The sequence below is a fragment of the Micromonospora sp. CNZ296 genome (genome assembly GCF_007827635.1).
On sequence record NZ_VISW01000004.1, the window covers coordinates 281,441 to 337,211 of the forward strand.

Here is a 55,771-nt window from a genome sequence, read left to right on the forward strand (position 1 = left end):
ACTGGTCGATCGCCGGATTCCGCGGGACCGTGCCGACCATCTGGTGGTCCTTGGGCGATGATCCCATTCCGGCACGGTCATTGGATCGGGGCATGACGGATTTCCTTCCGGGTGTGGACCGCCGATTCGGCGGCCCGGGACGGGACGAACAACGCCCGCAGGTGTTCCGGGCTCTGAAAGGCCACCGCGAGCGGAATCGCGACACAGAGGAACAGCGACGCCGCGATGCTCCAGACCGGAGCATCCGTGGCGACTCCGGCGACGGCCAGCGCCGCGATCGAATAGAACGTGACGCGGATTCTGGCGACGGGGAGCACGAACATGCGCTCGGCCTCCTTCGGCTTCGAGTCTCGCCGTCGAGACGCAATTGCGATGCTGCCGAACCGGATGCCATTGGTGAATAACGCGATCGCGCCATTCACCGGAAACGACAGGAAACACTTTTCCCGGCACTTCTGCGCATCGCGCGCCGCAACGGTTTCACCGGCGGAACGAGGGGTAGGGAGGGCGATGTCCAACAACGCGGAGGATCGCTGGCGGGTGGGGGAATACGACTTCCACATACCGTTTCTGGCACTTGCGCTCTCCACCGGCCTCGCCGGTGTGGTAGACGCCTTCTCGTTCCTCAAGTACAAGGTGTTCGTGGGTATTCAGACCGGCAACGTGGCGTTCGTCGGAATGGGTGCCGCCGATCACCTGCCGGCGTGGCCGTCCGCGCTGGCGTCACTTGTCGCGTTCGGCCTGGGCGGCCTCCTCGGCGCCGGGATCCGCCGCGTGCGCCCGGCCGGACCGCTCACCCCGCCGGGCATGGAACTGCTCGCCATGCTGGCGCTGCTCGTGCTCTGGGGGCTGGTGGACCGGTCCCTCGACTCGGGGCGCGACTCGCTGACCGAGCGCACGATCCTGACCGCGCTGCTGGCGTTCCCGGTCGGCATCCTCGGCGGGCTCGTCGTCCGCACGTTCGGCGTGCAGACCGCCACGTCGTACCAGACCGGCACAGTGCTGCGCACCACGAAGGGCATCGCCGACTGGGTGTTCGAGCCGGAGGGCCGCAGCGCGGCCGGGCGGCTCGCCGCGACCGGCCTGCTCTGCCTGGTCAGCTACGCGATCGGCGGGTTCGTCGGCGCGGCCACCGAGACCCGCCCGATCTGGACGATGATCGTCACCTGGGCGCTGGCAGTGGTGCTCATCGCGTTCACCTGGGGCAAGCGGCCACCGGCGACGACGACCCGGCGCCGCTGACGCGGACCGGCGTCACTCGGCCTCGCGGCGGGCCTTGGCGCGGCGCTTGCCCTCGTGCATCGCCTGCACCCGGGCAACCGGGATGGTCCGCCCCTGCTCGACCAGGTCCGCCGGCAGGCGCTGCGGCGCGGGCAGCGCCTCCGCCCAGGGATCCCGGTCCCCCAGCAGGCCCGGCACGGTCCGCACGGTGAAGTCGGCCGGGGTCGCGCTCTCCAGATCGGTCCAGCCCACCGGGTACGACACCGGGGCGCCGGGCCGGATCCGGGGGCTGTAGGCGGCCACCACAGTCGCGCCGTACGCCCGGGTGGAGTCGACGAAGACGCGGCCGCCGCGGTCGGCGACGATGAACGCGGTGGTCGCGGCCGCCGGGTCGAGCCGTTCGGTACGGACGGCGAGAGCGCGGGTCGCGGCGGCGGCCTCCTCCGCCGTGGTGGCCGGGTCCACCGGCACGACCACGTGCAGCCCCTTGGCGCCGCTCGTCTTCACCGCGCCGGCGAGCCCGGCGTCGGCGAGCGCCTGCCGCACCAGCAGAGCGACCCGCACCACGGCGCCGAACGCGTCCCCCTCCGGCGGGTCCAGGTCGAGCACCAGGTGGGACGGGTGCTCGGGCGCACCGGCGCGGGCCAGCGTCGGGTGGTACTCCACCGCCCGCGCTTTGGAGAGGGACAACACCCTCTTACGGCCGCGCCCCCACCCAGGGAGAGCGCGTGAGCATCGAGGCCGTGAGCTGGGCACTCAGCGAGGCACCGAACGTCCCACCGTCATGCGTCGCCGTGCTGGTCGGCCTGGCCAACCACGCCGACGCGGACGGCCGTGGTGCCTGGCCGTCTCAGGCGACGCTCGCCAAGTACGCCCGCAAGTCTGAGCGTGCCGTCCGGGCCGACCTCGCCCAGTTGGAAACCCTCGGCCTGATCGTGCGTGCCGAGCGTGGCAGCAAGCGAACGATCGTGTGGAACCTCGCCATGGCCCGCCTGGCCGCCAGCACCACCCCGGCCGGAAGCACACCGCCGGCCACCCCGGAGGCTAGCTTCCGCCCTGCCCGGAAGCCCACTTCCGCCGAACCTGCCTTTAACCGTCAGGGAACCAACACCGCGCGCTCCGCGCGGGATTTCTCCAACGGGAAGAACCGATGGACCCCGCCCGAGCGCCGGGGAGCTGCGCTCCCGCCGCCGGCCGGTGGTGACCGCTGCCCGAAGCCGGGGCACGTCGGCCAGGTCGCCGGCCGGTGCATCCCCTGCCGCTCCGAAGCTCTGGAGGCTGCCGCATGAGCATGTCCGCGACCGCCTGGGCGTCCGCCCAGCACCCCGGCGACCCGCTCGCCAAGTTGGTCCTGATCACCCTGGCCGCCGGTGGTGCCAGTGGTGACGACGGCCGCCCGGTCTGGCTCGGCTCGGTCTCCGACCTGGCCGAGCGTTGCGACGCCGAGGACCAGGCCGTGACCGCCGCGCTGGCCGCGCTCACGGCCGCCGGCTACGTCTGCCCGGTCTCGTCCGGCTGGCTCGTGCTGTCGCCCGGAGGTGCCGCATGAGCCCCCGCCGCATCGCCTCGTTGGCCGGCACGGTGGCCGTGACCACGATCGCCGCCCTTGCCAGCTACGACCACATGCGGCTACTGGCCGAGCGTGCCGGCCAGCCACCCACGCTGGCCGCCCTGCTGCCGCTGTCGGTCGACGGCATGATCCTCGTGGCCACGCTGGCGCTCGGTGACGGCCGCCGGTCCCGCTGGTCCGCGTGGCTGGCCTTCATCCTCGGCGTGGCCGCGTCGGTGGTGGCCAACGTGGCCGTTGCGCCGCCGTCCGTGACCGCCCGTGTTGTGTCCGCCTGGCCGGCTGTGGCCCTGCTGCTGACTGTGGAAGTGCTCGCCCGGTCCGGTAAGGCCGCCCCGGTGGCCGCGCCGTCCCCGGCCCCGGTCGCTCCGGTGGCCGCCCCGGTGTCCGTCGCAAGCACGCCGGCCACGCCCGACCCGGCCACCGTGACCGCCTCGGCCACGCCGCCGGCCACCGTGACCGCCTCGGCCACGCCGCCGGCCACCGTGACCGCCTCGGCCACGCCGCCGGCCGTGGCCGGCACCGCCGCCCGAGTGGCCGCCCTGGTGGCCGCCCGCCCGCACCTGTCCGCCGCCGATGTGGCCGCTGCGCTCGGCGTGTCGGCACGGACCGCCCGCCGGCACCTGGCCGCAACCCGCACCGCGCTCGCTGCCGGCTAAGCCGCCCGCGTCAACAAGTGGCCCGCTACGCGCCCCGTAGCGGGCCGCTCTGCGTCCGGCGTCCGATGCCCCCCGGACAGCCCGCACGGCCGGCAGCGTGGCGCACAGCCCGTTCCCGATGCCATCACGCCGCAGCCCCCGCCTGCTGGTCGGCACCGACCCGGACCGCCCGCCAACAAGTGCCTTTGTGAGACCGCCTCTGCGCCCCTGCTCTGCGCCCGTCCTTCCCGTCTACCTGGACGGCACCCACGGCCCGCAGCGTGGCGCACAGCCCGTTCCCGATGCCATCACGCCGCAGCCCCCGGCCGCTGGTCCGCCCCGCCGCCGAGGGGGGTGCAGACGTGGGTGCGTCATCCGGGGGGTAATGGCGTTCGGACTCTTGTTGCTCCGCCGCCCGCTTTCTTTCTCCCTTCAATCTGTCCTATTTCCTCCCCCTTATACCTCTCTACTATAACTAACTGTAGTTACTTATAGTGCTCTCTGTAGTCCCTGGGCATCCCCCGCTGCGCCTGCGCCCGGTGATGGGTGCGTTATCAGGGGGGTAAGTGCCGACGGGGTGCAGACACTTGCCGGCCCTGGGTGCGCCATCCGGGGGGTAATTCTGGGCCGCCCCCGCCGCCCTTACATCGCTGAGGACTTACCACCTGGCAGGTAGTCGGGCCGCCCCCGCTGCGCCCGCGCCCGCCGGTCTCAGCCCGAAAACCGTACGCCCGTACTGTACGGCTGTAGGACGAACCCAGTAGAGGAAGGTTGCGCCCCGGCAGCAGCGAGCACCCCCGGCAACGCCGCAAGCCTGTGACCAGGGCGTTTTACCTCTGTGGGACATACTCAGTGAAGCCCCCCGGCCCCGGTCCCAAGATCGGGTTTCCCCCCTTGTGGGACGAACTATGTGCGAGCAGGGAGCCCAGCACTGGCCCGCCGCGCGCGTTTCCCCCCGTGGGGGACATACATAGTGAGCCCCCCGCACGACCGCCGTCCGAGATGGACGGACCCCGCGCACCGCGACGACCGGCAACCCGTCGCGCGCACCTCGACCCCGCCGGTCATGAGTGTGCCGATCTTGGTTGCCGCCAGGAGATCGGCCCACCCATGTCCGGCGGTTTTGCTGTCTGCCGCTGTCCAGAGTGGAGGAATCATGACCGCCCCGACGATCACCCGCCGCCCCGCCGCCACCCGGCCCCGGCCACTGACTGACGACGCCACCGCCGCATTCCGCGCCAACGTGGCTGACTACCTCGCGCACCGCGCGTCCCGACTGTCCCGGTAGGACAGACCCCCGCACCGCGTGTATGCGACACACACGGCGCGGCCAGCAACACCGAAAAGCCAACGCCCCGGCGTTGTGGGAGGTCGCATCTCCCGCAACGACCGGGGCGTTTTTCGTTGCCCTGCAACCGATTGGAGGTGACCCCGTGGACGCATACCGATACGGCGATGAGATGACCCCCGCCGCCCGCTCCGCAGCCTGGGCCATCGAAACCTGGCTGACCGACCTGCAAACGTTCCGCTGGCTGGTCGGACGGTTCACGGAAGGCACGGCGCTGTTCGACGCCTACCTGTCCACGCTCGACACGCTCGACTACGACGCCGACCCGGTGCTGTTGACCGGTGCCCCCGGTGGCATGTTCGCCGACACGCAGATGATCGGCGCTCGCGTGGCCGTCAAGCGTGGCCCGGCGGTTGGCGAGATCATGCCCGCCGGCCGCAAGACGTTCGCCGCCGTCGCCCGCGAGTACCTGATGAGCGCCGTTGTCCACGGCAAGCGCGGATGGATGGGCGTGCATCTCTGGCGAGGTGCCCCGATCTACACCGCCCGCACCCGCCGCGAGCGCCTGGTCATGCGCGACCGCACGTACACCCGCCCCGGCGACCGTCCGATGTGGGACCGCTGATGGCCGCGCGACTCTTCCACACGCTCGCCCGGCTCGCCGCCGCGTGCCTGGCACCGTCGCCGCTCGGCCGCCCGTCGCCGCAGACGTGGACGGCCCCCCGATGACCGCCGACCGCCGGCCCCGAGGAGGTGCATTACCTGTGAATGGAGACCGCCCCATGACCGCTATCCACGTCTCGCCCGAGCGCCGGCACGAGCTGCTGATGGCGTCCGACTTCCGCTGTGAGGCCAACGGATGCGGCAAGCGCGCGTCCTATGTGGTCATCCTCCCGACCGCCGAGATCGGTACCGCGTGCGGACGGTGCGCCACCCCGCCCCGCGCCGCCCTGGGGGTGGCCGGATGAACAACCGCGACCGCCGCCGCGCCGCCGAGTTCGCCGCCCTGATGGCCGCCCGCGACGCCCGCGCCGCACATCCCTGCAACGTCCGCCACGCCGCCCGCAACCGCGACGAGTGGCAGCGCCACCGCGCGCACGTCTCGCTGTGGCCGGTCCCCGGCTGCCTCGTCTGTGAAGAGGCCGCCCGCGACCACGACCCGTTCGCCAACTGATCCACCCCCGCCGCCGGTCGGATACCGGCTACCCCCGCTCGCGCTGCCAACGGAGTGATCCGCGAGCAATGAAAGGGACACCCCGTGTCCATCGATTTCCCCAACCTCGACACCGCCGTCACGCAGACCAGCCACGGCACCGAGCACCTCGCCAAGCCTGGCCGCCGCGCGCCGCACCTGCCGCCGTTCGTTGACGAGATCGCCGCCGAGGTGCCCGAGGTGGCCGCCGCGCTCGACAAGCTGACCGCCGCCGTTGAGGCCCTGGAGGCGTCCGCCGACAAGATGGACGACCTGGCCGACGAGTACGCCGACGACAAGGCCGAGGTGAAGGCCGCCGCGCTGGCCGGCAAGGTGAGGCAGCCCAAGCCGGATGTGTTCTGGGAGGCCCGCCGCGATGAGATCATCGCCGCGCACCGCGCCCTGATGCCGCCGGCTGTGAACGCGCAGTTTGCGCTGGTCGAGGTGGTTACGCCGTACGTCGAGGAGCGCAAGGAGCGCGACCGGGACGAGATCCGCAAGATGGCAGACCGGCTGGCCGTCCTGATCCCCCGGTCGACCAAGTACAACGCGCACACCAACGTCGTTGACGGCTTCCGGCGTCTGGGCAGCGTGGATGACCTCCTGCGCGCGCTGCGCGTGATTGCGAGTGGTTCCTGATGAACCAGCGATACGACGCCGCCGGCCAGCCGTTGACCGACGCCGAGGCCGCCGCTTGGGATGCCGAGGTGGACGCGAGATTCGCCGCCATCCGGGCCGAGCGGGAGGCCGCCGAGCAGCCAGCCGCCGAGCAGCCCGAGGCCGGTCGGTCCGCCGAGGACATCCGCCGCGTGGCCCGCCAGATCCAGGGCTATGAGAGCGAGACGCCCGACCACATCAACGAGATCGTCAAGAGCATCCGGGGGCCGTTCGCATGAGCAAGCAACGCCACGACATCGGTTGGCAGAAGGCCCACCGGGAAGGCCGAGCGACCGCCGGCCAGGCCGCCGCCGCGCGCCGAGGCCGAGCCAAGGTCGCCAAGGCCGCCCGTAGGGCCGAGCTGATGGAGGCCGCGTACCTCGCAGGCGAGAAGGTGGAGCGCGAGGCCATCCGCGCCCGCGAGCGTGCCGCCGCTGGTCACGTCCAGGCCGAGCCGCAGCCCGAGCCGCAGCCCGTGCCGGCCCCCGAGCCGCAGCCGGCCTCGGAACCGTTGCACGAACGCCACTGTGCGCGCTGCGCGACGCCGTTCCGCACGGAGAGAAGGTACCGCTACTGCTCTGCGCAGTGCCGGATGGCCGATACGGAAGCGAAGTTGGGTGCCAGCGCCCCGCCCCGCGATCGTCCGCACCGGGCGCTGATCGGCGCGTCGAAATGAACACCCCCGCCCCGTCTATCTCGACCCCGGAGGGGGCAAATTTATGAATCTCGATCACGCCATGGCCAATTTCCTCTACGCCGTCAAGACCTCCGGCCGGTCCCGCACTTCCCGCCGGGCCGGCATGACCGATGAGGAGTTCTATCGTGCCGAGGTAGCGGCTGGAACGCCCGAGGAATTGGCGCGGCGGCTCGCCGGCCTGCCTCCTATTGCGCAGGACAGCAACGACGAGAATGCGTGAGTGATGTGGTCGATGTGCGTGCCTTGTTGCCTATCAGCAAGGCACGCACATCGGCACGCCTTTGCCCACGTTGTCGACGCAGAACCGTTCTTGCAGACGACGTAATGTGTGCTGCATGTTGGCATGAATTGTAGTTGTGCATGAATGAATTGATTACTTGAATGGTGAATGTGCGAGCGAACGTATTGTGTCGTTCCTTTATGGAATTGCGCGCGTGCGTTCGCCGCGCCGTTCGCAGACCCTCGCACCCCCTGGGGCATGCCTCCCATGCCCCCCACCAAAGCCCTCCCGGTAGGCATGGCGCGTCGCTGTCAGCCCAGTAAAGCTGCGATTTCCCAAAAAACCAAAATGGCTCGCAAAGAATGGAAATAGGCATGAATGCGAATAACGGTGGAGGCTCAAAACCGGGCCATCTTGACCCCGCGACCGCTACTCGGCTCGCCCAGCTCGCCGGCCGCCGCTCCCGATTGACCATGCGCCACATCACCGGCGCCGGCCAGAAATGGCGCCGAATTGGGCAATGGCCCAGCGATAATGCAGACCTTTCGACGCTGGATATAAAGGCACTAACCAGCACCGCGGTTGCTATGGAATGGGGCGACGAGCGCGCCGAGATTGGTAGCCATAAAGACATCGCCCACATGGCAATTCGTCCGCACCGCCTGATTATGCCCGGCCGGCCGCCCATCTATGGCGACGATCCCGAGAAATTGGCCGCCATTGCCGAGCGCGAGCTACGCGAGGAAATGACCGTCCGGTCGGTCGCCTGGCAAGCGTCGTGCAACGCACCCACTGTTGCCCGCGCCGTGGAGATGCACCGCGCCAATCGAAAGAAGGCCCTCCGTGACCACTACTAAGCACTGTCCGGAGTGCAACACCCCCCGCCCGCTGTCGGCGTTCGGCCCCGACCGGCGCACCCTCGACGGCTTCCGCCGGCTGTGCCGGCCGTGCCGCATCGGAAACCGCCGGGTGCATGCCCGCGTGCGTCAGGCGATGCAGCGCCGCGAGCGTGGCCGATGAGCACCCCCGACGACCCCGCCCACAAGATCGGCCCCGGCCCGCAGTGCTGGCACTACGTACCGCCCGGCACGCCCTGGCCGCCCGTGCTGCGCCGCGCCCCCCATCAGGAGGACTGCGGTTACCACCTCGACAGCGACGGCCCGTGTCCGCCGCCGCACGGCACCCGCCCGCCCATGGTGCCGCCGCCCGCCGAAGACTTCCCGTTCTAACGGACCCGCACTGGCACGCCGGCCCGACCTGCGTCAACCGACTCGATCTACGTGGAGGCCACGCGGCGGGTACAGCAGGACGCCGTGGACCGGCTCGGCTTCCTCTTCGACGCGTAGGCGGGGTCAGCCATGGGGGTCAAAAAAACAAGGGCCGGTCTCCCGTGACGGGAACCGGCCCTTGACCTGCTGTGCGCCCGAAGGGACTCGAACCCCTAACCTTCTGATCCCTAGATTCCCAAGACCATGTCTAGGCCGTTCGCTGTGGTCCGCCTGGTCCTGGTCCTCGCACGCTCGGCAACTCGATCGGTTCCGTTCCGTCCGGTCCAGTCCGCCCCGGTGGCTCCCACGTGTGGCTCCCAGACTGTCAGCTTGGGAATCTCACAAGATCGGCTCGGAGCGTGGTGGTACGCCTGTTCAACGCGCTCTCAAGTGGCCTGGTTTTGCCCCCGGTGACACCACGTCGTGGCCCGTGGATGGCCCGGTCCAACCACTGCCTTTCAAGATCAAGACGGCTGTCTGCCTAGGTCGGTGACTGGCGCTGAGCTGCTCGCCGTGTCGCCTGCCATCGGCCCCGGACGGTATCTGTCGGCGGGCTTGGCTGTACGAGTGGCTGTACTGACCGTTCTACTCGGCCGGCTCCATGACCTTGGACGGCTCTCCGAGTATGGCGGGCAGCTCACCCAAGGTATGGATAACCGGCCCGCCCCAGCTGGGGTCGGTGTCGTTGTGCTCCGTGGTCCGGAAGACGGTCATACCGACCGCTGCCGCCCCGGGCAGCTCACCGTCTGAGCCGTCGCCGACGAAGAAGCACTCCGCCGGCTCGACCCCCAGTCGCTCGGCAGCAAGGTGATAGATCGCCGGGTCGGGCTTGGCCAGCCCGACATCGCAGGAGAAGATCGCGACATCGAACCGTCGGGCAAGCGGACTCTGCGGCCACGGCTCGGAGGTGTCCGAGGTGGCGTTGCTGATGAGGGCCAGCGGACGACCATCGGCGCGTAGCGCGTCGAGCACGTCCAGGGTGGCGGGCGAGACGCTGTCCAGCACCCGGTGTCCGAGGGCTCGCCGATGCTCACCGGCCCGTGCCACCTGCGCGTCGGTCGGTGTACCGCCGAGGCGTCCGGCGAGGATGCGGATGGTCTCCTCCACGTCCCACCGGACCAGCCGGTCCCGCCAGGTGGCGTGGTACGCGGTGACCAGCTCGGCCGGAGCCACGCCGACCATGACCGCCATTTCGCCGACTACCCGGTCACGCTCCTCATCAGCCCCGTGGATCAAGGTATGGAAGAGGTCGAAGATCACTGGTCGAGACATCCCAGCATCCTACTGAGATCGTCACCGCTGTCACCTTGCTTGCCATCCCGTCTGCCGCCGACCCACACACCGTGGAGCGGGCCAGGGCCTTCGTGGTGGAGCGGGTGACGGGAATCGAACCCGCACTGTCAGCTTGGGAATCTGGCATCCCGCGACCTTGCACCGAGCGGGTTAAGCGGGCTCCTCGTCGGTGAGCTCTTCGGTGGTAGCGACACGGATCTGATCTGGGGCAACGAACATCAGCTTCGAGTCAGTGCTGACCATCCAACCATCTTCGGTGGTTCCATCGTCATTGACGTAGGTGGTGGGCGCGAACGCCCTCCCCCCGGGCGCGCCGTCGCCGGCCTGACCCTGGCACCTGTCTTCGAGTAAGCCCCACCCGTAACACAGAGACCCCCCGCGCCCAATGTGGCTCTGGGGGTCTCTGTGTTTCTGCCTATGCCTCCACACTGATGCCGCCCATGACGTCCAGGAACGATTGCGGCGCTACGTCCACCGTGACGGCCGTGCCCGGCCCCATCGTGGCCTTGACGCCGAAAGCCACCATGGCCCAGTTGCGCCCGGCCGCATCGAGCCGGCCCCAGTGCGCCGCGTAGGTCTCGCCGGTCGGTTCTTCCTCCCAGTCGTCCGCGATAACCGGCTCAGCCTCCAACGCGGCCAGTGTCTCGCCGTGCTCGTTGAGCCGGTCGGCTACCGCCTCGGCGGCCCGCCCGGTGAGTCGGCCGAGCTGCGCCGTCAGGTTGTCCATTGCCGCTTTGATCGCCTCGATTTCCTCGCGGTGGTCGACGCCCGGCACGAACGTCCGCCGCAGCAGAGGCAGCGGCCCGAGGTCGCGCAGCACGGCCGCGTCTACCGACGCCTCTACCTCGTCCGCCTTGACGGTGGCCGACTTGCCGCAGTGCTTGCCGTACTTGGACCGCGACGGGCACCGGTAGTACGCGCCGCCCTTGGCCGTGACCTTGTTGGCCCGCTCGCCGCACGCGCAGTACAGCACCCCGCGCAGGTACGCCGAGTTGCGCCGTGGCTGGCTGGCGGCCCGCCTCGGAGCCAATGACGCCTGTAGCTTGGCCCACTCCGCATCGGCCACGAGCGGCACGGCCCGCCGCACCCGCAGCCCGTCATCCCCGCGCACCTCGGGCACCTGATAGCCCCGCGTGAGTTCGCTCGTGAGCGTCCGCGTCAGCGTGGCCACCGTCCACCGCCGGCCCGTTGGTTCCCGCCCTGCCCGCCGCGCCTGCTCATCGAGCGCGGTCGGCACGCCGCGCCCGTTGAGGTCGGCCACGACCGCCGAGACCGTCTCGCCCGCGATGACCCGCCGTGCCGCTTCCTGGATGACCGGCGCGATGACCGGATCATGTACGAGCTTCCATGTCTTGTCGGCCTGCTGCTCGGCCATGTAGCCCACGGGTACCTTCCCGCCCCAGTGCCGGCCGACCTTCGTCAGGTACGCCCGCGCGCCCCGGTTACGGTCTCTGATCGCTTCTAGCTCGGCCTCGGCCAGGACGGCAATGATCGTCGCCATGGCGCGCCCCATGGGCGTACTCAGGTCGAATCCCTCGGTGGCGCTGATGATCGTCTTGCCGTTGTCCTGCGCCCACCGCAGCAGTGACGCGAAGTGCAGCGTTGACCGCGCTAGCCGGTCGATCCGCCATACCAGCAGCCCGTCGAATCCCTCGCGCTCCCCGCGCAGCCACGGCCCGAGGCCCGGCCGCCGGAAGGGGTCGCTGGCACCGCTTACGTCGCTGTCGATCGCCTCGCCGACCAAATGGTGTCCGCCCAGGTCGGAGTACCTTTGCGCGGTCTCCCGCTGCCGCTCGATTGACGTGCTGGCGTCGGTGGCCTGGCTCAGCCGGTAGGCAGCGAGTAGTCTCATGTGCTGATCGTATCCAAGGCGCGCTGGTTGGCGAACCAGAGCAGCGTCCGCCGGTCGTCGCAGAGCGCGTACGAGATCCGCCGGTGCGACGCCTCCGCCCACACCTCGGTGCGGCGCACCCAGCCGGGCGTGTACTTCGGCAGGTTCTTCTGCATGAACGGCTCCTGGCCGGGCCGCACCCGCAGCACCGACAGCGGCCGGTCCCGCAGTTCCGGCAGGATCCGGTCGGCCATCGCGTCGAGGTAGTCGACCAGGTCGCGTTTGGTCGCCCCGGCGCCGTCGAACAGCGGCTGGTCGAGGTTGGTCAGCGACACTCCGGCCCGGGTCTCGTCGGCGGCGCCCATCGGACCACCATCCCGGGCCGGGCCCGGCTCGGCAACCCCGACACGGTGCCCGGCGCGCCGCACCGGCCGGCACCTGCGACGATCGGGGGCGTGGGTGAGGCGGAGTCGGAGCGGTGCGGATCGGACGCGGCGGTGCAGGCGAGCGCCTGCACCGTGCGGGAGGCGCTGGACCGGGTCGGTGGAAAGTGGGCCATCGGCATCCTGATCGCCGCCTCGGCCGGCCCGGTCCGCTTCACCGAGCTGGAGCGCCGGGTGGAGGGGATCAGCCGCCGGATGCTCACGCTGACGCTGCGCAACCTGGAGCGGGACGGGCTGCTTCACCGGCACGTGCATCCCACCGTGCCGCCGAAGGTGGAGTACACCGCCACGCCGATGGCCCGGGAACTGTACGAGTCGCTGGTCGCGCTGACGAGCTGGGCGGAGCGGCACCGGGAGGCGATCAGCGCGGCCCGGACCGAGTACGACCGCACACACGGCCGCCCACCGGCCTGACCTGCGAAAACGGGTCGTTGTGGCGAACGCCACGCGCGCGATCTGACCGATCGGTCAGCACCTGACCGATCGGTCAGGCATGCTGGAGGACATGGCGCGACCCACCACCGCCACCCACGACGAGCTGCTGGCCGCGGCCGCTCGCCGGTTCGCCGTCACCGGGTACAAGGGCACCTCGCTGCAAGACATCGCCCGCGATGTCGGCTGCTCCAAGGCGACGGTGCTCTACCACTTCGCCAGCAAGGACGCCCTGCTCTGCGAGCTGATGGCCCCGGCCATCACGATGCTGGAGGAGCTGGACGTCCGCATCGCCGCGCACACCGGCGCCGAGGCCCAACGCGTCGCCGCGGACGGCTTCGTCGACCTGGCGGTCCGCTTCCGCCGGGAGATCGCGCTGCTCCGGGGCGAGTTCCCCGACCTGCTCCAGCAGCCCGCGTTCGCCCACATCCAGCAGATCTCCGAACAACTCATCGCCGCCTTCTCCGGCTTCTCCGACCGTCCGGAGGCACGCGTCGCGGCGCTCGTCGTGCTCGCCGGCATCGCCGAGACCTGCGGCGAGTTCCTGGACATCCCCGACGACCAGCTGCGACCCGCGCTGCTCGCCGTGGCGTACCGCGCGCTCGAAGTCACCACCTGATCCGAACCCCGAGGACAAGGAAGGTCCATGGCGACCCTGCTGTACCGGCTCGGCCGGGCATCCCTGCGCCGGCGGCGACTCGTCGCCGTCGTCTGGCTCGTCGTACTCGTCGGACTCGGCCTGGCCGCGGCCACGCTGAGGGGCCCGACGGCGAGCAACTTCACCATGCCGGGCACCGAGTCGCAGAAGGCGATCGACCTGCTCGCCGACCGCTTCCCGGCGGCCAGCGGCGCCACCGGCACGATCGCGATCAAGGCGCCGCAGGACGGCGCGCTGACCTCACCCGCCGGACAGGCGGTGGTCAAGCAGGTCACGCAGGAGGCGGCCACGCTCCCGGGCGTGGTCGGCGCGGTCGACCCGTACCAGGCGCAGGCGCTCACCCCGGACGGCCGGTACGCGCTGATCCAGGTGCAGTTCGCCGGCGGCGCGGACGAGGTGACCGACGAGCAGCGCGACGCGTACGAGAAGGTCGGCGCGCAGGCCGAGGCGCAGGGCTGGCAGATCGCCCCCGGCGGCGAGGTGCTCAACGGTGAGCCGGAGGTCGGCTCGACCGAGGCGATCGGCGTGCTGGTCGCGGCGATCGTTCTGGTGATCACGTTCGGCTCGCTCGTGGCGGCCGGGATGACCATGCTGAACGCGCTCATCGGCGTCGGCGTCGGCATGGCCGGTCTGTTCGCGCTCAGCGGCGCGGTCGAGCTGACCAGCACCGCGCCGATCCTGGCGCTGATGCTCGGCCTCGCGGTCGGCATCGACTACTCGCTGTTCATCACCTCCCGGCACCGGCAGAACCTGCTCGACGGACTCTCTCCGGAGGAGGCGGTCGGCCGTGCGGTCGGCACCGCCGGCTCGGCTGTGGTCTTCGCCGGCGCGACGGTCGTGGTGGCGCTCGCCGGCCTTGCCGTGGTGGGCATCCCGTTCCTCACCGTGATGGGCCTGGCCGCCGCCGGCACCGTCACAGTGGCCGTGCTGGTGGCGATCACGCTGGCTCCGGCGCTGCTCGGCTTCGCCGGACACAAGGTGCTGCCGCGCAAGCTGCGTGACCGCAAGGCGGTCGAGGACCCGACCACCGGCTCGGAGGACCGCTCCGGCTTCGGATTCCGCTGGGCGCGGTGGGTGACCAGACTGCGCATCCCGGTGATCCTGGTCGGGCTGCTCGGCCTCGGCCTGCTCGCGATCCCGGCCCAGGACATGCGCCTGGCGCTGCCGGACGCCTCCGCCGCCGCCGAGGGCACCCCGGCCCGGGTCAGCAGCGATCTGATCCGCGAGGGCTTCGGCCCCGGCTTCACCGGCCGGCTCGCGGTCGTGGTGACGGCCGACTCGCCGCAGGCCACCCAGGCCGCCATTCCGCAGGTGACCGCGCTGGTCCAGAAGACCGACGGGGTGCTGGCGGTGGCCCCGCCGCAGGTCGACCCGTCGGGGCGTACCGCGCTGATCGGGGTGATCCCGAAGACCGGGCCGACCGAGGAGGCCACCGAGACGGTGGTGCACGACATCCGCAAGCAGGTGTCGGGCATCCAGAACGCCGACGTGCTGCTCACCGGCGTCACCGCTGTCGGCATCGACGTGTCGGAGAAGCTCTCCGACGCGCTGCCGGTCTACCTGCTGCTGGTGGTGGGCCTGTCGATCCTGCTGCTGATGCTGGTGTTCCGGTCGATCCTGGTGCCGGTCAAGGCGGCGCTGGGCTTCCTGCTCACCGTGGCGGCCACGTTCGGCATCACTGTGGCGGTGTTCCAGCAGGGCCACCTGGCCGACCTGGTCGGCCTGGACACCCCGGCCCCGCTGGTCAGCTTCCTGCCGATCCTGCTCATCGGCATCCTGTTCGGCCTGGCCATGGACTACGAGGTCTTCCTGGTCTCCCGGATGCGCGAGGACTTCGTGCACGGCGACACCGCCCAGCAGGCCACCATCAACGGCATGGGGCACGGCGCCCGGGTGGTCACCGCCGCCGCGCTCATCATGATCTCGGTGTTCGGCGGCTTCGTCTTCCTGGAGGACCCGATCATCAAGTCGATGGGCTTCGCGCTCGCGATCGGTGTCGCCATCGACGCGTTCGTGGTCCGGATGACGATCGTGCCGGCGGTGATGTCGCTGCTGAACAACGCCGCATGGTGGCTGCCGCGCTGGCTGAACAAGATCCTGCCCAACGTGGACGTCGAGGGTGAGGGCCTGCGCGCCCACCTCGCCGAGAAGCAGCACGCGAACGTGTGATCCGCACGGGTGGGGCCCCCGCGGGGCCCCACCCGTCACACACCCGCCGGATACGTCTCCATCTCACCGGGCGTGACGCACGTCGGCAGCGGGTGCAGCGCTGTGGCCTCGTCGCACCAGATGAACGCGTCGTAGCGTTCACCCAGCCGGGTCGGCACGTAGTTGCCCCAGGACTCGAAGCTCGGGTCGTACACCACCCCGATGGCCCGGTGGTCCGCCTCGCCGGTCACCCATTCCGGCTGGTCGTCGCCGCCGAAGACCAGCACCGCCCGGTCCGGCATCAGCTCGTGCAGCCGATGCTCCACCGAGCCCTCCCGCGCCGGTGGGACCACCATCGTCTCGGCCGGTGAGCCCCAGCGCGGCGCGGCCACCACGCTGCCGCGCCAGCTGCCGAAGCCGATCAGCGCCACCGCGTCCCGGCCGTGCCGTTCCCGGCCGAGCTGCCCGATGTTGACCATGCCGTCCGCCGCCATGTCGGTGGCCCGGGCATCGCCGACGTGCGTGTTGTGCGCCCACACGATGCCCCGCGAGCCCGGCCCGTACCGGTCGAGCAGCCGGTCGAGCGTGTCGGCCATGTGGACGTCACGGACGTTCCACGACTCGGGGCCGCCGCCGACCATGGCCCGGTAGTACCGCTCCGCGCCGGCCACCACCTCCGCGTTCTGCCAGGCCGAGAAGCGGTCCGGGCCGTCCGCGGCGGCCTGTTCCCGGGTACGCGCCAACAGCCGGACCACCTCCTCCTCGCACCGGGCGGAGACGAACCGGCTGGCCGTCCCGTACTCCTCGGCCCGTTTGCCGTACGGCTCGAAGCAGCGGTACGCCTCCTGGGCCGCCTCCAGCGAGGCCGGATCCTCCTCACCGAGGTAGTCGAAGATGGCCTGCATCGACTCCCAGAGGGAATACACGTCCAGCCCGTGGAAGCCGGCCCGCTCCCCCTCGGGGCGTTCCAGGTTCCACGCCCGCAGCCAGCGGCAGAAGCGGGCCACCTCGGCGTTCGCCCACATCCAGGTGGGCCAGCGTTCGAACCGTTCCAGCGCGGCGAGCGGATCGGCCGGCCCGTCCGGCGCGCCAACCACCGACCGGTGCACCCGGTCGCAGTCCGGCCAGTCCCCCTCCACCGCCACGAAGTCGAACCCCTGTTCGGCGATGAGCCGCCGGGTCAACTGCTCCCGCAGCCGGTAGTAGTCGTAGCTGCCGTGCGTCGCCTCGCCGATCATCACCACCCGGGCGTCCCGCACGCGGTCCAGCAAGGGGTCGAAGTCGCTCGGCGCGCCGAGCCGCTGTACCAGCATGTCAGCGGCTACCCGGGGCCCGCCGGGACAAACCGCCGCCGCTGGGTCCGGCGGGCGTACGGCGGACCCGGGCCGCACCCGCCGGCGGGCATGGTGCCGGGCTCAGTGGGTAGCCGGGCGGCATGACCGTCACCGGTGCGCAGTTGCGGGAGTTCCTGGCCGGGCTCGACTACCCGGTCTCGCGGGAGGACCTGGTCCGCTGGGGCCAGGAGAACGGCGCCGACACCGAGGCGCTGCAGGCGCTGCGGTCCCTGCCGGCCGAGGAGTTCCACACCCCCACCGAGCTGGGCGAGGCGCTGGTCACGCTGGCCGACGCCTGACCGGTGGGGTGTTAAGCGGGGGCCCCTCCTCTACCGGAGGCGTTAAGAAGGGGCCCTTCCTTACATCTCGACGGTGCGGCCCTGGGCGCGGGCGGTCTGCGCGGCGTCCAGCACCGCCACCACGTCGCGGCCGAACCGCACGTCGCAGCGGTGGTCGCGGGTGCCGGCGTCGACCTCCTCCAGCAACTGGTCGAGCGCGGCGCCGAACGCCTGGAGCGCGCTGCCGTCGCCGGGCGGGACGGTCTCGGTGCCGTTCTCGCCGAAGAAGACGAAATCCCGGGTGACCGCCTCGGACGGCGCGTCCAGGGTGAGCGAGAGCGAACTGGTCGCGCCGCCGTCGTGGGTGAGCAGCAGGTGCACCAGGCCGCTCGGGCCGTCCATCGCGGCGACCCGGGTGACCCGGCCGAGCACCGGCAGGATCAGCGACAACGCGTGCGGGCCGATGTCCCAGAGCGCGCCGCGCTCCCGCCGCCAGGTCGAGTCCCCGTACGGGTTCCCGGGCTGGAAGATCGACGCGAACATGGTGGCGCGGGCGTGCTGCCAGCCGCCGGCCGCCGCGGTCGAGGCGAGGAAACCGGTGACGTTCGGGTGGAAGCGCTGGGTGAAGAAGACCACCGAGGCCACCCCGGACGCCTGCGCCGCGTCGACCACCCGGTCGGCGTCGGCGAGGTCGAGCGCCAGCGGCTTGTCCAGCAGCAGGTGCCGCCCGGCGGTGGCGGCCCGCACGGCGATGTCGGCCTGCACGTCCGGCGGGAGCGCCACGGCGACCGCGTCGCAGGCGTCGATGAGCGCGTCGACGTCGGTGAAGGCCGGTACGCCGTGCCGGGTGGCCAGTTCCTCCGCCTTCGCGGGGTTGCGCCCCCAGACGCCGGCGAGCCGGGCCCGCGGGTGCGCCTCGATGGCCGCGGCGTGCGTCTCCGCCGCCCAGTAACCCGTGCCGAACAACCCGAACCGCACCCCGGCCCCCTGCCGTCGACGTCCGCCACCGGCGTACGCCGGGACCGTGATCCACGCTAGTCCCCCGGCCCGTCCGGCGCGCCCCGACCCGGCGGGCGAGCCGCTACTACACCGGTTAGTAGGCTGTGCCGGTGAACGACACCGTGTCGACGACCAGCGCGGCGGCCGCCTCTCCGGTGGACGGACCGCTCGCCACGGTCGCGATCGTGATCTCGCTGGCGCTCGCCGTCTGGGCCCTGGTGGCGGCGGTACGCCACCGGCCGCCGGACCGGATCCAGTTCGCCGGCCTGGCCGTGCTGGAGGTGGCGCTGCTCGCGCTCACCGTGACGGCGCTCGTCGCGCTCGGCGGCGGCGAGCGGCCGGGTGAGCCGGGCGCGTTCTTCGGCTACCTGGCGACGCTCGTCTGCCTGCCGCCGCTGGCCTGGGTGCTGGCCCGGATGGAGCCGACCCGCTGGGGCTCGGGCATCGTCTGCGCGATCTGCCTGGTCACGCCCGTGGTGGCGGTACGGCTCCAGCAGACCTGGGAGGTCCTCGGTGGCTGAGACCACGACCGCGCACGAGCAGCGCGCCACCAACCGCGGCCCGGGACGGCTGCTGATCGCCGTCTACATCGTCTTCGCGATCGCCGCGACCTCGCGGGCCGGCTTGCAGATCGCCACGAAGTTCGACGAGGCGCCGGTGGCGTACCTGCTCTCCGCGCTCGCCGCGCTGATCTACATCGTGGCGGCGGTCGGGCTGGCCCGCGCCGGGCACACCGGCCGCCGGGTCGCGCTCGCCTGCTGCACAGTCGAACTGGTCGGGGTGCTCGGCGTGGGCGTGCTGAGCATCGCCGACAAGGAACTGTTCCCGGACGAGACGGTGTGGTCCGACTTCGGCAGCGGCTACGGCTACGTGCCGCTGGTGCTGCCGGTGCTCGGCCTGTTCTGGCTCTGGCGCACCCGGCGCGACCCCGCCTGAGCGGGCCCGCGCCGGGTCGGGCCGGTCAGTCCTTCGGGCCGCCGGCGACGTAGATGACCTGGCCGGAGACGAAGGACGCGCCCTCGCTGGCAAGGAACGAGATGGTGTGCGCGACGTCCTCCGGACGGCCGGGACGGCGTACCGGGATCTCGGCGGCGGCGTGCTTCTGGAGATCGTCGAAGTCGACCTTCATCCGCGCCGCGGTCGCCGCGGTCATGTCGGTGACGATGAAGCCCGGCGCGACCGCGTTGACGGTCACCCCGAACGGGCCCAGCTCGATCGCCAGCGTCTTGGTGAAGCCCTGGAGGCCGGCCTTGGCGGCCGAGTAGTTCGCCTGGCCCCGGTTGCCGAGCGCGGAGGTGCTGGACAGGTTGACGATCCGGCCCCACTTCGCCTCGACCATGTGCTTCTGCGCGGCCTGGCTGAACAGGAACGCCCCGCGCAGGTGCACGCCCATGACCGTGTCCCAGTCGCCCTCGGTCATCTTGAACAGCAGGTTGTCGCGCAGCACACCGGCGTTGTTGACGAGCACTGTCGGCGCGCCCAGTTCGGCGGCGATCCGTTCCACGGCGGCCTCGACCTGGGCCCGGTCGGACACGTCGGCGCCGACGCCGAGAGCCCGGCCGCCGGCCGAGCCGATGGCGTCCACCGTCTCCTTGGTGGCGGACTCGTCGATGTCGACCACGGCGACGGCCATGCCGTCGGCCGCCAGCCGGCGGGCGGTCGCCGCCCCGATGCCGCGCGCGGCTCCGGTGACGATGGCGACGCGGGGCTCCTCCGACATGCTTACCTCCCGGTAACTTGTGGCTCGATCGAAGGAGCTTAACCCGCCGGTACGCCGCCCCCTACCGCTCGTGGCCCCGGCAGAGCCGGATCCACCGGTAGCCGTACCCGCCGAGCTTGAGCCGGTCGAGCTTGCCCACGTCCTCGTAGTTGCGGTCGCTGAGCACGTCGATCGGCAGGTCCGCCTCCGGCGCCAGCGTGCTCAGGTCGACCTCGACGTCTTCGGTGCCGAGGTTGTGCAGGAAGACCATGGTCCCGGTACGACCGTCGGCGCGGTGCGCGAGCACGCCCGGCGGCATCGGCACGTCGATGTGGGTGGTGCTGCCCGAGCCGGTCTCCGGCGCCTCGCGCAGCGTCCGGATCATCCGCTCGAACCAGCCGAGCAGCGACCGCGGATCCTTGCGCTGGGCGGTGACGTTGACCTTCTGGTAGCCGTACTCGCCCTTGTCGATCACCGGGCGGACCAGCTTCTCCGGCTCGGCCGTGGAGAACCCGGCGTTGTCGGCGTAGGACCACTGCATCGGGGTACGGATCGCGTCGCGCCCGTCCAGCGACAGGTTCTCCCCCATGCCGATCTCCTCGCCGTAGCGCAGCACCGGCGTGCCGCGCAGCGAGAACTGGAGCGAGTACGCCAGCTCCATGTGCCGGCGGTCGTTGCCGAGCATGGGCGCGAGACGACGGCGGATGCCCCGGCCGTAGAGCTGCATGTTCTCGTCCGGCCCGAACTTCGCCAGCACGTCGTTGCGCTGGTCGGCGGTGAGCCGGGACAGGTCGATCTCGTCGTGGTTGCGCAGGAACGTCGCCCACTGGCCGCCGGTGGGCAGCTTCGGGGTGTCGCGCAACGCCTCGATGATCACCTCCGGGTCCTCCCGGGCCAGGGCGAGCATCAGCCGGCCGTTGAGCATGAAGTCGAAGAGCATGTGGATCCGGTTGCCCGAGCCGCTGCCGTCGCCGAAGTAGACGGGCAGCTCGTCCGGCTCGACGTTCGCCTCGGCCAGCAGGACCGCGTCGCCGCGCCGCCACTGCACGTGCTGGCGCAGGTCGGTGAGGAAGTCGAAGTCCTTCGGCGAGTTCGGGTTGCCCGGCTCGGTGCGCTCGATGATGAACGGCACCGCGTCCATCCGGAAGCCGGAGACGCCGAGTTGGAGCCAGAACGAGGTGATCTTCTTGATCTCCGCGCGGACCTTCGGGTTCTCGATGTTCAGGTCCGGCTGGAACTTGTAGAAGCGGTGGTAGTACCACGCCTTGGCGGTCCGGTCGTAGGTCCACGTCTCGTGCTGCTCGCCGGGGAAGACCATGCCCTGGTGGCGGTCGTCCGGCTCGTGGTCGGCCCAGACGTACCAGTCCCGGTACGGCGAGTCGGGCGAGGACCGGGCGGACTGGAACCACGGGTGCTGGTCCGAGGTGTGGTTGACCACCAGGTCGATGATCACCCGGATGCCCCTGTTGCTCGCCTGGTGCAGCAGCTCGGCGAAGTCGCCGAGCGTGCCCAGGCGCGGGTCGACGTTGTAGAAGTCGGTGGCGTCGTACCCGTCGTCCTCGTTCGGCGAGGGGTGGATCGGGTTCAGCCACAGGCAGGTCACGCCGAGCCGGGCCAGGTAGTCCAGCCGGCCGATCAGCCCCTGGAAGTCACCCACCCCGTCGCCGTCGGAGTCCGCGTACGTGTCGACGTCGAGGCAGTAGACGACCGCCTCCTGATACCACCTGTCACCCATGCGGCTACTACTTCTCCGAACGCGCGCGACGGCAAACCCGGTACGGTGCTCCGATGAGCGAGGAGGCGTACGACTGGTCCGCCGGCACCTGGCTGAACCCGCCGGAGCGGGCCGAGCCGGTCGACGGCGGCCTGCTGGTCGAGCCGCACGGCGGCAGCGACTTCTGGCGGCGCACCAGCTACGGCTTCGTGCACGACGACGGCTCGGCACTGCTCGCTCCGTTCGGCGTGGACAGCGCCGTGGAGGTGTCGTTCCTGCTCGACTACTCGGAGCAGTTCGACCAGGCCGGCGTGCTGGTGCGGGTGGACGAGCGGCGGTGGACCAAGGCCGGGGTCGAGGTGAGCGACGCTTCGCCGCAGGTGGGCGCCGTGGTCACCGACGAGTTCTCCGACTGGTCGGTGGCGCCGGTGCCGCAGTGGTCGGGCCGGGAGGTGACGGTCCGGGTGAGCCGGGCCGGCGACGCGCTCACCGTGCGGGCCCGGTGCGAGGACGAGCCGTGGCGGCTGGTCCGCGTCGCCCCGCTCGATCCGGCGGCGCAGGCGTCGGCCGGGCCGTACTGCTGCTCGCCCAGCCGGGGCGGCCTGCTGGTCCGCTTCACCGGCTGGCGGCGGGGTCCGGCGGACGCCGCGCTGCACCCGGAGGGCTGAGTCACAGGTGTGACAGCCGCCGGTCCGGGTAACACCTTCGGATCTCCGGCTCTCGCGTGGAAGGACCCCCATGGCCCTGGCCCAGGACGTCGACCCGAACCAGTTCACCGGGCTGACCGGCTGGGTGGCGAGCGTGATCGACTCGCTCGGCGCGGTCGGCGTGGCACTGCTGGTGGCGCTGGAGAGCATCATCCCGCCGATCCCGAGCGAGATCGTGCTGGCGATGGCCGGTTACCTGTCCGCCGAGGGCCGATTCAACGTGGTGTTCATCGTGGTCGCCGCGACGGTCGGCTCGCTGCTCGGCGCGCTGGTGCTCTACTGGCTCGGCGCGGCGCTCGGCGAGGAGCGGCTCAAGCGCTGGCTGGACCACATCCCGCTGGTCGACCTGCAGGATCTGGAGAAGGCCGACCGCTGGTTCGAGCGGCACGGCCGGTGGGCGGTGCTGATCGGCCGGGTGGTGCCGGTGGTCCGCAGCCTGGTCTCGATCCCGGCCGGCGCGAACCGGATGCCGCTCGGTGAGTTCATCCTGCTCACCACGCTCGGCAGCGGGGTGTGGAACGCCCTGATCGTCGGCGCCGGGTTCACCCTGGGCTCGCGGTGGGAGGACGTCGACAAGTACAGCCAGTGGTTCAACTACGCGATCTTCGCCGTCTTCGGTTTCATGATCGTGAGCTGGGCGGTGAAGAAGGTGCGCCGGCGGCGCGCCCGGCAGTCGGTGACCACCGGGCGCTGACCGCCGCGCGGGTCAGAAGCCCGCGGTGATGCCGGTGAACTCCCAGGTGTTCTGCGCGATGCCGGAGCAGTTGGCGACCACGCCGCCGCCGGGGCAGGGCCGGTCCCGGTTGACCGACCAGAACGTGAACCGGGCCAGGCCGCGCGCCTTCGCCCAGTCGCGGATCTGCGTCCAGGTGGCCGGCGAGGTCAGCTCCTGCTGGTCGGAGAGGCCGTTCATGCCGGACAGGCCCATGTGCGCGTACGCGGTGGCGTCCGACCAGCCGAACGCGTTGCGCAGCGCGGTCTTCAGGCCCTCGGCCGCGTTCACGGTGTTCTGGTACATGTTCGCGCCGCCGCCGAAGTCGAACGGCATGATGGTGAACACGTCGATCCCGGCGCCCTTGGCCGCGGCCTGGTTGATCAGCCGGGTGCCGTAGTACGACGGCCCAGTGGTCGAGGTGCCGAACGTGATGATCGTCTTGATGCCCGGGTTGTTCTGCTTGACGATCTTCAGGGCGTCCAGGATGCGGTCCTGCACCACCTCGTTCTCGAACTCGTCGCTGTTCTCGATGTCGATGTCGATCGCCTTCAGCCCGTACGCGTTGATGACCTGCTGGTACGCGCCGGCCAGGGCAGCGGCGGACGAGCAGTTCGGGCCGAGCTTGTTGCCGCTCCAGCCGCCGAAGGACGGGATGACGTCGCCGCCGGCCGCCTTGATCGCGGCGATGGTGGCGGCGTGCGTGCCGCCGGTCAGCGGGCCGCTGCCGTCCCAGGCCGGGGTGCAGCCGCCGCCGGAGAGCACGAACGCGATGGTGAACCACTTGACGCCGGTCGCGCCCATCACGGTGGCGGGCGCGGGCGGGTCGCCCCAGCCCGGGTAGAGGTAGGGCGCGGCGGCCATCGCGCCTCCGCCGCCACCGGTGCACCCGCTCGTGGTGGCCGCGACCGCCGCCGACTTCGCCGACTCGCCGGTGCCGTTGTACGCGGTCACGGTGTAGCTGTGCCCGCTGCACGCGGCCAGCCCGGAGACGGTGGCCGAGGTGCCGGTGACTGTGGCCTTGACCGTGCCGCCCTCGTACACCCGGTAGCCGGTGACGGTGCCGGAGACCGCGTTCCAGGCGAGCGAGACGGCGGACGCGGTGGTGCCGGTGACCCGCAGCCCGCCCGGCGTGGCCGGTGCGCCCGGGTTGCCGGGGTTGCCGCCGCCGGTGCAGGAGGCGCCGTTGACTGTGCAGTTCACCGGGTCGCCGGTGCCGCTGACGACGAAGCCGAAGCTGGTGCTGGCGCCCGGGGCGAGCGCGCCGTTCCAGGACTGGTTGACGGCTGTGACGTGCTGGCCGGAGGTGGTCAGCCGGGCGTCCCAGAACGAGCCGAGCGTGCTGCCGGACGGCAGGTCGAACTGGACGTTCCACGAGGAGATCGCGGCGGAGCTGTCGTTGGTGACTGTGAACCGGGCCTCGTACCCGCTGCTCCAGCTGGAGGTGCGGACGAACGCGGCGGTGGCGGCGGAGGCGGGTGGCGCGGCGAGCAGGGCACCGGCGACCACGGCGGTGGTCAGCGCGGCGGCGAGCGTCGCCAGGCGGGGGCGGAGTCTCACGGCGTCCTCCAGGGGACGGGCGGGGGTGGAGAGGGATTCACAACCGTCGACGTGCGCCCATTATTAAGAGTGTTAACTGTTTCTGTCCAGCACCGGTACGGCCCGAACCCGGAGGGGGTCCGGGCCGCGTCCCGGCCGCGCTCAGCGGCGGAAGGTGAACCAGTTGACGTTGACGAAGTCGGACGGCTGGCCGCTGCTGAACGTCAGGTAGACCGTGTGCCGCCCGGTCACCGCGCCGACGTTGCCGGGCACCGAGCGCCAGGTCTGCCAGCCGCCGGTGTTGCCTACCGCGAAACTGCCGATCGGCGGCGCGGTCGGGCTGTCCACCCGGACCTCCACCAGCCCGCTCACGCCGGACGCCGCGCCGGAGGCGACCCGGGCCACGAAGTCGCGCGGCGGCGTCGAGCCGAAGTCGACGTTGTCGTAGCGGGCCCAGTCGCCGTTGGCGAGCCAGCCGATGTCCTGGCCACCCTCGGCGCACGTCTCCACCTGCACGCCGTTCTGCGCGTTGAACGACTCGGCCTGGATCGTCGCGTACGCGTCGCGCACCCCGCCCGGCGGCGGCGTGGTCGGCGTGGGCGACGGGTTGCTCCCGCCGCCCCGGGTGTAGACGGCCACGTAGTCGACGAGCATCGACCGGCCGGGCACGGTCGCCGCGGTGGGCGTCGCGGAGCCGGCCACGCCGTCCGGGAAGCCGCCGCCCATCGCCACGTTGAGCAGCAGGAAGTAGCCGGCGTGGTTGGTCATCTGACTCCAGTACGGCTCACCGATCTGGTTCTGCCCGACGGTGTGGAAGAGCTGGCCGTCGACGTACCAGCGCAGTTGCTGCGGGCTGGTCGAGGCGTCCCACTCGAACCGGTAGGCGTGGAACGCCGACTGGCAGGTGCTGCCCGGGCAGGCCCGGGAGGCGCCGATGCCGTTGAACTCCCCGCACGGGCCGCCCGGCGCGACGCCGCAGTGCAGCACGCCCCAGACCGAGTTGATCCCGTTGACGTTCTCCATCACGTCGAACTCACCGATGCCCGGCCAGTTCTGGTAGTTGCCCCGGTACGGCGAGCCGAGCGCCCAGAACGCCGGCCAGTACCCGGACGCCGCCGCGCCCGTCACGTTCGGCATCTGGATCCGGCCCTCCAGGGCCAGCACACCACCCGACGGCGGCTTGAAGTTCGCCCGTACCGTCTCGATCCGGGCCGAGGTCCAGCGGCCGGCCGAGTCCCGCAACGGCGTGATGCGCAGATTGCCCGAGCCGTCGTGGGCCAGGTTCGCGGTGCTGGACGTGTAGGTCTGGATCTCGCCGGTGCCCCAGTTGGCCGGGCCGCCCGGGTAGCCGGTGCCGGTGTCGATGATCCAGTTGGCGGACGAGGGCAGCGTGCCGGCGGAGCCGGTGAAGTCGTCGCTCCACACCAGGCTCCACCCGGGCGGTGTCGGGGGCACCGCGGCCTGGGCGGTCATCGAGACGCCCGCGAGCGCTGTGGTGAGCGCGAGGACACCGGCGGCCAGGGCGAGCCGGCGGCGTGTTCGGGGCACGGTGACGGAGGCGGCCGGGGCCGCCGGGATCGGATTCATTCGGGGTGCCTCTCTGCGGGGACGGGTCCGGGAGAGCGCTCTCTGAGAGCGATTTCTACGCGCCCGCCCCCGCACTTGTCAACGCTTGTCGATGGCCGCCGCCGGCTGCGGCCGGCGCAGCACCACCTGCTCCAGCGCGGTCCACGCCGTGGTGGTGACCAGATAGAGCACCGCCGCCAGCGGCACCACGAGCGCCACCAGCACCGTGCCGTACGGCAGCAGCGGCAGCACCCGCCCGAGCACCGCCGCGCCCGGACCCTCGGCCGGCGTCCCGGCCACCGTGCCGGTGGCGGCCGCCGCCCGGCGCATCCGCCGCGACGACCACCAGGCCAGCGCCAGCAGCGCGGCCAGCAGCACGCCGAACACCAGCGGCACCGGGCCGGCCAGGCCGTCGCCGAGATGCCACCCCAGCGGTACGCCGGCGAGCCGCTCCCCCAGCAGCTCCGGCGCGCCGTCACCGGTGGCGAACAGGCGGTACATGACCAGGAAGAACGGCGCCTGCAACAGCGCCGGCAGGCAGCCCGCCACCGGGCTGGCCCCGGCGTTGCGGTAGAGCGCGAACAGCTCGCTCTGGAGGCGGGCCGGATCGTCGGCGTACCGGCGCTGGAGTTCCCGTACCTCGGGGGCGAGCGCGGTGCGACGCCGCTCCCCGCGGACCTGGGCCACTGTCAGCGGGGAGATCAGCAGCCGGACGGCGACTGTGAACAGGACGATGGCGGCCGCAGTCGCGGCGCCGCCGGTGAGCGGGGCGAGCACGTCGGCGAGCCAGGTGACGACTGTGGCCGCGGCCGAGGCCGCGGAGTGCAACGGTGCGAAGGCGAGCATGGGTGGACCCCTCGATGGCGATTCCGGGTGTCCCGGGCGGCGACGTGCCGCACGGCGGGACGGATGACGACGGAATCGGCCGCGGAAGCCGGGGATGGAGGGATCTACCGGCCCGCCGACGCGGGCCGGAAGAAGGTGGCTACGCGGCCGAGGGGTGCAGGCCGGGAGCGCGGGGGCGCGGACGCCCCGGTGCGTCCGGGTCGACCTGCCGGGGCACCCCGCGACGGCGGGCGCGGGCACGCAGCGCGGCGGCGAACCGGGTGCCGGGCGGCGTGGGCAGCGCGCGGACCCGCAGCGCGAGCAGGGTGGCGAGCAGCAGCGCGGCGACGACCGCCGCACCGGCGATCAGCCCGGCCAGCCGGTCGGCGAACAGGGCGAGGGCGTACGCCCACGCTCCCGTCAGCACCGCCAGCATCCCCGTCACACGGCCACCCTAGCCCGCCGTGTCACGCCCCGCGGGCCCGTGCACGCCCACCGGCGACACGACCCGTTCGGGCGAACCGGCGCCGACACGCCCAGCGGCACGTTTCCCCAAACGGACACGGTGGGTAACAGACCCTCGACCACGCGGCACGGTGCCGCGAGCGGTCCGGAGGAGACGGTGGTGACGATGAGTGGCTCAGTGGCGGAGCGGGAGCGGAGCGCCGCATCGGGCGGAACCGACCTGCTGACAGTCGGCGTCGAGGAGGAGTTCCTGCTCGCCGACCCGCACACCGGGACCGCCGTACCCGCCGTCGACCTGGTCATGGAGCAGGTGCCGGCCGAGCTGCGCGGTCAGGTGGAACGCGAGTTCCAGACCAGCCAGATCGAGATCGGCAGCCCGCCCGGGCTGGACCTGTCCTCGATCCGGCACTCGCTGTCGATGCTGCGCGCCGAACTGGCCGACGCGGCCGAGCGGGCCGGCGTACGGCTGCTCGCGATCGGCACCGGGCCGGTCGACGGGCCGGTGCCGCCGGTGGTGGACAAGCCGCGCTTCGACCGGATGATCGAACGGTTCCGGCTGCTGGTGCCCGGTCCCGGCAACAACGGCATGCACATCCACGTCGGCATCCCCGATCCGGACACCGGTGTGCAGGTGCTCAACCACGTCCGGCCCTGGCTGCCGATCCTGCACGCGGTCACCGCCAACTCCCCGTTCTCCCGGGGCGAGGACACCGGGTACGCGAGCTGGCGCTCGGTGGAGTGGGAACGCTGGCCGTCGGTCGCGCCCACCCCGTACCTGGAGTCGCACGAGCACTACGAGCGGCTGATCCGGCAGCTCATCGCCAGCGGCGTGATGCTGGACGAGGGGATGCTCTACTGGTACGCCCGGCTGTCCGCGAAGTACCCCACGGTGGAGATCCGCATCGGCGACGTCTGCCCGTCGGTGGACGACGCGGTGCTGGTGGCGGCGCTGGTCCGCGCGCTCGTCGCCACCGCGCTCACCGACATCGCCGCCGGCCGCCCGGCCGTCAACACCGACCACCACCTGCTGGTGGCGGCGCACTGGCGGGCCGCCCACGACGGGCTGGAGGGCGAGGGCGTCGACCTCACCGACGGTGAGCTGCGCCCGGCCTGGGAGCTGCTGGACCGGCTCGTCGACCGGCTGCGCCCCGAACTGGAACGGCACGGCGACCTGGACCGGGTGACCGATCTGCTGGGCGGGCTGCGCCGGCACGGCAGCGGCGCGGCACGACAGCGGGCGGTGTTCGCGCGTACCGGCAGCCTCGTCGACGTGGTCGCGGACGTGGCACGGCAGACCCGTGGCTGAGCGGCCACGCGGCCGTGGCCCGGCGTGACAGGATGGGCGACGTGGCCGAGCGCATGATCGTCATCGGCGGCGACGCCGCCGGGATGTCGGCGGCGTCGCAGGCGCGTCGCCGCCGCGACCGGTCCGAGCTGGAGATCGTCGCGTTCGAACGCGGGCACTTCACCTCCTACTCGGCCTGCGGCATCCCCTACTGGGTCAGCGGCCTGGTCGAGGAGCGGGACGAGTTGATCGCCCGCGACCCGAAGACCTTCCGCGACGACTTCGGCATCGAGGTCCGTACCCGGCACGAGGTCACCGCCATCGACCTGGACCGCCGCGAGATCCTCGCGCGTGACCTGGACGGCGGCGGCGAGGTCCGCGCCGGTTTCGACACCCTGGTGTACGCCACCGGCGCGTCCCCGGTGCAGCCGGACTGGGCACGCGACGACGTGTCAGGGGTGTTCGGCGTGCAGACGCTCGACGACGGCGCGGCGCTCATCGGCTGGCTCGAACGCGAGCCCCGGCCCCGGCGCGCGGTGGTCGTCGGTGGCGGCTACGTCGGCGTCGAGATGGCCGAGGCGCTCGTGCAGCGCGGGCTCTCCGTCCAGCTCGTGGAGCAGGCCGACCAGCCGATGTCGACAGTCGACCCGGACATGGGCGAGCTGGTGGCCGACGCGATGCGCGCGACCGGCATCGGCGTCCGCACCGGCCTCCAGGTCACCGGTCTTCAGGAGCGGGACGGCCGGATCTCCGCGGTGGTCACGAACGAGGGGCCGATCCCGGCCGACGTCGTGGTGCTGGGTCTCGGCGTACGCCCCAACACCGCGCTCGCCGAGGCCGCCGGCCTGCCGATCGGTCCCTCCGGGGCGGTCCGCACCGACCGCCGGATGCGGGTGCCGGGCGTACCCGGCGTGTGGGCGGCGGGCGACTGCGTCGAGTCGCTGCACCGGGTCAGCGGCATGCCGGTGCACATTCCGCTCGGCACGCACGCCAACAAGCAGGGCCGGATCGCGGGCATCAACATCGGTGGCGGGTACGCCACCTTCCCCGGTGTCATCGGCACCGCCGTCACCAAGGTCTGCGAGCTGGAGGTGGGCCGCACCGGGCTGCGCGAGCGGGACGCGCGGGACGCCGGCTTCGAGTTCGTCACAGTGCTGGCCCAGTCGACGAACCGGGCTGGCTACTACCCGGGGTCGCGGCCGATGACGGTCAAGCTGATCGCCGAGCGGCCCAGCGGGCGGTTGCTCGGGGCGCAGATCGTCGGCTGGTCCGAGGCGGCCAAACGGATCGACGCGCTCGCGGTGGCACTGTGGAACGGCATGACAGTGGACGAGATGACGGCGCTCGACCTGGGGTACGCGCCGCCGTACGCCCCGGTGTGGGATCCGGTGCTGATCGCCGCCCGCAAGGCCGTCGACGCCCTCGCCGCCGTGTAAGGAAGGGCCCCCTATTAACGCCTCCGGTAGAGGAAGGGCCCCTTCTTAACACCGACACCCGGGTTTGTCGGTGCCCGGCGTTAGCGTGTGCGCGTTGCCGGTCCGGCACTTCCCCTCGGAGGTATACCCCCATGTCCCAGGAGACGACCTACCTCGAACTGTCCGAAGTGGATGGTGGAGCGCACAAGTTCTACGAGGTGGTGGTCGACGACACCGCGATGACAGTGCGCTACGGGCGGATCGGCGACCAGGGCCAGGTGAAGACGAGCACATACCCGGACAACACCCGCGCCCGCGCCGCCGCCGCGAAGAAGATCGGCGAGAAGGTCCGCAAGGGGTACGCCCCGGCGGTGCCCGGCGTACGCCAGAAGCGGACGGTGTCGCGCCGGCAGATCGTCAGCACCCGCTCGACCGCCCGCACCGCCCCGGTCCTCTGGCGGTACGCCTCGGGCGCGCCCGCCTTCGGCATCTTCGTCGACGACAGGCACTGCATGGTCGGCAACGAACACGGCGTGATCACCACGCTCGACCACGACGCCCGGCTGGTCAACCAGGTCCGGCTGCCCGACGGGGTGAAGTGCATCGTCGCCGACGACGCCTGGGTCTACGCCGGCTGCGACGACGGCAACGTCTACGACCTGTCCGGCAAGGTGCCCCGTGCGGCGTACGCGATCGCGCCCGAGATCGACATCTACTGGCTGGACATCCACGACGGCGTGCTGGGCGTGTCCGACCGCGACGGCGGCATCTCCGCGATCGACCACGAGGACGAGTTCCTCTGGCGCCGGCCGGGGCGGGGCCGGTCGGCGTGGATGGTGCGCTGCGACGCCGACGCGCTCTACCACGGCCACTCGCAGGGGGTCACCGGTTACGACTGGCGCACCGGGCGCGAGCTGTGGCACACCGGCACCGGGGCCGTCCTGTTCGGCTGGCAGGAGCGGGACGCCGTCTTCGCCGGCACCGGCACCCGCGAGGTGGTGCGCCTGCGCAAGGACGGCCGGGCCGAGCAGGTCTACCGCTGCGACGCCGCGGTCTTCTCCTGCGCCACCGCCGAGGGCGGCCGGTACGTGTTCGCCGGTGACAGCGCCTCCTCGATCTACTGCTTCGACCAGGCCGGCAACCGGCTGTGGAAGCTCGGCACCGGCTGCGGCTCGGCGTACTCGATGCAGTACCACGACAACCGGCTCTACGTGGTCACCACGAGCGGCTACCTGGCCTGCATCGACGCGAGCGAGGCGGCGATCCGGGCGGCCGAGGCGGGCAGCGTCCCCGACGTGGTCGACGTCAAGGCGCCGGCCCGGATGCCCGAGACGGCCGCCTGGACGTCGGTCGAGGTGACCACCGACGACCGCGACGGCGTGCTGGTGCAGTGCGTCGAGCAGGGCGGCCGGCTGCGGGTGCACGTCCTCGCCGACGGCTACCGGCGGGACTGGTCGGTGCAGTTCCCCAAGGGCATCCGCGAGCCGGGCGCGCGCTACCTGGTCACCGAGGTCCGCGAGTCCGGCCGGGGCGGCTTCTACCGGGCGTACGGGGACATCCGCCGACTGCGGTGACAGGCCCGGCGGGCCCGGGCCGCATCCGGCGAGGCAGGGGCGGCCCGCAGGACGGGGCCGGCCCGCGGCGAGGGCGAGCCGGGCGAGGGTGGCCCGGCACGGGACGAGGGCCCGCAGGGCGAGGGCCCGCACCAGCCGCACGAGAGCGGCCGGCGAGGCCGGAGGGCCGCGTCGGGACAGCGGATCGTCGCCGCACCGGTCAGGATGTCTGGATGCGGTGCGACATTCCTGACGGGCTGCGCTGGGTCGAGCAGACCGAGGCCGGCCGGGCGTGGCTCGCGGAGCTGCCCGGCCGGCTGGCCCACTGCGTCGCGCGGTGGGAGCTGACGGTCGGCCCGCCGTTCGCGTACGCGTTCGCCTCGCTGGCGCTGCCCGCGACACTCCCCGACGGCACCCGGGCGGTGCTGAAGCTCCAGTACCCGGACGACGACAGCGTCCACGAGGCAACGGCGCTGGCGCACTGGGACGGGTGCGGCGCGATCCGGCTGCTCGCCCACGACGCCGATCGGCGCGCACTACTGGTCGAGCGGTGCGACCCCGGCACGCCGCTGCACTCGCTGGCCGCCGACGCGGCGCTCGACGTCGCGGTCGGCCTGCTACCGGGGCTCGCGGTGCCGGCCGGTGAACCGTTCACGCCGCTGGCCGAGGAGGCGGCCGGCTGGGCGGAGCGGATGCCTGGTAACTGGCGACGGGCCGGCTGCCCGTACGAGCGGCGCCTGCTCGACACCGCGCTCGGGCTGCTCGCCGAGCTGGCGCCGAGCCAGGGTGAGCAGGTGCTCGTCAACCAGGACCTGCATGCCGGCAACATCCTGGCCGCCGGGCGCGAACCGTGGCTGGTGATCGACCCGAAGCCGCTGGTCGGCGAGCGGGAGTTCACGGTGGTGCCACTCGTGCGCGGCGCCGAGCTGGGTCACTCCCCGGCGGCGGTGCGGCACCGGCTCGACCGGCTCAGCGCCGAGCTGGGCCTCGACCGGGAGCGGGTACGCGGCTGGGCGATCGGCCAGACGGTGGCCTGGAGCATCGGCGGCGACCAGGTCTTCCCCGGCAACGTCGAGGCGGCCCGCTGGCTGCTCGACGAGATGTGACTCAGCCCGCCTGGCAGGTGGGGCACCAGTAGAGGTTGCGTCCGGCGAGAGCGCCCCGGCTGACCGCAGTGCCGCAGACGTGGCAGGGCGCGCCGGGGCGGCGGTAGACGTACACCTCGCCGCCGTGCCTGTCGACGCGCGGCGCACGGCCGGTCACCTCCGGCAGGTCGGCGTCGCGCACAGTGTCGATGCGGCCCCGCTCGACCGCGCGGGTCATCAGCATCACCAGGTCCGCCCAGAGCTCGGCCCAGCCGGCCGGCGTCAGCTCCCGGCCGGGCAGCCGCGGCGGCAGGCCGGCCCGGAACAGCGCCTCGGTCACGAAGATCAGGCCGGTGCCGGCCACCACCGACTGGTCGAGCAGCAGCGCGGCCAGCGGGGTGGGGCTGCGGCGGATCCGGGCGTACGCCCGGTCCGGGTCGGCGTCGGCGCGCAGCGGGTCCGGCCCGAGCCGGTCGCGCAGCGCCGCCACCTCGGGCGGGGTCAGCAGCTCGCAGGCGGTCGGACCGCGCAGCTCCAGCCAGTGCCGGTCGCTGTGCAGGCGCAGCCGCAGCTGCCCGACCGGAGCCGGCGGCTCCCCCGGCCCGTCGGCGAACTTGCCGTACAGACCCAGGTGTACGTGCAGCGTCAACTCGCCCGCGTAGTGGTGCAGCAGGTGCTTGCCGTACGCCTCGGTGCCGTCCAGGACGGTGCCGCTCAGGCGGGCCGCGCCCTCGGCGAAGCGCCCCTGCGGGCTGTCGGCGTGCACCTTGTCGCCCGCGAACAGCTCGGCGTGCCGGGCGGCGAGGCGGTGGATGGTGTGTCCCTCTGGCACAACGACCAAGCGTAGCCAGCGGATCGGACCGCCGGCGACGTCGGGTCCTGGGACGACATTGAATCGATGTTCGTCGACTGAAAGACTGGCGGCGGCAGCGCTCGGGAGCCAGTGCGAGCCGCTCGATCTCGCCGGAGGGACAAGCGCGGGGTGATGCGCCACCCCGGTGCCGGGCAGTCGTCTCCGGCGCTCCGCCGTGCCGTCACGGCGGCGACATCGCGGTCCACCACCACTCCGGCGCCGACCGCCCCCGGCGCCCCCAGCTCGGGAGAGACAGATGCTCCGTACGCTCGGCGCGGCACTGGCCGCCGCCCTCGCCCTCACCGGCCTGGCCGCCTCGGCCGGCGCCGACCGGTCGCCCGCCACCACGACGACGACGCTCACCACGGCGGCGACGCCGACCCCGACGCCCACGTTCGCGTGCCCGCCGGCGTTGCCGGTCAGCGGCCAGGTGACCGGGGCCACCACGACCAGCATCACCATCACCTACTGGATGGTGCTCAGCCCGCCCTGCGGATACGACCCGCCGCTGGTCGTCAGCCTCTTCGCCAGCCGCGAGGACGCCACCGGGTGGCGCGACCCGGTGGCCGAGGCGGTCACCGGGCCGGAACGGTCGGGCACTGTCACAGTCGGCGGCCTGACCCCGGGCACCGCGTACTGGTTCCGGTTCGGCGACACCAAGGGCGTACGGGATCCGTACGTGATCGGCGGACCGGCGCGCACGCTGTCGCTCTGCTCCGCGACGGCCACGATCGACAGCAGGTGGGGCGGTGGCTTCGTCGCCACTGTGACGGTGCGCAACGACGGCACGGAGCCGGTCCCGGGCTGGCTGGTCTCGTGGCGGTGGTCCGGTGACGAGCGCATCCAGTCGGTCTGGGGCGGGGTGGCAGAGGGCTCCGGTCAGGACGCCGAGGTCCGCAACGCCTCCTGGAACGGGACGCTGGCGCCGGGTGCTTCGACGACGTTCGGCCTGCTCGTGGCGACGAGCGCGACGCCCGCCGCCATCACGCCGGTCTGCGGGCGGTGACCGGCATGCGGTGGACGGCACGGCACGGCGGCACCGGCCGCCTCCTCGCGGCGGGGCTGGCGCTCGCAGTGGCCGTCGCGGCGACGGTGGTGGGACCGGCAGCGGGTGCGCTGGCGGCGCCGGTGACAGTCACCAACGGCACCCAGTTCACCGACACGAGCGGCGCCGTGGTGCACGCCCACGGCGGCGGTGTCCTCAAGGTCGGCGACCACTACTACTGGTTCGGCGAGAACCGTAACCCGGACAACACGTTCCGGGCGGTCTCCGTCTACCGCTCCACGGACCTGCGCACCTGGGAGTTCCGCAACAACGTGCTCACCCAGTCGTCGGCCGCGGAGCTGCGGGTCGCCAACATCGAGCGGCCGAAGGTCGTCTACAACGCGGGCACCGGCCGGTTCGTGATGTGGATGCACAAGGAGAACGGGTCCGACTACAACGAGGCGCGGGCCGCTGTCGCCTCGTCGGCCACCGTGGACGGGAACTACACGTACCACGGCAGCTTCCGGCCGCTCGGGCAGCACATGTCCCGCGACATCACGCTCTACAACGACAACGGCACCGCGTACATGATCTCGGCGGCCGACGACAACTACGACCTGAACATCTACCGGCTCACCTCGGACTACCTCAACGTCGCCGCCCTGGTGGGCAACTTCTGGGACGGCGCGCACCGTGAGGCACCGGCGATGTTCAAGCGGGGCTCCACGTACTTCCTGCTGACCTCGGGGGCGACGGGATGGAGCCCGAACCAGGCCCGGTACGCCACCGCGCCGAGCATCTCGGGACCGTGGAGCGGCTGGACCGACGTGGGCAACGGCACCACCTTCAACTCCCAGCCGGCCTTCGTGCTGCCGATCCAGGGCACGTCCGGCACCAGCTACCTCTATCTGGGTGACCGCTGGGCGGGCGCCTGGGGCGGGCCGGCCAACGACTCCCAGTACGTGTGGCTGCCGATCGCCTTCCCGACCGCCACCAGTATGAGCCTGACCTGGTATCCGTCAGTCACCGTCGACACGGCGGCGGGCACGGTCACCGGCAACTCGCCCACGTACTACCGCGTCACCGCCCGGCACAGCGGCCGGGTGCTCGACGTGATCAACGGCTCCACGGCGAACAACGCCGAGGTCAAGCAGTGGGGCTGGAACGGCGGCGGCAACCAGAGGTGGGAATTCCAGGACGCCGGTGGCGGCTGGTTCCGCCTCGTCAACGCGGCGAGCGGCAAGTGTCTCGACGTCGCTAACGCGTCCACCGCCGACGGCGCCAACATCATCCAGTACACCTGCGGCAGCGGCGCCAACCAGCAGTGGCAGTGGGCCGCGCTCGGCGGCTGGTTCCAGTTGCGGGCCCGGCACAGCGGCAAGTGCCTGGACGTGGTGAACGCCGGCACCGGCGACGGCGCGGACGTCCAGCAGTACGCCTGCGGTGCGGGCACCAACCAGCAGTGGTCACGCACGGTGTCGTGACCGGACGGCACGCCTGAGCGTGCGGAGCGAACCCAGGGGTGTCGATTTCGGCACACCTGGGTACTTCCTGCTTGTCATGCGCGGCCTCCGCGCCTGGATCAGGAGGTGCCATCGTGAAGATCTTGTCCCGCCGGAACTCTCCGGCGACCAGTACCGATACCAACGGCGACGGCGTGGTCGACGAGCGCGACCGGACCGCCGAGCAGCCGGCCGGCCAGCCCGTGGTCACCGACCGCGACGAGGAGCGGACCACGTACCGCAGCGCCGCCACCGCGACCGACGACGAGCGCGCCCGGGACGCGGCGACCGACCGGGACGCGCGCGACCTCGGCGCGACGACGACCGACGGCCGGACGGCGGCCACGACGACCGACGCCCGGACCGCGGCCGACGACGAGCGGGACGCGGAGGCCCGGCGACGGGCTGCGGACCGGGGCGCGGCGGCGCGCGCGGTCACCGGCCGGCGGGTCGACGCCGACACGCGGACCGCTCCGGTGACCGACGCCCGGACCGTCGGCGCGGCGCCCGCCGCCGAGCGCACCGTGGACCTGGACCGCGACGGCCGTCCGGACCGCACCGACCTCGACCGGGACGGCCGCCCCGACGGTACGGACACCGACGGCGACGGCCGGGTGGACCGGCCGGAGCCGTACACCACGAAGCGTCCCCGGGCCAGCCTGCTCGCCACGCTCGGCCTGATCGTCTCGGTCGTCGGGGCGCTGTTCGTGCTCTCCGGCACGCTCGCCGGGTACGGCATCGGCGTCGGCGCGGTCGGCGCCGTGCTGGCGGTGCTGGGCCTGATCGCCACCCGTCGCCGGCACGTGGCGGGCAAGACCGACGCGCTGATCGGCATCGCTGTCGGCCTGGCCGCCGTGGTGCTCGGCATCGTGGCGATGACCGGCCAGTTCGACTGGCCGACCACCGACGGCGACTGGGTGGGCCGCTTCCGCGAGTGGCTCGACTCACAGTTTGGCAACTGGTTCTGACGGGCACTGTCCCGATCGCCGGCAGGTCCGGCCAGCCCGAACAGTTCCGGTGGTTCACCGGCCGGGCAACACCTCTTTCGGGGGCGGCGGTTCGCCGCCCCCGAAGTGTGTCCGGGGTCGGCGCAACGATCATCCGCTGCTGACCGATTCAACGCAACGATTCGCTGCTCAACGCAACTTCCCGCAGTGGATGTCGTCTACCCGGGCCGCATAACGTTGGACCACGGCGCCAGCCCGTGGGCCGACGGTGGCCGGGCGCGCCCGACTCTGGGAGCACGACATGACGATGGACGCCATCCGCCAGCGCTTTCTGATGTGCCGGCCGACGTACTTCGCCGTCGACTACGCGATCAACCCGTGGATGGACCCCACCGCCCCGGTCGACGCCGACCTGGCGATCCGGCAGTGGGAGCAGCTTCGGCGCACGTACCTGGACCTGGGCCACGAGGTCGACCTGATCGAGCCGGTCGCCGGCCTGCCGGACATGGTCTTCGCCGCGAACGGCGGCACCGTGATCGACGGCAAGGCCATGGCGGTGCAGTTCCGCGACCCGCAGCGCGCCGACGAGGCGCCCGCGTACCGGGCCTGGTTCGAGGGCGCCGGCTTCGAGATGTACGACCCGAAGCACGTCAACGAGGGCGAGGGCGACGTCCTGCTGGCCGGTGACCACCTGCTCGCCGGCACCGGGTTCCGCACCGCGCACGCCTCGCACGCGCAGCTCCAGGAGGTCTTCGGCTACCCGGTGATCACCATGCAGCTGGTGGACCCCCGGTTCTACCACCTGGACACCGCGCTGACAGTGCTCGACGAGCGCACCGTGGCGTACCTGCCGGAGGCGTTCTCCCCCGGCAGCCGGGCGGTGCTGCGCCGGTTGTTCCCGGACGCGATCCACGCCACCATGGCCGACGCCGAGGTGCTGGGCCTGAACGCGGTCAGCGACGGCCGGCACGTGGTGCTGCCCGCGCAGGCCACCGACCTGGCCGCGAAGCTGCGCGACCGGGGCTACGAGACCATCGGGATCGACCTGTCCGAGCTGCGCAAGGCCGGCGGCGGACCGAAGTGCTGCACGTTGCGACTCCGTCAGGGAAAGGCGAGCAAGTGATCATCGACGACATGCTGCGGACTCCGTCCGCGGTCCGGGACGCGGAGCGTCACACGGCGCACAACTACCACCCGCTGCCCGTGGTGATCTCGTCGGCCGAGGGCGCCTGGCTGACCGACGTGGACGGCCGCCGCTACCTGGACTGCCTGGCGGGATACTCGGCGCTGAACTTCGGCCACCGGCACCCGAAGCTGATCGAGGCCGCGCACGCGCAGCTCGACCGGCTCACGCTGACCAGCCGCGCGTTCATCCACGACCAGTTCGCCGACTTCTGCCGCGAGCTGGCCGCGCTGTGCGGCAAGGACCTCGTGCTGCCGATGAACACCGGCGCCGAGGCGGTGGAGACCGGCATCAAGGTGGCCCGCAAGTGGGGCTACCAGGTCAAGGGCGTCACGCCGGGCCAGGCCAACATCGTGGTGGCGGAGGGCAACTTCCACGGCCGTACGACCACCATCGTCAGCTTCTCCACCGACGAGGACGCGCGCGCCGACTTCGGGCCGTACACCCCGGGTTTCACAGTGGTGCCCTACGGCGACCTGGACGCGCTGACCGCGGCGATCGACGAGAACACGGTGGCCGTGCTGCTGGAGCCGATCCAGGGTGAGCAGGGCGTCGTGGTGCCGCCGGAGGGCTACCTGCCGGGTGTGCGCCGGGTCTGCACCGAGCGCAACGTGCTGTTCGTCGCCGACGAGATCCAGTCGGGTCTGGGACGTACCGGCGCGACGTTCGCCTGCGAGCACGAGGGCGTCGAGCCGGACATGTATCTGCTGGGCAAGGCGCTCGGCGGCGGCATCGTGCCGGTGTCGGCGGTGGCGGCGAACCGCGACGTGCTGGGTGTGCTCCAGCCGGGCCAGCACGGCTCGACGTTCGGCGGCAACCCGCTGGCCTGCGCGGTCGCGACCGAGGTGGTCCGGCTGCTCGCCACCGGCGAGTTCCAGCGCCGCTCGGCCGAGCTGGGCGAGCGGCTGCACGCCGGGCTGCGCGGCCTGATCGGCAAGGGCCTGGTGGCGGTACGCGGGCGCGGGCTGTGGGCCGGGCTGGACATCGACCCGGAGCTGATGACCGGCCGGCAGGCGTGCGAGCGGCTGATGGAGCGGGGCGTGCTGGCCAAGGACACGCACGGCTCGACCATCCGGCTCGCCCCGCCGCTGGTGATCACCGCCGACGAGATCGACCACGCGGTGGCGCAGCTCGCCGCAGTCCTGGCCGGCTGAGGCCGTACGCGACCGACTCCGTACGCGAGAAGGCGCCGGGACCGCGACGGTCCCGGCGCCTTCGCACGTGCCCGTCAGGGACGCGGCAGCCGCATCGCCATGGTCGGCGCCTCGGCCATCACCGAGTTCGGGGTGTACTTCGCGTCGCTGCTCATGTCGTCGGCGCGGCCCACCTGCACGCCCGGGTACAGCTCGATCAGGTCGCTCTCGGCGAGCACCCGGGACTGCTGCGGCGCCAGCGCGATCCGCTCGTGCTCGGCCATCGAACCACCGGGGCGTACGCCGGAGCCGTTGGTGCTGGTGTCGGTGACAACCACCTCGCCCACCCGCAGCTCCAGCCGGATGTGGCTGCGGCTGATCCAGCGCCGGGCCTCGTCGTTGAGCCACTGGCCGAGCGTCACCCCACCCGGGCCGTCCGGTGCCCGGCCGATCGCCACCGGTTCGGTCTCGGTGAGCACGAACCGCTTGCGGACCAGACCGCCGATGCGCACGGCGAGCACAGCGGTACGTGGGCGCGGGCCGGCGTCGGAGAGCCGTGCGCCGTGCCGGGGGCAGGTCGGCGCGCCGGTACGCAGCGTGGGCGGCGGCTGCTCGGCCGGCACCCGGTCCACGGCGGCCAGGTCGGCGAAGGCGCCACCGCCCCCACCGCCGCCGAACAGCGCGCAGCCCGGCTCGGGGCAGCGCCACTTCCGGGAGAGCACCTTGACGCCCGCGGGTGAGCGACTGCCGGCGGCCGGGTCCTGGCCGCCGCCGACGTGCGCGATGAACACCGGCCCGCCGGCGCCGGGCACCGGGGCGAGCACCCGGCCCGCCTGCGCGACCCACGGGTACCGCCCGACGAGCCCGTCCAGCCGCGCCCGGGTGAGCACCGGCAGGCCGAGCAGGTCGGCCACCTCCAGCATCCGGTCACCGGGCTGGTCGAGCACCTCCACCAGACCGTCGTCGGCCCACCGGCGCACCACCATCCGCTCGTTGGAGGTCAGGTCGGCGTCGGACAGCAGCGCCCGGTGCACGATCGCGTAGACCGGGACGCTGTCCTCGCCGATCTGCCGGGACAGCGCGTCGATCACCATGCCGAGTCGCAGCAGGCTGGCCGGACGGCCGCCGTCCAGGTTCTGCCAGCGGATCACCTCGGCCAGGTCGACCACGGCCCGGGCCAGCGACGGATCGGTGCAGACCCGACCCTCGATGGCGTCGAGCACCTTGCTGATCTCGAATCTCATGCCGCAGCTCCGCACGATGTCGTCCCGTGACGCGGCCGGGGCCGGTCGGCCCGCCGCGCCGCGCGCCACCACCGCGGCGCGTCCTCCACCATGCGACGACCCTACCGGCCACCCCCGGCGGCAGCGTGGCGGCGCACTCCCGAAAGGGGCGCACGCCACCAGGCGGGCGCCGCTCGCCCCCGCCCGGCCCGCCGCGCTCAGGCCGCGCGCAGCGGCCGGCCCACGTCGTGCAGGTGCACCAGCGCCTGCCGGTACGACTCGAACAGCCCGGTCTCCGCGTACGGGACGCCCTGCTCGGCGCAGTACGCCATCACGAGCGGCCGGGCCCGGCGCAGGTTGGCGCGCGGCATGTTCGGGAACAGGTGATGCTCGATCTGGTAGTTGAGCCCGCCCAGCGCCAGGTCGACGAACCGGCCGCCGCGTACGTTGCGTGAGGTCAGCACCTGCTTGCGCAGGTAGTCCAGCTCGTCGTCGGCGGTGGGCATCGGCATGCCCTTGTGGTTCGGCGCGAACGAGCAGCCCATGTAGAGGCCCCACAGCCCCTGGTGCACGGCGACGAACAGCAGCGCCTTCGCCGGTGACATGACCGCGAACAGCAGCCCGAGGTAGCCGGCGGCGTGCGCGGCGAGCAGCAGCGCCTCCACGGCCCGGTGCCGCATCGGCACCCGCCACCGCCCGTCCGGTTCCCGGCCGACGAGCGCCTGCACGCTCGCCACGTGCAGCGCCAGCCCTTCCAGCAGCAGCAGCGGGAAGAACAGCCACGCCTGGCGGCGGGCCATCCACCGGCTCAGGCCGCGCGTCGCCGTCGCCTGCTCGTACGTCCAGACCAGCGCGCCCGCGCCGACGTCCGGGTCCTCGTCGGTGTGGTTCGGGTTGGCGTGGTGCCGGTTGTGCTTGTCCACCCACCAGCCGTAGCTGAGCCCGACCGCGAGGTTGCCGGCGACCAGTCCGGCCGCCTCGCTCGGCCCGCGCCGACGGAACATCTGCCGGTGCCCGGCGTCGTGGCCGAGGAACGCCACCTGCGTGGTGGCCACCGCCATCACCACCGCCAGCGGCACCTGCCACCACGAGTCACCGACGAGCGCCACCACGATCCAGCCGGCCAGGAACGCGCCGAGCGTGAGCGCGATCCGCAGCGCGTACCGGCCGGGCCGCCGCTCGAGCAGTCCCGCCTCGGCGATCCGGCGGGACAGCCGCGCGTAGTCGCTGCCCCGCCGTGCCGCGGGTTCCGTCGACGTGGAAGTGGTCATGTCGCCCCCGATGCCGCGAGCCACGCTCCGTACGCGACTCTCCGTCACCGATTCTGGCGATGACCGTCGCCGTGGGTAATCCCGCAGACCCCCGGCTCGGAGGTGGTGCTGGCCCTACCTCTCCGGGCCGGCGCGGCGCAAACGATCTTCGTCACACCGCAGCGAGCCCTCACGACGGTGGGCGCACCCGCTCTGACCAGCTAATCTGTACGTAAAGATGAGTACCACTCAGCCGAACGGCCGATAGGCGGGCTGCACGGTCGTCGACAGACGGGAGACAGCGCGGTGCGTGGATTGACGGACAAGGTGGTGTTGGTGACGGGCGGCGGCTTCAGCCCCGACCAGGTGGGCTCCGGACTCGGCATGTCCATGTGCGTCGAGCTGGCCGCCGAGGGCGCGAAGGTGGTCGTCTCCGACCTCTCCCTGGAACGCGCCGAGGCGACAGTCATGCGCGTCAAGGAAGCCGGCGGCGACGCGGTGGCGGTGGCGGCCGACGTCACCGACGAGGACTCGGTGCGCGCCATGGTGAGCGCCGCCCTCGACGCGTACGGGCGCATCGACGTGCTGGTGAACAACGCCGGCGTGTTCGGCGCGTACGTGCCGCTGCTGGAGATCGAGAACAGCCAGTGGGACCGCGTCATGGAGGTCGACCTGAAGGGCGTCTTCCTCGCCACCAAGGCCACGCTGCCGCACATGCTGGAGCGTGGCAAGGGCGTCGTGATCAATGTGTCGTCGGCGTCCGGCGTGGTCGCCAGCGAGGTCGGCGCGGAGTACACCACCGCCAAACACGGCGTCATCGGGCTGACCAAGCAGATCGCCTACGACTACGGCCACCAGGGCATCCGCGCGGTCGGCATCGGCCCCGGCGTGATCAAGACCGCCGCCTTCGAGGGCGCGGAGATCACCAGCGACTTCCCGTTCTACGACCTGACCATGCAGGCGCCCGCCGGCCGGTACGGCGAGCCGCACGAGATCGCCCGCGCGGTCTGCTTCCTCGCCAGCGACGACGCGTCCTTCATCCACGGCCACACCATCCCGGTCGACGGTGGTTCGCCGATCAGGTGAGGCGAACGGATCGGCCCGGGCGGGATCGTCTCCCGCCCGGGCCGCATCCCCGCCGGGTCAGCCGAGCCGGGCGACGGCGTCGCGCAGCCGGACCAGGTCGCGCCGGCGCCGCTCGTAGGTGGCGGCCAGCCCGATCAGCAGCAGCCCGCCGAGGCCCAGGAAGATCCAGCGGGGCAGCAGGTCCCAGCCCCGGGCCAGCTCGTGCAGCGCCAGCGGCACCAGCGTGGCCGCGCCCAGCACCACTGGCGCCTGCCAGCGCCGGGCCGCCCCGCCGAGCACGACGGCGAGCGCCGCCGCGCCGAGCGCCAGCCGCCGCCACGGCTGCGGCTCACCTGACACCAGCACCGACACGAGGCTCGGCAGGAACGCCGCACCGAGTCCCGGACCGAGCGCCAGCCAGCTGGTCAGCCCGGGCCGGCGCCGCAGCGCCAGCAGCCCGGCACCCAGGGCGAGCGCCGCCGCCGGCAGCGTGTACGCCTCCAGCACGACCACCCCGCCCGCGGCGAGCAGCAGCCACCCGCCGACCAGCTCGCTGCCCGCGGCCACCGCCGCCAGCACGCGACGCCCGGCCGGCGACTCGCCCCGGCGCGGCACCCGGACCGCGACGGCCACACCCCACAGCACGCAGACCGCCGCCGCGTACCGCAGCGAGCCACCGGTGAGCAGCAGCGCGAGCAGCGCCACGGCCTGCGCCGCCGCCTCCAGCGCCCACGCACCGGCCAGCCCCGCGCCGACGCCGCCCGGCCCTCGGACCACGCGCAGCAGCGGCGCCGCGTGCAGCGTCACCGCCGCGACGGCCAGGGCGGCGAACGCCGCGGTACGCAGCGGCAGCCCCGCCGCCAGCGACGCGGTGACCGCGAACCCGGTGGCAGTCCCGACCGCGCCCAGCCACCCCGCGATCCGGACCACAGTCGGCCGCCCGGCCGCCCCGGTCACGGCACCGGCCACCACCAGCGCCCCGAGTGCGGCGAGCGTCCCCGCCCGGGTGGCGAGCAGGCCACCGAACCCGGGTACGGCCAGCACCGCCCCGAGCGGCACGAGCACCACCGGGCGCGCGCCGGTGAGCGCGACGACCAGCAGCGCGGCCAACCCGACGCCGAACGCGACCGCCGGCACCACCGGCCAGGGCGCACCGGCCGCCTCCGCCAGCACCGGCAGCGCGACAGCGCCGAACGGCAGCGCGGCGAGCCACCAGGCGACGCGGCGGTCCGTGGCGGCGTACGCCCCGGCGGCGACGCCCAGGAGCAGCAGCACCAGCCCGGCGCGGGCGGTCCCGGCGGAGGCAGCCGCGGCGGCGGGCACCCCGGACCAGGGTTGCACCGGCAGGTCCACGAGCAACGTCAGCACCACCGGGGACACGGCCAGCAACGCCATGGCGGCCAGCACGGCGCCGACCGCGCGCAGCGCGACCGCCGGCCGGGAGCCGGCCCCGGCGGCGAGCGCCAGCAGCACCCCCACCGCTGCGTACGGCGCCACCGGTTCCCCGCCCGGCGCGACGAGCGGCCCGAGGCCGACCCCGGCGAGCGCGACGGCGAGCCCCGTCGAGGCGTACCCGCTCAGGTCGGTCCACAGGCGACGGACGGCGAGGACGACGACGACCGGCACCACGACGGCGGCGGTCGCGCCGCGCAGCTGCCACCAGGCCGGCGCGCCGAGGCCGAGCAGCGCAACCGCCACGCCCGCCGGTACGGCGAGCAGCGAAACGGCCAGCGCGACGCCGCCGACGACCGGCTGCGCGCCCTGTCCACGCCGGCCCAGCGCGGCGAGCGCCGCGCCGAGCACCGCCGTGACGGCGAGCACGGCCACGGCCCCGCCCGGGGCGGCGCAGCCGACGAGCAGCGCGTGCCCGAGCAGTACCGCCCCGGCCGACGCGGTGACCGGCACGACGACCCGCCCTCCACGCGGCCGGGCCACCGCCGCCAGCAGCAGCGCGGCGGCCGTCGCGAGGTCCACGACCAGCACCAGCGGCCACGGCGTCGCCGTCACGGCCGGCGCGGCGAGGGCGACCAGACCGGCGGCGGCCACGCCGGCGAGCGGCCGGACGGCCCGGGGCGTCAGCAGCGCGACCGCCCCGGCGGTCAGCAGCAGGGCCACCGGAAGCTGCCAGCCCCAGGACGGGACCGGCACGTCCCGGCCGCCCTGCCAGGCCGGGAAGCCGACGCTCGCGGTGGACGCGCCGACCAGGCCGGTGAGCACGACCGCCACCTGGCCCAGCGCGGCGGCCACGGCGAGCGCGCCCACGAGCGGACCGGTCCGGACCGGCGCCGGCAACGCCCGGACCGCACCGGCGAGCGCCGCCACCACGAGGCCGGCGGCGAGCAGCAGCAGCCCGGACCGCCACTCGGCGACCGGCCGGATCAGTGCGACCGCGAGCACCGGCACCAGCAGCCCGGTGGCCGTCGCGCGCCAGAGGCGGCCACCCGCGGCGAGCCCGCCGGCGACCAGCGCCAGCGCCACCACCAGCAGCGGACCGCCGGCCAGCAGCGGCGTGCCCGCCGCGTGGCCGACCGCCAGCGGCACCAGCGCGCAGCCGGCCGCCAGGACCAGCGCCGTGCCGTGCCCGGTCCAGCCCAGCACCCGCCCGGCCACCAGCGCCGTGCGATTGCCGGAGGTACGGCGGCGCAGCACGACCACGACCGCGAGGTCACCGAGCGCCACGGCGGTCAGCACCAGCGCCCAGCCGGCAGCGGTGGGCCGGAACGCGGCAGCGGCCAGCGGCAGCACCGGCTGCGCGAGCAGCCACGCCGCGAACCAGGGTGCGGTGAGGCGGCTGACCAGCGCGTAACCGGCGGCCACCGCGGCGCTGCCCGCCGCCACCAGCGCCGCGTACCGGCTGCCGGGCAGGCCGGTCACCCCGAACAGGTCCACCGACCAGGCGGCGGATCCGTCCAGGACCACCAGGAGCAGCGCCACCGAGGCGAGCGTCTCGGCGGTGCCGCGCAGCCCGCGGGCCCGGGCGACGAGCGGCGCGACCAGGGCCAGCGCGGTGACGGCGAGCAGGATCAGCGCCCGGCCGGCCACCCCGAACGTGCTCCAGGCGACGGCGGTGAACACCACGGCGGCGGTGCCGAGCAGCAGGCCACCGAGGACGAACAGCAGGCCCTGGACCGCGCGGGTGGAGGTCTCCGCGCCGCCGGGGCGTACCGCGACGGGGGTGGGCGGAAGCTGACGCGGCGGCGCCGGCGCCGGGAGCGGCGCGGGACCGGCGGCGCGCGGCGCGGGGATCTCCTGCCGGATCCGGGCCGCCAGCACCGCCCGCCGCTGCCGGGCCGTGACCAGCCGGCCGGACAGATCCTGGTACGTCAGCCGGGCCGCCTCGACGCGCGGCACCAGCTCGGTGATCTCTCGGTCCAGCCGGACAACCTCGGCGGCGGGCGGGTAGGGCGGACGGCCGCAGGCGCGGCATCCGGCGACGAGGTCGGCCGGGGCGCCGCAACCGGGGCAGGGGTAGCCGGTGTTCTCCACCCCGCCAGCTTCGTCAGCGGCGGAGCGGACCGACAGAGTAGGAGTACCTAGGGCCGGGTCTGCTCGTGTACCCAGGCGGTGTAGCCGGGGTTGCCGCTGTCCTCCCGGCTGACCAGGATCTCCGGCACCTCGTACGGGTGGTTGGCGCGGAGCTGGTCGACCAGGGCGTCCACCCGGTCCGGCGCGGTCTTGAACCGCACCTGCCACTCGGCGGTGGTCTGGATCGCCGACTGCCACCAGTAGGTGCTGTCCACCGGGCCACCGACCTGGGCGCAGGCCGCCAGCCGGCCGGCGACGGCCGCTGCCGCCAGCACGTCCGCGACCCCGCGGGCGTCCACCACAGTCGTCACCACGCAGATCTGATCCACCAGCGCACCCTACGTGGCGTACCGCCGCCACGCCGAGCAGGCGCGGGGGAATCGGTCAGGTGTCGGCCGCGCCGTTGCGGTTGGCGGCGATCCACGTGTCGATGCGGGCCCACCAGTCGAACAGCCAGTCGATGCGTTCCTGCTTGCCGGCCGGGATCTCCTCCGGCGGCACCGACCAGAACCGCATCACGATCCGCTTGTCCATCGGCAGCTCGCGCCACACGTCGGCGACGGTGAGCATCTGGTCCAGGCCGGTGTGCGCCACGAAGATCACGCCGGCGTCCGGCGCGGCGTCGAGCGCGGCGAGCAGCCCGCCCGGCTGCGGGGCGAGCACGTGCCGCAGCCGCTCGGCGCGCCGCGCCATCCGTTCCAGGCCGAGCGACCGCAGCCGGTCGATCGCGCGCAGCCGCCGCGACGGCGTGAAGTTGCCGCCCTCCGGGAAGATCACGAAGGCGTCGTCGTCGTCCAGGCCGGTGGCCAGGTGCCCGATCTGCCGCACCACCGACTCCCGCCCGTCCGGCCCGGCCGCGATGAACCGGTTGGGCAACCGGTTGAGCAGCACGTCGATGGCCGGATCCCACTGGAGGGTCTCCTTGAGCACGATCCGGGGTTCCCGCCTGAACCAGTTCACCAGCGCGTGGATCAGGATGAACGAGTCGCCCGGCCCGGCGTGCCGGCAGACCACGAGTTCGGGACGGCCCGGCAGGGCGGTGTCCGGGTCGGTGCCGACCACGTCGATGCTCAGCCGCAGCGTCCACCGGGCCTGCCAGAACATGATCCGCAGGAACCACCCGGCCAGGAGGTAGTGGGCCCGCTGGAAGGCCGGCGCGCGTTTGTACGCGCCGAAGCCCGAGGCGAGCCAGAGCAGGAACAGGGCGAGCAGCGCGGCGGCGTCCCAGACCAGGTAGACGGTGCCGATCCAGAGCAGCCGCAGCGGGCGCAGCCGTCCCGGCACCAGCGGGGACGCGGCGAGCGCCAGCAGCGCCCAGGCCGGCAGCGTGGTCACCACGAAGAAGGCCAGCAGCACCACACCAGGGGCGAGCACCAGCCGGCGTAGCCAGCGGGGTGGCAGCGGCATTCAGCGCTCCAGCGCGGTGTCCAGGTATCGGCGGGAGGCAGTGTACGCGCGACTGATCCGCCGTCCCACCGCCGCCGTGTCCCGGTACGCCCACGGGCTGTCGTCGCGCGGCTCCAGCCCGCCGGTGGGCAGCACGTGCACCTCGACGTCCTCGGGCAGCGCCGCCATCTCCCGCGCGAACCGGTGCCGGCGGGCGATCTCGAACGCCACCTGGGCGATCTCCCAGGGGCGGCGCGGCGGCGTCAGTTCGCGTTCGATCCGGCCCACCTGGAGCACGAAGATCTGCTTCGCGCCGAGCAGCACCGCCTCGCCGACCGGGATCGAGTTGACCACCCCGCCGTCGATGTAGTGCTGGCCGTCGAGCTGGGCCGGGGGCAGCAGCCCGGGCACCGAGGCGGAGGCGAGCACCGCCGGCACCAGCGGTCCGGTGTGGAACCAGTGCTCGGCCGCGCGCTCGATGTTCGCGGCGCAGCAGCGGAACGGCACGGCCAGGTCGGCGAACGTGGTGTCCTCCCCCAGCGCGCTCTCCAGCAGGCGGTACAGCGGGCGGGGCGAGTGCAGGTGGGTACGTGCCGCGAACCGGCGCAGCTGCCGGGCGACCGAGTCGCCGTACACCTCGCTGGCCTCGGGCGACGCCCAGAGCCGGACCAGCCGGTCGGTGACCGCCTCGGTCGGGTCGGCGGCGACCAGGGCGCCGTTGACCGCGCCGATCGACGTACCCAGCACGAGGTCGGGTCTGATCCGGGCGCGGAACAGGGCACGCAGCATGCCCACCTCGACCGCGCCGAGCACTCCCCCGCCGCCGAGCACGAACGCCACCGGACCTGCTGCCATGCCGTTCATCCTGGCACGCGGCCCACACCCGGCCGGGTGGCCGCCCCGACCGAGGTGGGAGCGTCACGCGACGCCGCCCGGGCTATGACACAGCGCGATCGTCAACGGGACGACTGTTGACAGGTCAGACACATTCCCGCAACCTGATAGCGCTCCCGAGCCCAGGCAGGTGCGAGCTGATGGCGACACTCCAGGCCGGCCGTCTGCTGGCCCGGCGGTACCGGCTCATCGACCGGATCGGTGCCGGTGGCATGTCGGTGATCTGGCGTGCCCGCGACGAGGTGCTCGACCGGGTGGTGGCGGTGAAGGTGCTCGCCCCCTCGCTCGCCGCCGACGCGCGGTTCCGCGACATGGTGCGCGAGGAGGCCCGCTCGGCCGCCCAGCTCGACCATCCGCACGTCACCGCCGTGCACGACTACGGCGAGACGGTGGCCCCGGACGGCTCCATCACCTCGTTCGTGGTGATGGAACTGCTCAGCGGCGAGGAGCTGGAACACCTGCTGACCCAGGGGCCGCTGCCCTGGCCGGCGGCGGTGGAGACGGGCGCGCAGGTGGCCGAGGCGCTGGCCGCGGCGCACCGGCTCGGCATCGTGCACCGCGACGTGACCCCGGCCAACGTGATGATGACCGGCACCGGCGCGAAGGTGCTCGACTTCGGCATCGCCACCCGGATCGGCACGCCGGACGACGACGAGGACGGCGGCACGTTCGGCACCCCGGCGTACGTGGCCCCGGAGCGGCTCGACGGCGCGCCCGCCCAGCCGGCCACCGACGTGTACTCGCTCGGCGTGCTGCTGTTCGAGACGCTGACCGGGCACCCCCCGTACCCGGCGGAGACCTGGGAACAACTGAGCGCGGCGCTCGCGGACTGTCCGGAGCCCACACTGGACGACGTACCGGGCCTGCCCGGGCCGGTCGCTGACATCTGCCTGCGCTGCCTGGCCCGCGACCCGCGTCGCCGGCCCACCGCGCACCGGGTGGCCGCCGTGCTGCGCGACCAGATGCTGCCCGCCGACCCGCAGGCGGCCACCATGCTGGCGCCGACCATGACGCTGCCCGCGCTGACCTCCCCGCCGCCGGCCGGCCCGGAACCGGCGGGGCCGCCGACCCCGGGCCAGGCCCCCGCGGCGCAGCCGATCCCGGAGCCGGGGCAGGATCCCGCCGCACAGCCGGTTCCGGGCCGGCGGCGGACCCTCACGCTGGCCGCAGTCGGCGTGACTGTGGTCGCCGCGGCGGCGCTGCTGGCGTCCGCGCTGACGCCGGACCGGCCCGCCGGCCCCCGGGTGCTGCCGACCGCCGGGCCGGTGCAGCCGTCGCCCGCCGAACCGACGGTGACCGAGGAGCCGGCCACCACGCCGCCGGCCGGGCCGACCACTCTGCCGCCGACCGGCGGCGTGCGCCCGCCGGCCGCCGGTCAGGCCGACGCCGCCGAACGGGTGGACGGGCTGATCGAGGCCGGGCTGACCGAGGGCCAGATCCGCGAGGACGTCGGGGTGGACCTGCGCAACCTGCTGCGCAACGCGGTCGCCGCGAACGGCGAGGGCGAGGTGACAGCCGCCGTGGACCGGCTCCGTGGCAAGATCGACGAGCGTCGCCGCGAGGGCAGCATCAGCCCCGGGTACGCGCGGCGACTCGACGCCGCCGCGGCGGAACTCGTAGCCGGGCAGACCTGACGGGTCAGCCGGCCACGACCGGCGCGACCGCCCGCTGTGCCCGTGCGGGCGCCCGCGCGGCCAGGAAGCCCCGGTAGACCGCCTCGTAGTCGGCGGCCATCCGCTCCACCGAGAAGTTCTCCGCCACGTGCGCCACGCAGTCCGCCGGGTCCAGGTCCGCCGCCGCCCGCAACGCCGCCGGCAGCTCGCCCGGGTGGTCGCAGACGAAACCGGTCACCCCGTCGCGGACCAGTTCCGGCACCGCGCCCCGGCCCAGCGCCACCACCGGCGTACCCGTCGCCATCGCCTCCACCATCACCATGCCGAACGGCTCCGCCCACTGGATCGGCATGATCAGGCAGCGGGCGTCCAGCAACAGCCGCAGCGCGGTCACCCGATCCGCGTTCACCACGGGCGTCACGTCGTCGCCGAGCAGCGGCCGGACCACCTGCTCCAGGTAGCGGCGCTCAGCGGGCTCGTTGCACTTGCCCGCGAGCGTGAGCGGCAGCCCGGCCGCCCGGCAGGCCGCGATCGCCACGTCCGGGCCCTTGTCCGGGCTGAACCGGGCCAGCCAGAGCACCGGGCCCGCGCCCGGGCTGCGCTTGCGGGGGATGTCCCGCAGCGGCATCGCGTTGTGCACGGTGCCCGCCCAGGGCAGCCCCGGATTGGCCCGGCGCTGGGCGTGCGAGATCGCGATCAGGCCCACACCCCGGTCGGTGTTGCCGAGCACAGTGCCGTACTCGCCGACCGGGTTGCCGTGCACGGTGGCCACAGTGGGCACGCGGCGGCGGCCGGCCACCATCGGGCCGATCGTGGTGTGGTCGTGGATCAGGTCGAAGTCGGCCGGGTCGACCAGGCGGTCCACGTGGGCCAGGTGCGCCAGTTCGGGCAGCGACTCGCCCATCCGCTCGTACTGGAGGTCGTCGCAGGTGGAGACGAAGTCGGCGGCGGTGCCGTGCTCGGTCCCGGCGCCGAACAGCGTGACGCGGTGCCCCCTGTCGACGAGCGCGTCGACGAGCCCCGCCACCACTGTCTCCAGCCCGCCGTAGCCGGGCGGCGGCACCGACAGCCACGGCGGCACCACCATGGCGATCCGCAACGGCCCGGCCCACGCGCGCTCCGAGGACTGCTGGTTCACGGCCACGAGTCCTCCCCGTCGGTCCCCGGCGTACCCCGCTGCGCGCGGGTTCCCGGCCCGGCCCGCGGTAAACGACGGGCGGTCAGCCGGACACCACGATCCCGACGTGCACCTCCCGTACGCCGGGCAGCGCCCAGGCGGCCCGTTCCGCGTCCTCCCGCTGCCACCAGGCGCTCACCACACCGTCGAGCACCACCGTGTCGCCGTCGACCCGGGCGTCGATCCGCTCGGTCCCGGTACGCCGCAGCAGCAGGCGGCGCAGGTCGATCCGCTTCTGCTCGTCACTCGGCGGGGTCGGCGGCCGCACCTCGACCAGGTTCGTCACCCCGCGTACGCCGCGCAGCCGGCGCAGTTCCCGTTCGGCGGTACGGCGCTGGAAGCCGAACTCGACCTCGCCGCGCAGCATGATCCAGCCGTCGGCGACGGTCACGTCCAGCCGCTCGGCGGGCACGAAGCTGTCCCACTCCAGCGCCCGGCTCGCAGCGATCGCGATGTCGGCGTCGGTACGCCGGTCCGTGGCGGGCAGGTCGACCGCCAGGTCACTGGCGACCGCCCGGACGCCGCGTACCCGGTGGGCGCAGCGCTCGACGGCCCACCGCCGGGCGTAGCTGTCCACCTGGCCGGTGAGCGTCACGACGCCCCGCGCGACTGTCACGCCGACCTCGGTGGCCCGGGTCTGCGCGTCCCAGTCCAGTTCGGCGAGGACGTCGCGCTGGATCTGCTGGTCGGTGCGCACGGCGGACGTGGTGGTCATGCCCCGACCCTCCCGCCGGTACGGGTGAGGCGCGCTCACCCGTACCGGGTGAGAAACGAGGAGGGGCGGCGGGTGACGGAGCCAACCCCCTTGGCTCCGTCACCCGCCGCCCGGGAGGGAGGCAGGTCCTCGGGACTATGACGTCTCGGCGAGCGTCACGGTTGCGTTCTCGGTGGATCCGTTTCGCTTGTACTGCACCTCGACCCGGTCACCGACCTTGCCGGCCTGCACGGCGCCGACCAGGTCGTTCGAGTCGTTGATCACCTTGTCGCCGAACTTGGTGATCACGTCGCCGCGCTGGATCCCGGCCTTCTCGGCGGGGCTGCCGGGCGTGACCGCGGCGACCAGCGCGCCGCCGTCCTCGGCGCCGTTCACGCTCACCCCGAGCGAGGGGTGGCTGATCTTCTCGCCGCGCTGGAGCTTCTCGGCCACGTTCTTGGCCTTGTTGCTCGGGATGGCGAAGCCCACGCCGATGTTTCCGGTGCTGCCCTGCCCGGCGGTGGCGATGGCGGTGTTGATGCCGATCACCTCGCCCCGGGTGTTGACGAGCGCGCCGCCGGAGTTGCCCGGGTTGATCGGGGCGTCGGTCTGGAGCAGGCCGGAGATCGAGCTGGCGCCCTGCTGCGGGTTCTGCTGGCCGCCCTCCCCCGCCTGGATGGTGCGGTCGCGGGCGCTGAGGATGCCGGCGGTGACCGAGCCCTGGAGGCCGAGCGGGCTGCCCAGGGCGAGCACCTGGTCACCGACCTGCATGGCGTCGCTGTCGCCGAACTTGGCCGCCTTCAGGTTGCTGACGCCACTGGCCTGGACCACAGCGAGGTCGGTCTTCGGGTCGGTGCCGACGATCTTCGCGGAGGCGCTCTTGCCGTCGGCGAAGACCACCCGCACGGTGTCGCCGCCGGCGCCGGCGACGACGTGGTTGTTGGTGAGCACGAACCCGTCGGCGCTGAGGATCACCCCGGAGCCCTCACCGCTGTTCGTCATGATCGTGACGATGCTGTCCTGGACGGAGGCCGCGATCTTGGGCAGGTCGGCGCTGTTGATCACCGGCGCGGCGGAGTAGGTGCGGGTGGGACCGTCCCCGTCGAGCGCGAGGGCGAGCGCGCCACCGGCCGCGCCGGAGCCGAGCATCAGGACCAGCGCCAGCGCGCCCGCGCCGACGAACTTCCCGGCCCGGCTGGGGCGTGCCGGCTGCTGCGGGCCCCACTGCGGCATCGGCTGCCCGGGCTGGTACGACTGGTATCCCTGCTGCGTCTGGTACGGCTGTGCCTGGTACGACGGCACCGGCCCACCGTGCTGCGTGGACGGGTAGCCCGCGGCGGTCTGCTGGTTCCAGCCGCCCTGCTGGTGCTGCTGCCCGTACCAGGGGTGCGGCTGCCCCGAGGCCGGGTACGGCGGCGCGGACGGCGTCGCCGGCTGCGGCGGGTACGGCCCGGCGGGCGCGGTGTTTCCGGCGTTCTCCGCCGGGTTCGTGTGCCCGGCGGGCGTGCTGGTTCCGGCGGCCGGGGAGTCGGCCGGAACCGACGCCGCGGCCGGGGTGCTGGAGGAGTCCGACGTCCCGCTCTCGACGCGGGGCAGCTCGGCGGTGTGGTGCGACGGCTCGGCGTCGGCGGGGGCCGGCGACCGCTGCGGATCGGTCTCGTGGTCGGTCATGCCATCAGCTTTCCCCGTAGCACTGTCACCAGCCTGTAATCCGCCTGGAAGTTTTCTGAATGTCACTCGCCGGGCTCGGGCTCCTCGGGCAGCAGCGGCAGCTTCACCCGGAAGGTCGCCCCTCCGCCCGGTGTCTCCGCCACCTCGACGGTGCCGTGGTGCGCGGCGACGAGCGCGGCCACGATGGCCAGGCCGAGGCCGGTGCTGATCGGCCCGCCGGCCCGGCGGGTACGGGCGGCGTCCACACGGTAGAACCGCTCGAAGACCCGCTCGGCCTGCTCCGGGGTGAGGCCGGGACCGGTGTCCGCCACCTCCACCACGGCGAGGTTGCCCGCCTCGGCCCGCAGCCGCAGCGTCACCGAGGTGTCCGGCGGCGTGTGGGTGAGCGCGTTCGTCATCAGGTTGCCGATCACCTGGCGCAGGCGCGCGTCGTCGCCGAGCACCACCAGCGGCCCGGCGCCCGGTTCCCGCTCCAGCTCGATCCGCCGGTCCGGGGCGACCACCCGGGCCGCCTCGACCGCGTCGGACGCCAGCACCGGCAGCTCGACCGGGGCCAGCGCGATCGGCCGTTCCCGGTCCATCCGCGCCAGCAGCAGCAGGTCCTCCACCAGCAGACCCATCCGGGACGCCTCGTCCTCGATGCGGCGCAGCAGGTCGGCGGTCTGCTCCGGCGCCCGCGCCGCGCCCTGGCGGTACAGCTCGGCGAAGCCCCGGATGGTGGTCAGCGGCGTGCGCAGCTCGTGCGAGGCATCGGCGATGAACTGCCGCATCCGCTCCTCGGACCGGCGGGCCCGCGCCTCCGACGCCTGCGCGTACGCGGCGGCGTCCCGTGCGCCCATCTCGGCGCTGCGTGCCGCCGCCTCGGAGGCGGCCCGCGCGGTGAACGCGGCCTCGATCTGCGCGAGCATCGCGTTCAGTGCCCGGGACAGGCGGCCCAGCTCCGAGGTGGGGCACGGCCGCCCCATCTCCGGGTCGGGCACCCGCCGGGTCAGGTCGCCGCCGGCGATGGCGGCCGCCGTACGCTCTATCTCCACCAGCGGCTTCAGGCTGGTACGGACGATCCCGGCACCCACCGACGCCAGCGAGATCAGCACCGCGCCGCCGACCAGGAGGTCTATCCAGACCAGCCGGCCGACCGCGGAGTCCACGCCGGTGAGGTGCTGCCCGAGCGCGATGATCCGCCCGTCGGGCAGGGCGGTGTAGAGCATCCGCCACCGGCTGCGGCCGTCCTCGGAGCGCACGGTGAACGGGTCGCCCACCCGCTCCTGGTAGCCCGCGTAGTCGGCGGGGAACCGGGGCAGTTCCTCTTCGCGCAGGCCCTCGTAGCGCGTCGGCTCCTCCGGCAGCTCACCGGGCGCCATCACGGACGCCACGTAGTCCGACGGAATGGTGATCTTGATCCCGCCGCCGCCGGCCTTGTCGAGCGTGTTGGCCACCGTGTACGCGCCGCCGCGGAGCTGGTCGTCCGCCTGCCCGATCAGATAGTTCCGCAGCAGGAACGCCGTCAGGCCGCTGATCACCACCAGCGCCACAGCCACGAGCGCGAGGACCGCGGCGACGAGTTTCAGCCGGAGCGGGACGCTGCGCAGCCTGCCCTTCGCGTCGTGGACGACGTTCACGCCGCCGGCTTGCGGAGCACGTATCCCACTCCCCTGAGCGTGTGGATCAGCCGGGGCTGGGTGTTGTCGACCTTGCGCCGCAGGTACGAGATGTAGGACTCGACGATGTTGTCGTCACCGCGGAAGTCGTAGTTCCAGACGTGGTCGAGGATCTGCGCCTTGCTGAGCACCCGGTTGGCGTTGAGCATCAGGTAGCGCAGCAGCTTGAACTCGGTCGGCGACAGCTGCACCCGCTGGCCGGCCCGGTGCACCTCGTGGGTCTCCTCGTCCAGCTCCAGGTCGGCGAAGGTGAGGCGGGACGGGGCCTGCTCACCGGTCGCGG

At 72.8% G+C, this 55,771-nt stretch carries 56 protein-coding genes and 3 pseudogenes (2 of these 59 cut by a window edge); 33 read left to right on the forward strand and 26 right to left on the reverse strand.

From position 1 onward, the window contains the following. Positions 1 to 40 carry the 5' portion of a cupin domain-containing protein gene (locus FB455_RS09310; protein WP_013288290.1) on the reverse strand. The gene continues 1,061 nt to the left of window position 1, outside the view, so 40 of the gene's 1,101 nt are visible here — the first part of the coding sequence; its start codon is at positions 38 to 40; its stop codon lies beyond the left edge, outside the window. Between the two features lie 37 nt (positions 41 to 77). Further along, the gene (locus tag FB455_RS34730) at positions 78 to 518 is read right to left on the reverse strand and encodes a hypothetical protein (protein WP_486481516.1); all 441 of its coding nucleotides are present in this window, start codon (positions 516 to 518) and stop codon (positions 78 to 80) included. Here FB455_RS34730 and FB455_RS09320 point away from each other — a divergent pair. After that, positions 511 to 1,242: a DUF1275 family protein gene (locus FB455_RS09320; RefSeq protein ID WP_145752896.1), complete on the forward strand. Its 732-nt coding sequence runs from the start codon at positions 511 to 513 to the stop codon at positions 1,240 to 1,242. The two genes, FB455_RS34730 and FB455_RS09320, sit on opposite strands and share 8 nt — an antisense overlap. A 12-nt stretch (positions 1,243 to 1,254) precedes the next feature. On the opposite strand, the pseudogene ligD (FB455_RS09325) reads toward FB455_RS09320, so the two are convergent. Beyond that, positions 1,255 to 1,971: pseudogene (gene ligD, locus FB455_RS09325) on the reverse strand (non-homologous end-joining DNA ligase LigD); the annotation flags it as partial. 44 nt (positions 1,972 to 2,015) lie between these two features. Here ligD (FB455_RS09325) and FB455_RS09330 point away from each other — a divergent pair. The 13 genes from FB455_RS09330 (at position 2,016) to FB455_RS09385 (ending at position 8,709) form a co-directional block, all read left to right on the forward strand. Beyond that, positions 2,016 to 2,510 (forward strand): helix-turn-helix domain-containing protein, encoded by a 495-nt coding sequence (locus FB455_RS09330; protein WP_486481520.1) that lies wholly within the window; start codon positions 2,016 to 2,018, stop codon positions 2,508 to 2,510. Beyond that, entirely contained in the window at positions 2,507 to 2,770 is a 264-nt protein-coding gene (locus tag FB455_RS09335; RefSeq protein WP_145752902.1) for a MarR family transcriptional regulator, read from the forward strand. The genes FB455_RS09330 and FB455_RS09335 overlap by 4 nt, the downstream gene beginning before the upstream one ends. Then, positions 2,767 to 3,447 carry a DUF2637 domain-containing protein gene (locus FB455_RS09340; RefSeq protein WP_145752904.1) on the forward strand — a complete coding sequence of 227 codons (681 nt, stop codon included), beginning with the start codon at positions 2,767 to 2,769 and terminating at the stop codon, positions 3,445 to 3,447. The genes FB455_RS09335 and FB455_RS09340 overlap by 4 nt, the downstream gene beginning before the upstream one ends. A 1,135-nt stretch (positions 3,448 to 4,582) precedes the next feature. Continuing rightward, positions 4,583 to 4,714 (forward strand): hypothetical protein, encoded by a 132-nt coding sequence (locus tag FB455_RS34735; protein ID WP_486481517.1) that lies wholly within the window; start codon positions 4,583 to 4,585, stop codon positions 4,712 to 4,714. Between the two features lie 172 nt (positions 4,715 to 4,886). Further along, the gene (locus FB455_RS09345) at positions 4,887 to 5,339 is read left to right on the forward strand and encodes a hypothetical protein (protein ID WP_145752907.1); all 453 of its coding nucleotides are present in this window, start codon (positions 4,887 to 4,889) and stop codon (positions 5,337 to 5,339) included. Between the two features lie 157 nt (positions 5,340 to 5,496). Beyond that, entirely contained in the window at positions 5,497 to 5,682 is a 186-nt protein-coding gene (locus FB455_RS09350; RefSeq protein ID WP_145752909.1) for a hypothetical protein, read from the forward strand. Further along, positions 5,679 to 5,888, forward strand: a complete 210-nt coding sequence (locus FB455_RS09355) for a hypothetical protein (RefSeq protein ID WP_145752911.1) — start codon at positions 5,679 to 5,681, stop codon at positions 5,886 to 5,888. The genes FB455_RS09350 and FB455_RS09355 overlap by 4 nt, the downstream gene beginning before the upstream one ends. Positions 5,889 to 5,972: 84 nt before the next feature. Next, complete coding sequence (locus FB455_RS09360; RefSeq protein ID WP_145752915.1) at positions 5,973 to 6,545, forward strand: hypothetical protein; 573 nt, start codon at positions 5,973 to 5,975, stop codon at positions 6,543 to 6,545. Then, the gene (locus tag FB455_RS09365; RefSeq protein ID WP_145752917.1) at positions 6,545 to 6,802 is read left to right on the forward strand and encodes a hypothetical protein; all 258 of its coding nucleotides are present in this window, start codon (positions 6,545 to 6,547) and stop codon (positions 6,800 to 6,802) included. The genes FB455_RS09360 and FB455_RS09365 overlap by 1 nt, the downstream gene beginning before the upstream one ends. Then, positions 6,799 to 7,239, forward strand: coding sequence for a hypothetical protein (locus FB455_RS09370; protein WP_145752920.1), 441 nt, complete (start codon positions 6,799 to 6,801; stop codon positions 7,237 to 7,239). Before FB455_RS09365 ends, FB455_RS09370 begins: the two co-directional genes overlap by 4 nt. Positions 7,240 to 7,282: 43 nt before the next feature. Further along, on the forward strand, positions 7,283 to 7,480 hold the full coding sequence (locus tag FB455_RS09375; protein ID WP_145752922.1) for an NAD-glutamate dehydrogenase: 198 nt from the start codon (positions 7,283 to 7,285) through the stop codon (positions 7,478 to 7,480). 374 nt (positions 7,481 to 7,854) lie between these two features. After that, positions 7,855 to 8,337, forward strand: coding sequence for a hypothetical protein (locus FB455_RS09380; RefSeq protein ID WP_145752924.1), 483 nt, complete (start codon positions 7,855 to 7,857; stop codon positions 8,335 to 8,337). 159 nt (positions 8,338 to 8,496) lie between these two features. Next, entirely contained in the window at positions 8,497 to 8,709 is a 213-nt protein-coding gene (locus FB455_RS09385) for a hypothetical protein (RefSeq protein WP_145752927.1), read from the forward strand. A 624-nt stretch (positions 8,710 to 9,333) separates the two neighbouring features. On the opposite strand, the gene FB455_RS09390 is transcribed toward FB455_RS09385, so the two are convergent. The 3 genes and pseudogenes from FB455_RS09390 to ligD (FB455_RS09400) form a co-directional block, all read right to left on the reverse strand. After that, positions 9,334 to 10,020, reverse strand: a complete 687-nt coding sequence (locus FB455_RS09390; protein ID WP_145752930.1) for an HAD family hydrolase — start codon at positions 10,018 to 10,020, stop codon at positions 9,334 to 9,336. Between the two features lie 436 nt (positions 10,021 to 10,456). Next, positions 10,457 to 11,893 carry a recombinase family protein gene (locus FB455_RS09395; protein ID WP_145752931.1) on the reverse strand — a complete coding sequence of 479 codons (1,437 nt, stop codon included), beginning with the start codon at positions 11,891 to 11,893 and terminating at the stop codon, positions 10,457 to 10,459. Between the two features lie 11 nt (positions 11,894 to 11,904). Next, positions 11,905 to 12,237: pseudogene (ligD, locus tag FB455_RS09400) on the reverse strand (non-homologous end-joining DNA ligase LigD); the annotation flags it as partial. 90 nt (positions 12,238 to 12,327) lie between these two features. Here ligD (FB455_RS09400) and FB455_RS09405 point away from each other — a divergent pair. From FB455_RS09405 to FB455_RS09415, 3 genes are all read left to right on the forward strand, one after another. Next, on the forward strand, positions 12,328 to 12,729 hold the full coding sequence (locus FB455_RS09405) for a winged helix-turn-helix transcriptional regulator (RefSeq protein WP_145752934.1): 402 nt from the start codon (positions 12,328 to 12,330) through the stop codon (positions 12,727 to 12,729). 91 nt (positions 12,730 to 12,820) lie between these two features. After that, positions 12,821 to 13,366 carry a TetR/AcrR family transcriptional regulator gene (locus tag FB455_RS09410; protein ID WP_013288294.1) on the forward strand — a complete coding sequence of 182 codons (546 nt, stop codon included), beginning with the start codon at positions 12,821 to 12,823 and terminating at the stop codon, positions 13,364 to 13,366. A 27-nt stretch (positions 13,367 to 13,393) separates the two neighbouring features. Next, positions 13,394 to 15,574, forward strand: coding sequence for an MMPL family transporter (locus FB455_RS09415; RefSeq protein ID WP_013475319.1), 2,181 nt, complete (start codon positions 13,394 to 13,396; stop codon positions 15,572 to 15,574). Positions 15,575 to 15,609: 35 nt separating this feature from the next. Here FB455_RS09415 and FB455_RS09420 read toward each other — a convergent pair whose 3' ends face one another. Then, positions 15,610 to 16,866, reverse strand: a complete 1,257-nt coding sequence (locus FB455_RS09420; protein ID WP_013475318.1) for an erythromycin esterase family protein — start codon at positions 16,864 to 16,866, stop codon at positions 15,610 to 15,612. A 122-nt stretch (positions 16,867 to 16,988) separates the two neighbouring features. Here FB455_RS09420 and FB455_RS09425 point away from each other — a divergent pair, with 122 nt between their 5' ends. Further along, a complete protein-coding gene (locus FB455_RS09425; protein ID WP_013288297.1) occupies positions 16,989 to 17,186 on the forward strand; it encodes a DUF2795 domain-containing protein in 198 nt (65 codons plus the stop codon). A gap of 60 nt (positions 17,187 to 17,246) precedes the next feature. On the opposite strand, the gene FB455_RS09430 is transcribed toward FB455_RS09425, so the two are convergent. Then, positions 17,247 to 18,143 (reverse strand): Gfo/Idh/MocA family protein, encoded by an 897-nt coding sequence (locus FB455_RS09430; protein ID WP_145752965.1) that lies wholly within the window; start codon positions 18,141 to 18,143, stop codon positions 17,247 to 17,249. 131 nt (positions 18,144 to 18,274) lie between these two features. Here FB455_RS09430 and FB455_RS09435 point away from each other — a divergent pair, with 131 nt between their 5' ends. Both FB455_RS09435 and FB455_RS09440 read left to right on the forward strand, forming a co-directional pair. Continuing rightward, on the forward strand, positions 18,275 to 18,685 hold the full coding sequence (locus FB455_RS09435) for a hypothetical protein (RefSeq protein ID WP_145752968.1): 411 nt from the start codon (positions 18,275 to 18,277) through the stop codon (positions 18,683 to 18,685). Beyond that, a pseudogene (locus tag FB455_RS09440) lies at positions 18,678 to 19,153 on the forward strand (hypothetical protein). Before FB455_RS09435 ends, FB455_RS09440 begins: the two are co-directional and overlap by 8 nt. Here FB455_RS09440 and fabG read toward each other — a convergent pair. Both fabG and FB455_RS09450 read right to left on the reverse strand, forming a co-directional pair. Further along, the gene (gene fabG, locus FB455_RS09445; protein ID WP_013288301.1) at positions 19,126 to 19,884 is read right to left on the reverse strand and encodes a 3-oxoacyl-ACP reductase FabG; all 759 of its coding nucleotides are present in this window, start codon (positions 19,882 to 19,884) and stop codon (positions 19,126 to 19,128) included. The pseudogene FB455_RS09440 and the gene fabG sit on opposite strands and share 28 nt — an antisense overlap. Before the next feature lie 61 nt (positions 19,885 to 19,945). After that, complete coding sequence (locus FB455_RS09450) at positions 19,946 to 21,598, reverse strand: alpha-amylase family protein (RefSeq protein WP_013475313.1); 1,653 nt, start codon at positions 21,596 to 21,598, stop codon at positions 19,946 to 19,948. Between the two features lie 53 nt (positions 21,599 to 21,651). Between FB455_RS09450 and FB455_RS09455 the strand changes: the two genes are divergently transcribed. Both FB455_RS09455 and FB455_RS09460 read left to right on the forward strand, forming a co-directional pair. Then, complete coding sequence (locus FB455_RS09455) at positions 21,652 to 22,245, forward strand: DUF1349 domain-containing protein (RefSeq protein WP_145752972.1); 594 nt, start codon at positions 21,652 to 21,654, stop codon at positions 22,243 to 22,245. A gap of 70 nt (positions 22,246 to 22,315) precedes the next feature. Next, entirely contained in the window at positions 22,316 to 22,978 is a 663-nt protein-coding gene (locus FB455_RS09460) for a DedA family protein (protein ID WP_013288304.1), read from the forward strand. Between the two features lie 12 nt (positions 22,979 to 22,990). Here the strand turns inward: FB455_RS09460 and FB455_RS09465 are convergent, their stop codons facing one another. From FB455_RS09465 to FB455_RS09480, 4 genes are all read right to left on the reverse strand, one after another. Beyond that, entirely contained in the window at positions 22,991 to 24,556 is a 1,566-nt protein-coding gene (locus FB455_RS09465) for a cellulose binding domain-containing protein (protein ID WP_145752974.1), read from the reverse strand. Positions 24,557 to 24,697: 141 nt separating this feature from the next. Continuing rightward, the gene (locus FB455_RS09470) at positions 24,698 to 26,122 is read right to left on the reverse strand and encodes a carbohydrate-binding protein (RefSeq protein WP_145752977.1); all 1,425 of its coding nucleotides are present in this window, start codon (positions 26,120 to 26,122) and stop codon (positions 24,698 to 24,700) included. A gap of 78 nt (positions 26,123 to 26,200) precedes the next feature. Next, positions 26,201 to 26,947 (reverse strand): YidC/Oxa1 family membrane protein insertase, encoded by a 747-nt coding sequence (locus FB455_RS09475; RefSeq protein WP_013288307.1) that lies wholly within the window; start codon positions 26,945 to 26,947, stop codon positions 26,201 to 26,203. A gap of 139 nt (positions 26,948 to 27,086) precedes the next feature. Then, positions 27,087 to 27,362: a DUF6412 domain-containing protein gene (locus tag FB455_RS09480; protein WP_145753067.1), complete on the reverse strand. Its 276-nt coding sequence runs from the start codon at positions 27,360 to 27,362 to the stop codon at positions 27,087 to 27,089. A gap of 186 nt (positions 27,363 to 27,548) precedes the next feature. Between FB455_RS09480 and FB455_RS09485 the strand changes: the two genes are divergently transcribed. The 4 genes from FB455_RS09485 (at position 27,549) to FB455_RS09500 (ending at position 32,750) form a co-directional block, all read left to right on the forward strand. After that, entirely contained in the window at positions 27,549 to 28,697 is a 1,149-nt protein-coding gene (locus tag FB455_RS09485) for a carboxylate-amine ligase (protein ID WP_013475308.1), read from the forward strand. Positions 28,698 to 28,738: 41 nt separating this feature from the next. After that, positions 28,739 to 30,112, forward strand: a complete 1,374-nt coding sequence (locus FB455_RS09490) for an FAD-dependent oxidoreductase (protein ID WP_145752979.1) — start codon at positions 28,739 to 28,741, stop codon at positions 30,110 to 30,112. 131 nt (positions 30,113 to 30,243) lie between these two features. Further along, entirely contained in the window at positions 30,244 to 31,665 is a 1,422-nt protein-coding gene (locus tag FB455_RS09495) for a WGR domain-containing protein (RefSeq protein ID WP_091330868.1), read from the forward strand. Between the two features lie 212 nt (positions 31,666 to 31,877). After that, positions 31,878 to 32,750, forward strand: coding sequence for an aminoglycoside phosphotransferase family protein (locus FB455_RS09500; protein WP_145752981.1), 873 nt, complete (start codon positions 31,878 to 31,880; stop codon positions 32,748 to 32,750). A 1-nt stretch (position 32,751) separates the two neighbouring features. On the opposite strand, the gene FB455_RS09505 is transcribed toward FB455_RS09500, so the two are convergent. Further along, on the reverse strand, positions 32,752 to 33,561 hold the full coding sequence (locus tag FB455_RS09505; protein WP_145752983.1) for a DNA-formamidopyrimidine glycosylase family protein: 810 nt from the start codon (positions 33,559 to 33,561) through the stop codon (positions 32,752 to 32,754). Positions 33,562 to 33,838: 277 nt separating this feature from the next. Here FB455_RS09505 and FB455_RS09510 point away from each other — a divergent pair, with 277 nt between their 5' ends. From FB455_RS09510 to rocD, 5 genes are all read left to right on the forward strand, one after another. Continuing rightward, entirely contained in the window at positions 33,839 to 34,588 is a 750-nt protein-coding gene (locus tag FB455_RS09510; RefSeq protein ID WP_145752985.1) for a cellulose binding domain-containing protein, read from the forward strand. Positions 34,589 to 34,593: 5 nt separating this feature from the next. Then, positions 34,594 to 36,051, forward strand: coding sequence for an RICIN domain-containing protein (locus tag FB455_RS09515; protein WP_145752987.1), 1,458 nt, complete (start codon positions 34,594 to 34,596; stop codon positions 36,049 to 36,051). 113 nt (positions 36,052 to 36,164) lie between these two features. After that, positions 36,165 to 37,037, forward strand: coding sequence for a DUF4190 domain-containing protein (locus FB455_RS09520; protein WP_145752989.1), 873 nt, complete (start codon positions 36,165 to 36,167; stop codon positions 37,035 to 37,037). A gap of 286 nt (positions 37,038 to 37,323) precedes the next feature. Beyond that, the gene (gene ddaH, locus FB455_RS09525; protein ID WP_030271835.1) at positions 37,324 to 38,139 is read left to right on the forward strand and encodes a dimethylargininase; all 816 of its coding nucleotides are present in this window, start codon (positions 37,324 to 37,326) and stop codon (positions 38,137 to 38,139) included. Next, entirely contained in the window at positions 38,139 to 39,353 is a 1,215-nt protein-coding gene (gene rocD, locus FB455_RS09530; protein WP_030271837.1) for an ornithine--oxo-acid transaminase, read from the forward strand. Before ddaH ends, rocD begins: the two co-directional genes overlap by 1 nt. Positions 39,354 to 39,427: 74 nt before the next feature. Here rocD and FB455_RS09535 read toward each other — a convergent pair whose 3' ends face one another. Together FB455_RS09535 and FB455_RS09540 are read right to left on the reverse strand one after the other, a co-directional pair. Further along, on the reverse strand, positions 39,428 to 40,576 hold the full coding sequence (locus FB455_RS09535) for an FHA domain-containing protein (protein ID WP_145752991.1): 1,149 nt from the start codon (positions 40,574 to 40,576) through the stop codon (positions 39,428 to 39,430). Positions 40,577 to 40,773: 197 nt separating this feature from the next. Further along, entirely contained in the window at positions 40,774 to 41,826 is a 1,053-nt protein-coding gene (locus FB455_RS09540; protein ID WP_145752993.1) for a fatty acid desaturase family protein, read from the reverse strand. A 285-nt stretch (positions 41,827 to 42,111) separates the two neighbouring features. Between FB455_RS09540 and FB455_RS09545 the strand changes: the two genes are divergently transcribed. After that, positions 42,112 to 42,891: an SDR family NAD(P)-dependent oxidoreductase gene (locus FB455_RS09545; protein ID WP_145752995.1), complete on the forward strand. Its 780-nt coding sequence runs from the start codon at positions 42,112 to 42,114 to the stop codon at positions 42,889 to 42,891. 57 nt (positions 42,892 to 42,948) lie between these two features. Here FB455_RS09545 and FB455_RS09550 read toward each other — a convergent pair whose 3' ends face one another. The 4 genes from FB455_RS09550 to FB455_RS09565 are packed head-to-tail and all read right to left on the reverse strand — an operon-like array spanning position 42,949 to position 48,636. Beyond that, positions 42,949 to 46,356: an SCO7613 C-terminal domain-containing membrane protein gene (locus tag FB455_RS09550; RefSeq protein WP_145752997.1), complete on the reverse strand. Its 3,408-nt coding sequence runs from the start codon at positions 46,354 to 46,356 to the stop codon at positions 42,949 to 42,951. A gap of 47 nt (positions 46,357 to 46,403) precedes the next feature. Continuing rightward, complete coding sequence (gene cutA / locus FB455_RS09555) at positions 46,404 to 46,724, reverse strand: divalent-cation tolerance protein CutA (RefSeq protein WP_013288324.1); 321 nt, start codon at positions 46,722 to 46,724, stop codon at positions 46,404 to 46,406. Positions 46,725 to 46,779: 55 nt separating this feature from the next. Next, entirely contained in the window at positions 46,780 to 47,802 is a 1,023-nt protein-coding gene (locus FB455_RS09560) for a 1-acyl-sn-glycerol-3-phosphate acyltransferase (protein ID WP_145752999.1), read from the reverse strand. Beyond that, positions 47,803 to 48,636 carry a patatin-like phospholipase family protein gene (locus tag FB455_RS09565; RefSeq protein ID WP_013288326.1) on the reverse strand — a complete coding sequence of 278 codons (834 nt, stop codon included), beginning with the start codon at positions 48,634 to 48,636 and terminating at the stop codon, positions 47,803 to 47,805. 179 nt (positions 48,637 to 48,815) lie between these two features. On the opposite strand from FB455_RS09565, the gene FB455_RS09570 reads away from it, so the two are divergent. After that, positions 48,816 to 50,309, forward strand: coding sequence for a protein kinase domain-containing protein (locus FB455_RS09570; RefSeq protein ID WP_145753001.1), 1,494 nt, complete (start codon positions 48,816 to 48,818; stop codon positions 50,307 to 50,309). Positions 50,310 to 50,313: 4 nt separating this feature from the next. Here the strand turns inward: FB455_RS09570 and FB455_RS09575 are convergent, their stop codons facing one another. The 5 genes from FB455_RS09575 to FB455_RS09595 form a co-directional block, all read right to left on the reverse strand. After that, complete coding sequence (locus FB455_RS09575; RefSeq protein ID WP_369830089.1) at positions 50,314 to 51,426, reverse strand: glycosyltransferase family 4 protein; 1,113 nt, start codon at positions 51,424 to 51,426, stop codon at positions 50,314 to 50,316. An 82-nt stretch (positions 51,427 to 51,508) separates the two neighbouring features. Then, complete coding sequence (locus FB455_RS09580; protein ID WP_071097881.1) at positions 51,509 to 52,180, reverse strand: BON domain-containing protein; 672 nt, start codon at positions 52,178 to 52,180, stop codon at positions 51,509 to 51,511. Between the two features lie 135 nt (positions 52,181 to 52,315). Continuing rightward, the gene (locus FB455_RS09585) at positions 52,316 to 53,830 is read right to left on the reverse strand and encodes a S1C family serine protease (RefSeq protein ID WP_071097879.1); all 1,515 of its coding nucleotides are present in this window, start codon (positions 53,828 to 53,830) and stop codon (positions 52,316 to 52,318) included. 62 nt (positions 53,831 to 53,892) lie between these two features. After that, on the reverse strand, positions 53,893 to 55,449 hold the full coding sequence (locus FB455_RS09590; RefSeq protein WP_013475292.1) for a sensor histidine kinase: 1,557 nt from the start codon (positions 55,447 to 55,449) through the stop codon (positions 53,893 to 53,895). Further along, positions 55,446 to 55,771: the final stretch of a response regulator transcription factor gene (locus FB455_RS09595; protein ID WP_030271847.1), read on the reverse strand. Its footprint extends 376 nt past the window's final position; 326 of the gene's 702 nt are visible here — the last part of the coding sequence; its start codon lies beyond the right edge, outside the window — the gene reads right to left on this strand; it ends in the stop codon at positions 55,446 to 55,448. Before FB455_RS09595 ends, FB455_RS09590 begins: the two co-directional genes overlap by 4 nt.

Bases quoted from the DNA above. Each gene is read 5' to 3' on its own strand.
- FB455_RS09535 (WP_145752991.1), bottom strand. From the start codon at position 40,576: ATGAGATTCGAGATCAGCAAGGTGCTCGACGCCATCGAGGGTCGGGTC.
- FB455_RS34735 (WP_486481517.1), top strand. From the start codon at position 4,583: ATGACCGCCCCGACGATCACCCGCCGCCCCGCCGCCACCCGGCCCCGG.
- FB455_RS09460 (WP_013288304.1), top strand. From the start codon at position 22,316: ATGGCCCTGGCCCAGGACGTCGACCCGAACCAGTTCACCGGGCTGACC.
- FB455_RS09455 (WP_145752972.1), top strand. From the start codon at position 21,652: ATGAGCGAGGAGGCGTACGACTGGTCCGCCGGCACCTGGCTGAACCCG.
- FB455_RS09420 (WP_013475318.1), bottom strand. From the start codon at position 16,866: ATGCTGGTACAGCGGCTCGGCGCGCCGAGCGACTTCGACCCCTTGCTG.
- FB455_RS09390 (WP_145752930.1), bottom strand. From the start codon at position 10,020: ATGTCTCGACCAGTGATCTTCGACCTCTTCCATACCTTGATCCACGGG.
- FB455_RS09480 (WP_145753067.1), bottom strand. From the start codon at position 27,362: ATGCTGGCGGTGCTGACGGGAGCGTGGGCGTACGCCCTCGCCCTGTTC.
- FB455_RS09470 (WP_145752977.1), bottom strand. From the start codon at position 26,122: ATGAATCCGATCCCGGCGGCCCCGGCCGCCTCCGTCACCGTGCCCCGA.
- FB455_RS09500 (WP_145752981.1), top strand. From the start codon at position 31,878: ATGCGGTGCGACATTCCTGACGGGCTGCGCTGGGTCGAGCAGACCGAG.
- FB455_RS09320 (WP_145752896.1), top strand. From the start codon at position 511: ATGTCCAACAACGCGGAGGATCGCTGGCGGGTGGGGGAATACGACTTC.
- FB455_RS09370 (WP_145752920.1), top strand. From the start codon at position 6,799: ATGAGCAAGCAACGCCACGACATCGGTTGGCAGAAGGCCCACCGGGAA.
- FB455_RS09375 (WP_145752922.1), top strand. From the start codon at position 7,283: ATGAATCTCGATCACGCCATGGCCAATTTCCTCTACGCCGTCAAGACC.
- FB455_RS09495 (WP_091330868.1), top strand. From the start codon at position 30,244: ATGTCCCAGGAGACGACCTACCTCGAACTGTCCGAAGTGGATGGTGGA.
- FB455_RS09395 (WP_145752931.1), bottom strand. From the start codon at position 11,893: ATGAGACTACTCGCTGCCTACCGGCTGAGCCAGGCCACCGACGCCAGC.
- FB455_RS09560 (WP_145752999.1), bottom strand. From the start codon at position 47,802: ATGCCGCTGCCACCCCGCTGGCTACGCCGGCTGGTGCTCGCCCCTGGT.
- FB455_RS09565 (WP_013288326.1), bottom strand. From the start codon at position 48,636: ATGGCAGCAGGTCCGGTGGCGTTCGTGCTCGGCGGCGGGGGAGTGCTC.
- FB455_RS09425 (WP_013288297.1), top strand. From the start codon at position 16,989: ATGACCGTCACCGGTGCGCAGTTGCGGGAGTTCCTGGCCGGGCTCGAC.
- FB455_RS09365 (WP_145752917.1), top strand. From the start codon at position 6,545: ATGAACCAGCGATACGACGCCGCCGGCCAGCCGTTGACCGACGCCGAG.
- FB455_RS09540 (WP_145752993.1), bottom strand. From the start codon at position 41,826: ATGACCACTTCCACGTCGACGGAACCCGCGGCACGGCGGGGCAGCGAC.
- FB455_RS09570 (WP_145753001.1), top strand. From the start codon at position 48,816: ATGGCGACACTCCAGGCCGGCCGTCTGCTGGCCCGGCGGTACCGGCTC.
- FB455_RS09380 (WP_145752924.1), top strand. From the start codon at position 7,855: ATGAATGCGAATAACGGTGGAGGCTCAAAACCGGGCCATCTTGACCCC.
- FB455_RS09450 (WP_013475313.1), bottom strand. From the start codon at position 21,598: ATGGGTGACAGGTGGTATCAGGAGGCGGTCGTCTACTGCCTCGACGTC.
- FB455_RS09580 (WP_071097881.1), bottom strand. From the start codon at position 52,180: ATGACCACCACGTCCGCCGTGCGCACCGACCAGCAGATCCAGCGCGAC.
- FB455_RS09335 (WP_145752902.1), top strand. From the start codon at position 2,507: ATGAGCATGTCCGCGACCGCCTGGGCGTCCGCCCAGCACCCCGGCGAC.
- FB455_RS09415 (WP_013475319.1), top strand. From the start codon at position 13,394: ATGGCGACCCTGCTGTACCGGCTCGGCCGGGCATCCCTGCGCCGGCGG.
- ddaH (WP_030271835.1), top strand. From the start codon at position 37,324: ATGGACGCCATCCGCCAGCGCTTTCTGATGTGCCGGCCGACGTACTTC.
- FB455_RS09350 (WP_145752909.1), top strand. From the start codon at position 5,497: ATGACCGCTATCCACGTCTCGCCCGAGCGCCGGCACGAGCTGCTGATG.
- FB455_RS09510 (WP_145752985.1), top strand. From the start codon at position 33,839: ATGCTCCGTACGCTCGGCGCGGCACTGGCCGCCGCCCTCGCCCTCACC.
- FB455_RS09515 (WP_145752987.1), top strand. From the start codon at position 34,594: ATGCGGTGGACGGCACGGCACGGCGGCACCGGCCGCCTCCTCGCGGCG.
- fabG (WP_013288301.1), bottom strand. From the start codon at position 19,884: ATGTCGGAGGAGCCCCGCGTCGCCATCGTCACCGGAGCCGCGCGCGGC.
- FB455_RS09410 (WP_013288294.1), top strand. From the start codon at position 12,821: ATGGCGCGACCCACCACCGCCACCCACGACGAGCTGCTGGCCGCGGCC.
- FB455_RS09585 (WP_071097879.1), bottom strand. From the start codon at position 53,830: ATGACCGACCACGAGACCGATCCGCAGCGGTCGCCGGCCCCCGCCGAC.
- FB455_RS09340 (WP_145752904.1), top strand. From the start codon at position 2,767: ATGAGCCCCCGCCGCATCGCCTCGTTGGCCGGCACGGTGGCCGTGACC.
- FB455_RS09475 (WP_013288307.1), bottom strand. From the start codon at position 26,947: ATGCTCGCCTTCGCACCGTTGCACTCCGCGGCCTCGGCCGCGGCCACA.
- FB455_RS09385 (WP_145752927.1), top strand. From the start codon at position 8,497: ATGAGCACCCCCGACGACCCCGCCCACAAGATCGGCCCCGGCCCGCAG.
- FB455_RS09355 (WP_145752911.1), top strand. From the start codon at position 5,679: ATGAACAACCGCGACCGCCGCCGCGCCGCCGAGTTCGCCGCCCTGATG.
- FB455_RS09345 (WP_145752907.1), top strand. From the start codon at position 4,887: ATGACCCCCGCCGCCCGCTCCGCAGCCTGGGCCATCGAAACCTGGCTG.